Source organism: Microbacterium sp. ARD31 (genome assembly GCF_031844425.1).
Genome location: NZ_JAUZVE010000003.1, coordinates 449,772 through 505,732, shown reverse-complemented (window position 1 = coordinate 505,732; position 55,961 = coordinate 449,772). Strand labels below are relative to the sequence as shown.

Below are 55,961 nucleotides of genomic sequence, written 5' to 3'. Positions count from 1 at the left end.
GCGGAGAACGGCACGGTCGTGTCCCCCTCCTCGGCGGCGCGCGGTCAGCGTTTCGACGTCGTGACCCGCAGCCCCGCGCCCACGATCGAGCAGGCCCGCGCGGCCCAGGCGCGCGGCGGCCCCGACGGCGCGCGGGGGCTCCCGGCCGAGACGCCCGACGACATCGGCGCCCTCGCCGCCGAGGTGACCGCCGACGCCGGCACCGACTACGACCGGCTCCTCGCGCTGCAGTCCTGGTTCCGCGGACCGGAGTTCGACTACTCGCTCGAGGCGCCTGTCGAGGACGGGTTCGACGGACCGGGTGTCGAGGCCGTCTCGCGGTTCCTGCAGGTGCGATCGGGCTACTGCGTGCACTTCGCCTCGGCGTTCGCCCTCATGGCCCGGTCGCTCGACATGCCCGCGCGGGTCGTCGTGGGGTTCCTCCCGGGCCTCGCCACGGGCGACGTCGTCGACGACGAACGCGTCTACCAGGCGACGACCGCGCAGCTGCACGCCTGGCCGGAGGTCTTCTTCGAGGGCATCGGCTGGGTCGGGTTCGAGCCGACGAAGAGCCTCGGCACCGCGCAGCGGTTCGCCTCCGACGACGACGGCTCGAACGACCCCGAACCCGAACCGACGGCGAGCTCGACGCCGCAGCCGACCTCGAGTGCGTCGGCGGCACCGCGGCCCGAGGACGACCCCACCGCCGGCACCACGCCCACCTCGACCGCCTCGGTGACGCAAGCACTGCCCGTCGTCGGCATCGTCGCGGCGATCCTCATCGTGCTGGCCCTGCCGGCTCTCGCGAGCGCCGCGGTCACCCGTCGCCGCGCCGCGCAGGCCCGGGGCGGCAGCGCGGGGGCGGCCTGGCGGCTCGTGCAGGACGCCGCGATCGATCTCGGCATCCCGGTGCCCGACTCCGAGTCGCCCCGCGCGTTCGGCTCCCGCCTGCGTCGTCACCACGGCGCCCCCGCCGACGCCGTCGAGCGACTCGTCGACGCGGTCGAACGCGCCAGCTACGCCCCGCCGGGATCGTTCGGCGACGAGGGCGCGACGATGGCGACGGATGCCGCCGCCGTCCGCGCCGGGCTGTACTCGGCCGTCGCGGCGCCGCGGCGCCGGATCGCGCGCCTCCTGCCGCGATCGCTGGTCATCCGCCCGGGGTCGACGTTCGCCGAGGAGACACCGGTGCGCCGCTGAGCCGCCCCGGCGGGAACGCCGAAGCCCCGCACCACTCGGGTGCGGGGCTTCGTTGTGGCGGAAGCGACAGGATTTGAACCTGCGAGACGAGTTACCCCGCCTACATGGATTCCAGCCATGCTCCTTCGGCCGCTCGGACACGCTTCCAACGGGAGAGCCTACCACGCGGGGTTCGTCCGGCCCGCGCGCGGGGCGCGGCATCCGTCGTCAGTTCAGGGCGCGGGTGCCCTCGGGGATCACCCCGTCGCGGTAGAGATCGGCCGCGACGTCCTGGAACGCGGTCAGCGCGACGCGCTGGGTCAGGGGTCCGTAGGAGATGCGGGCGACGCCGAGCTTCTCGTACTCGCCGGCGGTGAGGGCGCCGGGCAGCCCGATGACGCTGATCCGGCCGATGCCCTCCACGAGGCGGGAGGTGGTCTCGGCGTCGAGGACCCCCGGCACGAAGACGACATCGGCGCCGGCGTCGAGGTAGGCGCGTCCGCGCGCGATCGCGTCGGCGATCGACTCCTCGACGGGGCGGCCGCCGCCGCGGACGAACGCATCGGTGCGGGCGTTCAGGGCGAAGGGCACGCCCTCCGCCTCGGCGGCGGCGACGACAGCCGCGACGCGCGCGACCGACTCGTCGAACGGGCGCAGCCGGTCCTCCATGTTGGCGCCGACGATGCCCGCCCCGATGGCGCGGCGTGTGGTGTCGCCGGTGTCGTCGTAGCCGTCGTCGAGGTCGGCGGTGACGGGGATGTCGCCGGCGACGGCGACGATGCGCCCCACCATGTCGAGGGTGGTCTCCAGCGGGATCGTGCCGTCGTCGTAGCCGAAGGATGCCGCGATCGAGTGCCCGGCCGTCGCGATCGCGCGGGTGTCCGGGAGGGCGAGGACGGCCTGGGCCGAGACGACGTCCCACACGTTGACGACACGGAGGATCTCGGGGGCGGCGTGGAGTTCGCGAAGGCGGCGAGCGCGGCCTTCGACGGAGAGGGTGGTCATGCCTCCACCGTGCCACGGCGGCCCGGTGGAATGCACCACCGGGCCGCCGTGAGCGGAAGGACGGGCCGTCCGCTCACCCCACGTCGCCTCGCCAGGCACCGGTCTCGGCGCCGCGGGATTCGATGAACTCTTTGAACTTCTGCAGGTCCTTCTTGACCGCGTGGTCGTCGATGCCGATGGCGGCGCCGACGGTCTCGACGAAGCCCTCGGGCTTCCAGTCGAGCTGCACCGTGACGCGCGTCTCGGTGTCGCTCAGCCGGTGGAAGGTGACGACGCCGGCGTGATCCTCGTCGACGCTCTTCCACGCGACACGCTCGTCGGGATGCTGCTCGGTGATGTGCGCGGTGAACTCGCGCTCCACTCCGCCGATCTTCACCTTCCAGCGGTTCGTCGTGTCGTCGATCTGCGTGATCGACTCGACGTAGCTCAGGAAGTGCGGGAAGGACTCGAACTGGGTCCACTGGTTGTACGCGGTGGACACCGGCACACTGACATCGACGGTCTCGATGATGCTGGCCACGGTTTTCCTCTCGTCGTGATCGTGCCGTCCATCGTGCTCCCGATGCGTTCGTCCTCTCCAGGGGCTTGCACGAGCGACGGAGGAACGGATAGAAGCGGCGATAGGCTCGTCCGCGACTGCCGACCCGTCCCCCGCAAGGAGCCGCATCGTGCGCACCCCCGCCCTGCCCCTGCTCGCCGCGACCGCCGTGCTCGCTCTCGCGGGGTGCTCGGCCGCCGAGACCCCCGCCCCGAGCACGTCGCCGACCGCCTCGGCATCCGCATCTGCGACACCGCCCGCCTCCGCGTCCCCCACCCCCGACGCGACGGCGGGCGCGCCCGTCGTCGAGACGCCCGTCGAGTGCGAGACGCTCGACCTCGCCTCCGGGACGGTCGCCGGGTCGGACCTCGGCCCCTGCCTGCAGGCGGTCCTCGTGCGCTACGACACCGGCACGCTCACCATCTCCGGCGACGAGCTCGCCGGAGAGGTCTCTTACCACTACGACCCGATGTTCGAGTTCCGTGGCGACCTCGAGACCGGCGGCGGGCCGGTGGCCATCAGCTTCGTCGACGGCGACATGCTCATCGACGAGGGCGACGGGCCCGTCGTCGCCGATCCGGACTCCGCCGATCCCACCGAGCAGGCAGCCGGAACCGCGGCGGAGGCGTACCGCGTCTTCTCGGACCCGGGCTTCCTCGGCGACCTCATCGGCGGCGGCGACACCTGGTCGGTCTCGGCCGCACCCGAGCCGGTCGAGACGCCCGACGGGTCCATCGAGGCCTACCGCCTGGAGAGCACGGCGGCATACGACTGGTACGGCATCCCGATCGACGCCTACATGCTGTGGCTGACGGAGGACTTCCGCCCCGTCGCGGCGGAGTCGACCACCGGATTCCTCGGGCGCGCGGCGACGCTGACGCAGCAGCTGTCGGGCCTCGGCGAGCCGGTCACCATCTCGCCGCTGAGCTGAGTCGGCGAACGCGCCGCGATCAGCGCCGCGCGAGGGCGGTGAGCGCGTCGCCCGTCATCCGCTGCGTCGTCCACTCGTCCATGGCCTCGGCGCCGATGGACCGGTAGAAGCCGACGGCGGGCGCGTTCCAGTCGAGCACCGTCCACTCCAGTCGCGGATAGCCACGCTCCAGTGCGACGGCGGCCAGGGAGGACAGCAGCGCCGTGCCGTACCCGCGGCCCCGGTCCGCTTCATCGACGAAGAGGTCCTCGAGCCAGATGCCGTGGCGTCCGGTCCAGGTCGAGTAGGTGAGGAACCACACGGCGATCGCGCGGATCCCCCCGTCCCGCTCGATGACGTGGGCGAAGGCCTTCGGATCGTCGCCGAACAGGGTGGCGGTGAGATCGTCCGTCGTCGTGCGGACGGCATCCGGCTCGCGCTCGTACACGGCGAGCGCGAGGATCGCGGTGAGGATGCCGGCCTCGTCGCCGGGCGCCGCAGCGCGCAGGACGGCACCGTCGTCGAGCGTGCGGGAAGGAAGCGCGGAGGGAGATGCCATGCCTCGAATGTAGCGGCGGCGTCGGATCGCCGCCGTGAACGCGGCGCGCTACGCTCAAGCCACCGCACACCCGGAGCAAAGCAGGTTCACCCATGGCCAGACGCGGCGCCAATCAACCCAGCGTCGGTGGTTACAACGAGGCTGTCGTCCTGGACCAGATCCGCCGGTCCCGCGGACACAGCCGCGTCGAGCTCGCCGACGCCACCGGGCTGTCCGCACAGACCGTGTCCAACATCGTCCAGCGCCTGCTGGATGCGGGGATCGTCGAGGAGGCCGGCCGCACGAGCTCGGGGCGCGGCAAGCCGCGTACGACCCTGCGACTGGTCGGAAGCAGCCGCTACGCCGTCGGCGTCCACCTGGATCCGGGACTCATCACGGTGGTCGTCCTGTCGATCGACGGCGAGGTCGTCGCCCGCCACGCCCGCGCCACGCCGCGCGCACAGGACCCGGCCGACACGGTGGCCGTCCTCATCGAGGACATCCACGCCGTGCTGTCCGAGTCGGGGATCGACCGCAGCCGGATCGTCGGCCTCGGGATCGCCGCGCCCGGACCGATCGACGCCGACCGCGGCATCGTCGTCGACCCGCCCAACCTGCTCGGCTGGGACCGCGTCCCCCTCCGCGACGCGATCGCCGAGGCCACCGGGCTGGCGGTCGTGCTCGACAAGGACGTGACGGCGGCGGCCGTCGCCGAGAAGTGGGTCGCCGCTCCCGGTGGGGCCCCGAACTTCGCATTCCTGTACCTCGGCACCGGGCTCGGCGTGGGACTCGTCGTCGGCGACGAGGTCGTCCGCGGCGGGTCGGGCAACGCCGGCGAGATCGGGCACATCGTCGTCGACCCCGAGGGTCCGTCGTGCGCGTGCGGACTGCGCGGATGCATCGCGGTCACGTGCGCGCCGCTCCCCCTCGTCGAGGAGGCCGAGCGCCGCGGCGTGCTCGAGGCGGACCGCGAGTCCGACGACCCGACGCGGGTGGATGCCGCGCTCACCCGGCTCGTCCGCATGGCCGAGGACGGCGATGAGCGCGCCCGCGACCTGCTGCAGCGGTGCACGGTGCACGTCGCCCGCGCCCTCGCCGTCGTCTCCAACCTGCTCGACGTCGACCGCATCGTCATGGGCGGTCCGCTCTGGGACCGCGTCGGACCGACCTTCACCGAGGCGATCCCCCCGCTCCTCGACGAGATGCGCGTCGCACGCGGGGTCCATCGCCTCTCGATCGCGGGCACCGCACTCGGGTCGGATGTCGGGGCGATCGGCGCCGCGTGCCTCATCCTCGACGAGGCCCTGACGCCCCGGCCGACCTCGCTTCTGGTGCCGTCTGCGTGAGCCCCGCGCCCGACGCCGCAAGGCGTCTTGACTCCGCTATGTCCATCGGTTTGACTTACCGTGTCCCGCCGTCGCGCGTGGACGCCACGATCCGGAGCAAGGGGGCACCGTGAAAGCTCGCACCGTCGTCACATCCATCGCCGCAGCGACCGCTGCCGGCCTCCTCCTCGGCGGGTGCTCCGCTGAGGGAGGCGAAAGCAACGGTGACACCGTCACGGTCGTCTACGCGAAGACCGACTCGTTCGAGGTGCTCGACACCCTGATGAAGACGGCGAAGGAGGAGTTCGAGGCATCCCACGAGGGGATCACCGTCGACCTGCAGCCGATCACCGCCACGGACGACGACTACAAGACCCGGTTGCAGCTCTCGCTCGCCTCGCCCGACACCGCCCCCGACGTCTTCTACGAGGACACCTTCACCGTCCGCAGCGACGCCGAGGCCGGCTACCTCCTGAAGCTCGACGACAAGCTCGCAGACTGGGCCGATTGGGAGATGTTCGACGAGGCCGGCCGGAACGCCGGCAAGGGCGAGGACGGCGGGACCTACGCCCTGCCGCTCGGCACCGACACGCGGGTCATCTGGTACAACAAGGACGTCCTCGAGAAGGCCGGGATCGCCACGCCCTGGCAGCCCGAGAGCTGGGACGACATCCTCGCCACCGCCGCCGCGATCAAGGAGAGCCAGCCGGACGTCGTGCCGTTCAACATGTACGCGGGCACCGGGACCGGCGAGGGCACCGTGATGCAGAGCTTCTACGAGCTGCTCTACGGCACCGGCGAGGGCACCGGCCTGTACGATGACGACGCGGGCAAGTGGGTCGTCGGATCGCAGGGCTTCATCGACTCGCTGACGTTCCTGCAGACCCTCTACGACGAGGGCTACGCCGTGAGCGCCGACCAGGCCCTCGACCCGAACGTGTGGCAGGCCGTCTTCGGCGAATGGTTCCCGAAGGGCACCCTCGGGGCGACCGTCGAGGGCTCGTACACCCCGTCGTTCTGGGCCGAGGGCGGTCAGTACCCGTGGCCCGAGTACACCGACACGATGGGGGTCGCCCTCTTCCCGACGCAGGACGGACAGGCGCCCGGCGGCGTCAGCATGTCGGGCGGGTGGACCCTCGCGGCATCGGCGCAGACGGACGTTCCCGACCTCGCCTTCGACTTCATGACGACGGTCCTCAACAAGGAGAACGCGCTCTGGTACGCGATCAACAACGCGCAGATCGCGGTCCGCTCCGACGTCGCCGAGGACCCGACGTATCTCGAGGCCAACCCGTTCGTCGGCGCTGTGACGGATGCCGTCTCGGTGACGCACTTCCGACCCGCGAACAGCGACTACCCCAAGATCTCGGTCGCGGCGCAGCAGGCCACGGAGGCGGTCATCACGGGACAGCAGTCGCCCGCCGAAGCAGCCGCCGCCTACGACGACGCCGTCCGCGAGATCGTCGGCGACGACGGGGTCATCACCGGATGACCCCGTGAGCACGACGCTCGCGCCGCAGCAGGACCGCCGCGCGTCGCCCCGCCGCCGCGGCCACGGTCGGGTCGACATGCGCCTCTCCCCGACGCGCGCGCTCCCGCTCCTCCCCGCCGTCGGCCTCCTTGTCGTCTTCCTGGCCGGCCCCATCGTCTGGGCGACGGTCGGTTCCTTCACCGACCGCGCCCTGACGGGAGTGGGGGCGGCGAAGCCGGAGTTCATCGGCCTCGACAATTACGCCCGGCTGTTCACCGACCCGGTGCTGCCGTTGTCGGTCCTGCTGACCGTCGTCTTCGTCATCGGCTCGGCCATCGTCGGGCAGAACGTCCTCGGGCTGCTGCTCGCGGTCCTGTTCCGCGCCGGCAGCAGGGTCGTCGCGGGCACGGTGGGCGTCCTGGTGGTGACGGCGTGGGTCCTGCCCGAGATCGTGGCCGCCTTCGTGGGCTACGCGTTCCTCTCCGCGGACGGGACGCTCAACGGCGCGCTGTCGCTCGTCGGGATCGACGGCCCCAACTGGCTCTACGCCCTGCCGCTGCTGGCGGTCATCCTCGCGAACACCTGGCGGGGCACCGCGTTCTCGATGATGATCTACCGCGCGGCGCTCGACGACGTGCCGCCCGAAGTCACCGAGTCGGCGATGATCGACGGCGCCGGCACGTGGCAGCGGCTGCGCTACATCACGCTGCCGATGATCTCGGGGACGATCTTCACGAACCTGCTGCTCACGACGCTGCAGACCCTGTCGGTGTTCACCCTCATCTGGGTCATGACCAAGGGCGGCCCGGGCGACCTGTCGCGCACCCTCCCCGTGCTCGCCTACAGCGAGGCCTTCTCGTTCGGCGACATCGGGTACGGCAATGCGATCGCGATCGTCATGCTCGCCCTGGGCGCGGTCTTCTCGATCGCCTACGTCGTGTCGCTGCGGCGCCGAGGGGGTGTCGCGTGACCACCGCCACCGCGACCGTCGCCACCGCGACCCGGCGCACCCCCCGTGCGCCCAGCGTCGCCTCACCGCGACGCGGCGCGACGCGGTTCTGGGCGAACCTCGTGCTCGTGATCATCGGGATCGTGTTCGCCGCGCCGCTCGCGTGGGTCGTCCTCGCCTCGATCGACTCGGCGGCGACCTATCGCGTGGCGTGGCCGACCGACCCGACCCTCGACAACTTCGCCGACGTCCTCACCCCCGAGCTGACGCTCCGCCCGCTCGTGAACAGCCTGCTGCTCTCGACGGGTGCGGCCGCGGTGACGGTCGTGGCATCCGTCCTCGCCGCGTACCCGCTCTCGCGGTACCGGTCGCGGTTCCACGCACCGTTCCTCTACTCCGTGCTCTTCGCGAGCTGCCTGCCGATCACCGCGATAATGGTGCCCGTCTACAGCCTGTTCGTGCAGGTCCGGCTGATCAACCAGCCGTGGGCCGTGGCGCTGTTCCTCGCCGCGAGCGCCCTTCCGATGGCGCTGTGGATGACGAAGAACTTCATGGACTCGGTACCGGTGAGCCTCGAAGAGGCCGCCTGGGTCGACGGGGCGAGCGCGATGCGCGCGCTGTGGACGATCGTCGTGCCGCTCATGCGCCCCGCCCTGAGCGTCGTCTTCGTCTTCGTCTTCCTGCAGGCCTGGGGCAACTTCTTCGTGCCGTTCGTCCTCCTGCTGACGCCGGACTGGCAGCCGGCCGCGGTCTCGATCTACGCCTTCTTCGGGCAGTACGGCACCGTCGCCTACGGACGCCTGGCCGCCTACTCCCTGCTCTACTCGCTTCCCGTCCTCGGGCTCTACCTCCTCGTCACCCGCGGCCTCGGGGGCTCGTTCGCCCTCTCGGGCGCCGTGAAGGGCTGACCCGTCCCGGCTCCCGCGCCGCACCGATCTCGAAGGAACCCGCATGCACCGCAACGACCACCTGGCCCTGCAGCGCATCGACCGGCTCGTGCGCGACCGGCTGCCCCCCGCCCTGCACCGCGAGACCGCCCCCGTGACGATCGCGGCGTGGGAGGTCCCCGACGAGCCCGTGCCCTTCGCCGAGGCGATCCGGCAGGAGTACGCGCCGTTCGCCGTCGGCACCGAGTGGGGCAAGCCGTGGGGCACGGTGTGGTTCCACGTCACCGGCCGCGTGCCCGACTCCTGGCGAGACGTGCCGGGCACCCGTCCCGAGATCGTCGTCGACCTCGGCTTCGACGGCTCCGGTCCGGGGTTCCAGGCCGAGGCGCTCGTGTTCCGCCCCGATGGGTCGATCGTGAAGGCGATCGAGCCGCGCAACACCGCCGTCCCCGTCGAGGGCGACGAGATCGACCTCTGGATCGAGGCGGCGGGCAATCCCAGCGTCGCCGGGACGTTCACCTTCGCCGCGACCCCGCTCGGCGACAAGCGGACCGCGGGCGCGGAGCCCATCTACCGACTGCGGCGCCTGGAGCTGGGGCTGCTCGACCAGACGGTGTGGGAGCTGCAGCAGGACATCTGGACCCTGCGCGGACTCGTCGAGCAGCTCGACCCCGACCGCACCCGTCACGCCCGCGTCCTGGCGGCGCTCGGCCGCGCGGTCGACGCAGTGGACCCCGACGACGTCGCCGGCACGGTCGCCGCGGGACGCGCCGAACTGCGTGACGCGCTCGACGCCCCGGCATCCGCCACCTCGCATCAGCTGACCGCCGTGGGGCACGCCCACATCGACTCGGCCTGGCTGTGGCCGGTCCGCGAGACCGTGCGCAAGGTCGCGCGGACGTTCTCGAACGTGCTCGACCTCATGCGCACCGAGGACGACTTCGTCTTCGCGGCGTCGTCGGCGCAGCAGTACGCGTGGATGAAGCAGCACTACCCCGAGCTGTTCGAGCGGATGCGGCGGGCCGTCGCCGAGGGCCGGTTCGCGCCCGTGGGCGGCATGTGGGTCGAATCCGACACGAACATGCCGGGATCGGAGGCCCTCGCCCGCCAGTTCGTCGAGGGCAAGCGGTTCTTCCTCGAGGAGTTCGGCGTCGAGCCGCTCGAGGTCTGGCTGCCGGACTCGTTCGGGTACTCGGCCGCGCTCCCCCAGATCATCGCCGCGGCGGGCTCGCGCTGGTTCCTCACGCAGAAGATCTCGTGGAACGAGACGAACCGGATGCCGCACCACACGTTCCTGTGGGAGGGCATCGACGGCACCCGCGTGTTCACCCACTTCCCTCCCGTCGACACGTACAACTCCGACCTGTCGGCGGCAGAGCTCGCCCGCGCCGAGCGTCAGTTCGCCGAGAAGGCGCACGCGACGCACTCGCTCGTGCCGTTCGGCTGGGGCGACGGCGGCGGCGGACCCACCCGCGAGATGATCGCCGCCGCGCGCCGCACCGCCGACCTCGAGGGGTCCCCCAAGGTGCGCCTGGGCTCGCCGGCGCAGTTCTTCGCCGACGCCGAGGCGGAGTGCGCGGCGCCGCCGGTGTGGTCCGGGGAGCTCTACCTCGAGTACCACCGGGGCACCTACAGCGCGCAGGCCCGCACGAAGCGCGGCAACCGCGAGAGCGAGCACCTGCTGCGGGCGGCCGAGCTCTGGGCGACGCTCGACACGGTCCGCACCGGCGCGGCCTACCCCGCCGAGCGGCTGCGCGCCCTGTGGCAGACGGTCCTGCTGCACCAGTTCCACGACATCCTGCCCGGCACCTCGATCGCGTGGGTCCACCAGGAGGCCGAGGCGACGTACGCCCGCCTCGCAGACGAGCTGCGGGAGATCATCGACACCGCCCTGCGCTCGCTCGTGGGCGAGGGCGAGCGGGCGCTCGCGGCCAACGCCGCGCCGGTGGCGCTCGGCGGCGCACCGGCGCTCGGCGTCGGGGCCGCGGCATCCGCTCCCGTCGTCTTGCCCGAAACGGACGGCGACGGCTGGCGGTTCCGGCATCCCCGGTTCGACTGGGCGATCGACGCGCGGGGACTGGTCGTGGGCGCCGTCGACCTCGCGACGGGCCGCGAGCTCATCGATCCCGCGCACCCCGGTGGCGCGCTGCACCTGTTCCGCGACACCCCGCGGGACTGGGACGCGTGGAACATCGACGTCGAGGACGGCGCGCTCGGGACCGTCCTCGACGCGGCCGACGAGATCACGGTGGACGGGGCCGACCTCGTGGTCCGGCGCCGGTTCGGATCGTCGTCGGCCGAGCAGCGCTACCGCGTCGACCCCGCGTCCGGCGCGCTCGAGGTGGCGCTGCGGCTCGACTGGCGCGAGCGGCAGAAGATGCTGAAGATCGCCTTCCCGCTGCGGGTGCGGGCCGAGCGCGCGGAGTCCGAGATCCAGTTCGGCCACGTGTCGCGGCCTGTCCACATGAACACGACGTGGGATGCCGCCCGGTTCGAGACCGTCGCGCACCGCTGGATCCGCGTGGCCGAGGGCGAGTACGGCGTGGCGATCGCCAACGACGCGATGTACGGCCACGACGTGCAGCGCGCGCCCGGCTCGGACGGGGGCGCGCGGACGGTCGCACGGGTCACCCTCGTGCGGGCGCCCCTGTTCCCGGACCCCGAAGCCGACCAGGGCGCACACACCTTCCGCCTGTCCGTGCTCCCGGGCGCCACCGTCGCGGCGGCCGTCGCGGAAGGGCTGCGACTGAACCTCCCGGCCGTCCCTCTGCAGGGGGCGCGCGAGGTCGACCCACTCCTCGAGCTCGACGACCCGGGCGTCGTCGTCGAGGCCGTCAAGCTCGCCGACGACGGGTCGGGCGACGTCATCGTGCGGCTCTACGAGGCGCTCGGCTCGAGCCGGACCGCGCACCTCGTCCCGGGCTTCCGGGCGACCGGCGTCGTGCAGACGGACCTGCTCGAACGCCCGATCGCGGCGACGGCGCTGCGGGATGCCGCCGGCGACGCGGTCCGCCTCGAGCTGTCGCCGTTCCAGCTGGTCACGCTGCGCCTGGCGCGCTGAGCGTCGCCGGACTCAGTCGAGTCCGCGGACCGGGACCCCGAGCCACTCGCCGAGGTCCCGGACCTCGGCGTGCACCATCTCGCGCTCGTCGTCGTCCAGCGGGACGAGCTCGTGCACGGCGGAGACCACGAGGTTCTCCTTCTTCTTGTCGAGCGCGGCGTCGAGCAGACCCACGAAGCGGTCGCCGACGAGGATCGGATGCGCGAAGTAGCCGTAGACCCGCTGATGCTTCGGTTTGAACTGCTCGAGGACGTAGGTGAACTCGAACAGCTCCGTCAGGCGCGGGCGGTCGAACAGCATGCGGTCGTACGGGTTGAGGATCGCCGCCCGCCCACCCGGATCATCGCCCCGGGCGGCGAGCGCCTCGGGGTCGACCCGCCAGCGCCACGCGCTGCCCTCGACCTCGGCGGGCTCACCCGCCGTGCCGACACCCGACCACGATGACTTCTCGCGCGCGATGCCGAGCGCCTGCAGCCGCCGTGCCGCCAGAACGTCCTCGGCGTCGGCCGGGTCCATCTCGGCATCCCGTGCACCGTAGACACGGTCGGGCAGGTCCCACACGCGCTGGCGGCCGATCCGCCCGCTGATGGCGACGTCGCCGAGGTATGACAGGAGCTCGAGCATGCGCGGCACCTGATTCGCGCCGTACCAGCCGCTATCGTTCTTCGCCTGGACCACGCTCGTGTCGGGGATCTCCGAGGCCGGCAGCGGCCCCTCCCGCTCGAGGCGTCGCAGGATCTCGGCGCGGAAGGCGGCGTTCGCCTCGAGGTACTGGCGTGTCGAACCGCCGAGGCGGCGCCCCGGCATGACGGCGCGGAGAGCCGGGAGGAGGGATGCCGGGCGGAAGTGCCCGTCGTACTCGAACAGCAGCCGGTCCCCCTCGACCGCCTTCGACAGCTGCCCCGGCTCGTAGGCCCACCCGATGCGCGACCAGCAGATCGACTGCTCGCTGGGGGCGATGACGGCCGTCGGGTCGATCTTGATCGCGGCGATCTGCTCGGCGACCTCGACGACGTCGCCGGGTCGGTCCGCATCGAGCAGCTGCGCGCGCACCGCGATGCGGCGGGCCTCGTCCCTCGTGAGCCGGTGCATGGGTCGAGGCTAGCGGCCGCCTCGGACGCTGCTCAGCCGGTGGGCTGCAGGCGCGCGTCGACGGTGCGCCGCTCGTCGAAGACGAAGCAGTCGCCGTCGAACCCGTCGCCGCCGACGTGCTCGAAATACCCGAGGATGCCGCCGTCGAGCTGACGCGCGTCGATGCCGTCCTCCCGCAGGACGAGGGCCGCCTTCTCGCAGCGGATACCGCCGGTGCAGAAGCTCACGACGGTCTTGTCGACGAGCTCGTCGCGGTGCGCGGCCGCGGCATCCGGGAACTCGGTGAACTTCTCCAGGCGCCAGTCCAGCGCACCGGCGAACGTCCCGTGGTCGACCTCGAAGGCGTTGCGCGTGTCAAGCAGGACGACCTCACGGCCGTCGTCGTCGCGGCCGGTGTCGAGCCACCGTCGGAGCGTCACGGGGTCGACCGCCGGGGCGCGTCCGGCCGCCGGTCGGATCGCGGGACGGTCCATCCGGATGATCTCGCGCTTGTGCTTGACGAGCATCTTGCGGAACGGCTGCTCGGCCGACCAGCTCTCCTTCGTCGTGAGCGCGGCGAACCGTTCCTCGGCCCGCAGCTCGTCGACGAACCCGCGGACGTCCTCCGCCGGTCCCGCGAGGAAGAGGTTGATGCCCTCCTCGGCGACCAGGATCGTGCCGCGCAGCGAGCGCGCGTCGACCCGCTCCTGCAGCTCGGAGCGCAGCGACGCGGGGTCGTCGATCGGCGTGAAGAGGTAGGCGGAGATGTTCAGGACGGATGCCACCGGTCCAGGCTAGGCGACCGGCGGCATCCGTCCCGGGTCGGTCAGCCGACGAACGGTGCCGAGGTCTCGTCGAGCGCGGCGACCTCGTCGGGGGCCAGCTCGAGCGTCGCGCCGGCGATGAGGCCCTCGACCTGGTCGACGCGCGAGGCCGAGGCGATCGGGACGGCACCCTTCGCGCGCAGCCACCCGAGGGCGGCGGAGGCGACCGAGACGCCGTGGGCGGCCGCGACGTCGTCGAGCGCGGAGAGCACGGCGAGCCCGTCGGGCGTCGCGTACTTCGCCGCCGATCCCGCACGGGGCGAGGACTGCCCCGAGGTGTCGGCGGAGCGGTACTTGCCGGTGAGGAATCCGCTCGCGAGGGCGTAGTACGGCACGACGGTCAGGCTGAGCTCGGCCGCCGTCGGGACGACGTCGCGCTCGACGGCGCGGTCGACGAGGTTGTAGGCGGGCTGGGTCGCGATGGGTTCGGCGACCCCCTGCTCGCGGGCCAGGCGAACCCACTCACGGGTGCGCTCGACGGAGAAGTTCGACACGGCCGGGTAGCGGATGAGACCGTCGGCGACCAGGGCGCCGAAAGCGGCGACGGTCTCCTCGAGCGGGGTGTCGGGGTCTTCGGCGTGCGCGTAGTACACGTCGATGGTGTCGACGCCCAGCCGGGCGAGCGACGCCTCGGCGGCCGCGCGCACGTTGTCCGCCGACAGGCCGGGGAACTCGGGGTGCTTCGACACCTTGGTCGCCACGACGACCCGCTCGGGCCGCCGCGAGGCGATCCACTCGCCGATGATGCGCTCGCTCTCGCCGCCCGAGTTGCCGGGGACCCACGCGCTGTAGACGTCCGCCGTGTCGATGAAGTCGCCGCCGGCGCCGGTGAAGGCGTCGAGGACGGCGAAGGACGTGTCGCGGTCGGCCGTCCAGCCGAAGACGTTGCCGCCGAGCGACAGGGGGAACACGGTCAGATCGCTGGTACCGAGAACAGTCATGATTTCGATCCTGACACGGCCGCGGATGCCGGGGCTCAGCGCGCGACGATCTCGTCGGCGTTCGCCTGGATCCACGTCATGAGGGGCGTCATCCGCTCCATGAGCTCGACTCCGCGCGGGGTCAGGGAGTACTCGACGCGGGGCGGGACCTCGGGGTAGGACGTGCGCGCCACGATCCCGTCGGCGGCGAGGGTGCGCAGCGTCGTGGCCAGCATCTTCTCGCTGATCCCGTCGACGCTGCGACGCAGCTCGCCCCACCGGCGTGTGCCATCGGTGAGCGCGAGGAGGACGAGGACGCCCCACTTGCTCATGACGTGGTCGAGGACGACACGCGACGGGCACGCCTCGCTGAAGATCCCCGGCGACTCCTGCCGCATCCGCTCGAAACTCACCGACACGTCAGCAGCTTACCTGAAAGTGGGTACCCTCCGATCGGAATGCATGGGGGGCCGGTGGGGGTTGTCCCGGCTGTCGCGCGCATCGCGCGATCATCGAAAGGATTCGCCATGACCATCCTCGTCACCGCCGCCGGCGGCCAGCTCGGACACCTCGTCGTCGACGCACTGCTCGCCCGCGGCGCCGCCCCGGAAAGCATCGTCGCCGGAGCCCGCACCGTCGCGAAGGCCGCCGACCTCGCCGACAGAGGCGTGCGCGTCGTGCCGCTCGACTACACCGTGCCCGAGTCGGTCGACGCCGCCCTCGAGGGTGTCGACATCGTGCTGCTCATCTCGGGCTCGGAGCCGGGCGGGCGCCTCGCCGGCCACCTGACCGTCATCGACGCCGCCGCCCGCGCCGGTGTCGCGAAGCTCGTCTACACGAGCGTCTCGCACGCCGACACCGTCGACCTCGTCCTCGCCCCCGACCACAAGGCGACCGAGGAGGCGATCGCGGCCAGCGGCATCCCCGCCGTGATCCTGCGCAACAACTGGTACATGGAGAACTACGCCGGCGACCTGGCCGGCGCGGCGCAGACGGGTGTCTTCTCTGCCGCCGTCGGCGACGCCGCCGTGGCCGCCGCCGCGCGAGCGGACTACGCCGACGCCGCCGCGGTCGTCCTGCTCGAGGACGGGCATCTCGGCCGCACGTACGAGCTCGCGGGACCCCGCGCCACCTACGCCGACATCGCCGCCGCCATGGGCGAGGTGCTCGGGCGCGAGGTCGTCTACGCGCCGGCGACCCCCGACGAGCTGGCGGCGCGGCTGGCGTCGTTCGGGCTCGACGAGGGCACCGTCGGGTTCGTCGTCGCCCTCGACGGCGGCATCGCCCGCGGCGCCCTCGACGTCACCTCATCCGACCTGACCGACCTCATCGGGCGTTCCGTGACCCCTTGGACGGACGCGCTGCGCGCCGTGGCTCCTGCGGGCTGATCCCTCGCACGCTCCCGCGGCCGCGGCATCCATATTCATCGGAATGGATGCCGCGGCCGCGGCGTTGTGCCCGGCATGCAACGCTTCGGAACGCTGTCCTTCGGCCATTACGGTCCCCTCGGCGGGGGTCGCGAACTCACCGCCGGCGACTCGATGCTGCAGGCGATCGACCTCGCGCAGGGCATGGACGAGCTCGGGGTGAACGGCGCCTACTTCCGCGTGCACCACTTCGCCCGCCAGCAGGCCTCCCCCATGCCGCTGCTCGCCGCGATCGCGGCGCGCACCTCGCGCATCGAGGTCGGCACGGGCGTCATCGACATGCGCTACGAGAACCCGCTCTACCTCGCGGAGGAGGCGGCCGCGGTCGACCTCATCAGCGACGGACGGCTCGCGCTCGGCGTGAGCCGCGGGTCACCCGAGAGCGTCATCCGCGGCTACGAGACCTTCGGCTACACCGGGTCGACGGACCCGCGCGGCGCCGACATCGCCCGCGAGCACTTCGAGCTGTTCCTGCGCGCCGTCGAGGGCGACGGGCTCGCCGAGAGCGACCCGCACAGCCCGTTCGGCGGCGGCCACGGGTTGCAGCGCATTGAACCGCACTCCCCCGGGCTGCGCTCGCGCATCTGGTGGGGCGCCGGCAACCGCGACTCGGCCGAATGGGCGGGACGCATGGGGGTTAACCTCATGTCGTCGACGCTGTTGACCTCGGCCGACGGTCGCCCCTTCGACATCCTGCAGGCCGAGCAGATCGACGCGTTCCGCGCGGCGTGGCGCGAGGCGGGTCACGCGGGGACCCCGCGCGTCTCGGTGAGCCGCAGCATCTTCCCCATCACGACCGCGGAGGACGCCATGTACTTCGGCGGCCGCTCCGACGGTGACCAGATCGGGATCATCGACGGCATGCGGTCCACCTTCGGCAAGACGTATGCCGGCACCCCCGACGAGCTCGTCGAGCAGCTGCAGCACGACGCCGCGGTCCGCGAGGCCGACACGCTCATGCTCACGATCCCGAGCCAGCTCGGGGTGGCATTCAACCTGCGGCTCGTCGAGTCCTTCGCCCGCTACGTCGCCCCGTCGCTGGGGTGGACGCCGACGCACGAGATCGCCACGGCGTAGCGCTCGGGTGCGCCGGGCGAGCGGCGCACGCGGGCATAGGGTGGACCCATGCGGACCCGCGCGGACATCGAGTGCTGGCTGACCGACATGGACGGCGTGCTCGTGCACGAGAACACACCGATCCCCGGCGCTGCGGAGCTGCTCGAGCAGTGGCGCGACGAGGGCACCCCGTTCCTCGTCCTGACGAACAACTCGATCTTCACGCCGCGCGACCTCAGCGCCCGGCTGCGCGCGTCGGGACTCGTCGTGCCGGAGGAGTCGATCTGGACCTCGGCGCTCGCGACCGCGGACTTCCTCGCCTCGCAGATGCCGGGCGGCACCGCGTTCGTGATCGGTGAGGCCGGTCTCACGACGGCCCTCCACGAGGCGGGCTTCATCATGACCGAGACCCGCCCCGACTACGTCGTCGTCGGCGAGACCCGCAACTACTCGTTCGAGGCGATCACCAAGGCGATCCGCTTCATCGGCGCCGGCTCCCGCTTCATCGCCACCAACCCAGACGCGACCGGCCCCTCGACCGAGGGCGTCCTGCCGGCGACGGGCGCGATCTCGGCGCTCATCACGAAGGCCACCGGCAAAGAGCCCTACGTCGTCGGCAAGCCCAACCCGATGATGTTCCGCTCGGCACTCAACCGCATCGGCGCGCACTCCGAGAACACCGGCATGATCGGCGACCGCATGGACACGGACGTCGTCGCCGGGATCGAAGCGGGCCTGCACACCGTGCTCGTGCTCACCGGCATCAGCGACACCGCCGAGATCGAGCGCTACCCGTTCCGTCCCGACGAGATCCTCGGCTCGGTCGCCGACCTGGTGCGCACCGAACCGCGCGAGAGCGACTCCCCCGACGTGCAGGCGGCGCTCGGCCTCTGACGGTCGGCCCCGGTCACCAGCCCATCGAGCCCGGCACGCCCTTGAACGGTCCCACGACCTGAGAGGTGACCCACCCGCCGTAGAAGCGACCCGGCTGCGGGGTCACGACCTCACCGGCGACGGTGCACTCGTCCATCTGCTGCGCGTACACCGCCACCCGTTCCACCAGCTCCTCATAGCCCGGTTCGGGATGCGGGTAGTTCCACGCTGCCGCAGGGCGGGACACGCCGCCACCGTGGACGTCGAGGTAGCGCGCGGCGCCCTTGAACTCGCAGAACGACGACCCCTGACCGGGCGTCAGCGCACCGGGGACGAAGTCGTCGATCGGCAGGTAGTAGACGGGCGGGTGGCTCGTCTCGAGCACGCGCAGGGCACGGCTCGTCGAGGCGATGCGTTCGCCGCCGAGGGTGATCGTGACGGTGCCGGCGACCGGTTCGACGCGGGGAGGCCGGGGGTAGTCCCAGACGCTCTCCTGACCCGGTCCGACGGGGTCGGGGGTGGGATGCCGCATGGTCTCAGATTACGGGCGGAATCATAGGCCAGGGCCGCCCCGCGGCATCCGTCATCCCCCGATAATGAAGTCATGACGGCCCGGCGCCCGACCGCCTACAACGCGATCTCGACGTCATCGCGCGTGGAGATCCTCCACCTGCTGCAGACGACCCCGCAGCAGACCGTCGGCGAGCTCGTCGCGGCGACGGAGCTGCATCCGAACACGGTCCGGGAGCATCTGCAGCGGCTCATCGAGCGCGGATTCGTCGCGACCGAGGTGGAGAAGCGCACGACGCGCGGCCGGCCCCGGGTGTTCTACCGCGCCGTCGACGGCGTGAGCGTCTCGAGTCCGGAGCACCGCCGCAAGGTGCAGGCCGCTGCCGAGCGCGGCGACCTCATGCGCCGGGTCATGCCCGAGACGGCCGGGTCGCTGACGGGCGAGGAGCAGCATCAGCTCGACGCGCTCGTCGAGCAGCTCCTCGACGGCGGCTTCGACCCCGAGATCGACGAGGACGCCCTCACGATCGACCTGACGCCCTGCGCGCACGCGGCCGATCAGGCGGACAACCGCGAGACGCTCTGCGACGTGCACCTCGGGCTCATGCAGGGCGCCCTCAGCGAGGCGGGCGGACCCTTGGCGGTCGACGGCATGCGCTCGTCGTGCGATCCGCAGGAATGCGTCATCCACCTGCTGCGGCGACGGCCGGACGCCTGAGCGTCGAACGGCCTCAGTAGGCGAGGTTGGTGCGCAGGGACGAGTACCAGACCCAGGCGTATCCGACCCGGTAGTGGAGCTTGTACCAGTGACGCTTCGAATCCGAGACCTGCAGCGGCGTGCCCTTCGGGATCGTCCCGCCGACCGCGCCGCCTGCGGACTTCCGCCACGTCGCGTTCTTCGTGGTCCGCACGTGCAGGTCGGAGTGCTTCGCCGCCGCCCCGAACGAGCCGTTGAAGTGCGTGTAGACGGTGCGCGCGATGTCGCGGATGCCGGCCTTGGACGACCCGGCGTCGCCGATCACGGTAAGCACGAAGGTCGCCTTCGGCCCGCGGATGATCGCGGTGTCGGCCTGAAGCAGACCGCCCTTGACCCAGAGCGAGCCCGGCTTGGAGGCCTGGTAGGCGGAGGCCGGGATGCCGTTGGGAATGCGGGAGCGGAACAACTGCGTGTGCATGAGATCCCGCAGCAGCGTCGTGTGCGTCTTGTTGAGGATCTGCCCCTTCTCGAGGCGTGCCACGAGCAGGCTCAGATCGTTCGAGGTGGTGCGGTTGCCGGCGTAGAGGACGTCCTGTCCCTTCAGCACGCGCCCGTAGGAGGTCTGCGAGTAGCCGGCGGCGGCGATCTGCTTGTTGAGGTTCGAGACGCCGATCCAGTGCACGAGGTCGGTGTGGCAGTAGTTGTCGGACATCCAGATGAGCTCGCGCAGGCATTCCTTGACGGTGAGACCCGACGACAGCTTCGTCGACAGCGACGCCTGCTTCTTCTCCACCCGCTTGAGCGCCGCCCAGGCGACGAAGAGCTTCATCATGCTGGCGGGTTCGCGTCGCGTGGCGCCCGTCTTGCCCGTCAGCACCTCGAGACCGCCGATCTGCCGCACGGTGACGGCGTACGACGAGGAGGGATGCCGCTTCATGGTGGCCGTGATCTTGTCGCGCAGCGTGTTCGCCGCCGCGGTGCGGACGACGGTGCAGCCGTCGCCCGTCAGCACGGCCGCCTGCAACCGGCTGGTCGGACCGACGGCGAGGACGGTGTCCTTTCGCGTGTCGAGGAGGGCGGCCGTGGCATCCGACACGCACTCGGTGCGTGAGTAGAGGAAGGGCTGGCGGAGGGCGCCGGCGACCGCGGCCGCCGTGCCGGTCTCGTGGTTGGGGATCGCGACGCCCGAGACCACGACACCGCGGGTGGTCGTGCTCGGGTAGTCGGCGGCCGTGGAGATCGCCACGGCCTCGCTGGTGCCGCCCGCCATGCGACGCACGCTGATCCCGGCGGAGCGGATGCGGTCGACGAACCCCTTCCCCATCATCGAGGCGATGTTCATCATGACCACCTCCTTCGCACCGACGTCCTTCAGCGCCGCCATCGTGGCGTCGGAGGCCGTGCCGCGACCGTCGACGGCCATGAAGCCGCCTCCCGTCGCGGCGGCGGCCGCCGCGGCGATCGGAGCAGTGTCCATCGTGCGCCCGTCGGCGACGTACACGCGGTCGACGGGGCCCAGGAAGCGCAGGACCGCGCGCGAGAGCGCGTAGGTGTCGGCGCCGGAGATCCGCTCGACGGGGGCCGTCTGACCGAGCACCCGCGCGACCGTACTGTTCACCGACGCCGTCGAGCCGACGACGAGGATGCGCGTCGGCTTCAGCCGGGCGAGTTCGGTCTTGACCGCGGCGGGGATCGAGTCTGGTGCGACGTACAGCATCGGCGCCCGGCGGGCGCCCGCGAGCCCCGCCGCGATCTGCGCGTCGTGGCGTTTGGCGGCGGCGATCACGACCTCGGCGCTTCCGTTCGGGAAGAGGGCGCGGCTCACGGCGATGGTCTGGTCGGCGGCGATCGCGGCGCTGAGGCGACCCGTCGACGGCATCCGCGGGGCGGGCGGGGCCGCCAGGCGCACCCCGGCATCCGGCGTCGGAGCGGGTGTCGGGGTCGGCGTGGGTGTCGGGGTGGGCGTCGGAGTCGGAGTAGCCGTGGGCGTGGACGTCGGCATGGGCTTCGATGTCGCCGTCGGTGTCGGAGTCGGGGTAGCCGTCGGGGTCGGCGGCGGCGTAGGCGTGAGAGTCGCCGTCGGGGTCGGCGAGACGGCCGGCGTCGGTGACACGGTCGGCGAGGGCGTCGTACCGGCTGAGGCGGGCCCCGCGGTCAGGACGAGGACCGCCGCCAGCCACGCCGCGGTGAAGGCTGTGGTCCGCCGCACCATGGCGGGAACCCGGGACGGATCACCGCGAGTCATGAGCCCCCCCGTAGGCGGCGGAGACCGCTCCCACCATAGGGGTGTCCGGCGCGGCGGCATCCGGGTATTTTGCACGGCCCGATCGGATGCCGCGATCAGCCGGCTGTCGTAGCGTCGGAGCATACCCGTGGAAGGACCAAGCCCGTGGACTTTCTGGACCCGCTCATCCTGGCTCGCCTGCAGTTCGGACTGACGACGCTCTACCACTATCTGTTCGTGCCGTTGACGCTCGGCATGGCGCTCACGGTGGCGATCTTCCAGACGATCTGGCACCGCACCGGCGACGTGAAGTGGCTGCACCTGACCCGCCTGTTCGGCAAGATCTTCCTCATCAACTTCGCGATGGGCGTCGTCACCGGCATCGTGCAGGAGTTCCAGTTCGGCATGAACTGGTCCGCATACTCCCGCTTCGTCGGCGACGTGTTCGGCGCTCCGCTCGCCTTCGAGGGCCTCATGGCGTTCTTCTTCGAGGCGACCTTCATCGGCCTGTGGATCTTCGGCTGGGACAAGCTGCCCCGCCGCATCCACCTGCTCACCATCTGGGCGACCGCGTTCGGGTCGATCCTGTCGGCGTACTTCATCCTGACCGCGAACGCGTTCATGCAGAACCCGGTCGGCTACACGCTGAACCCCGACACCGGCCGCGCCGAGCTCACGGACTTCTTCGCGCTGCTGACCAACCCGGTCGCCCTCGCTGCCTTCCCGCACACGATCTTCTCGGCGTTCATGTTCGCCGCGGCGGTCATCATCGCCGTCGCCGCCTGGCACCTGCGCCGCGGGCAGCACGTCGAGACGATGCGTCCGGCCCTCCGCTACGGCATGTGGTTCATGATCATCTCCTTCGCCGGCACCGCCATCAGCGGCGACCAGCTCGGGCTCGTCATGGTGCAGACGCAGCCGATGAAGATGGCGGCCGCCGAAGCCCTGTACGAGAACGCGTGCGGCGCCGACGCATCCTTCTCCATCTTCTCGATCGGCACACCCGACGGCTCGGAGGAGATCTGGTCGCTGCGCGTTCCCTACCTGCTCTCCTTCCTGTCTACCCACACGCTCGACGGCTGCGTCGAAGGACTGAACGATCTGCAGGACCTCTACACGCAGCGCTTCGGCGCCGGCGTCGACTACCGTCCCGAGATCTGGGTCACCTACTGGTCGTTTCGCTGGATGATGGGCTTCGGCGGTCTGGCGACGCTCATCTCGGTCGCCGGCCTCTGGGTCACGCGGAAGAAGGCGACCCGTCCCGTCGCCGACTGGATGTGGCGCATCGCGATCTGGTCCGCCCCGCTCCCCCTGCTCGGCAGCCTCGTCGGCTGGGTGTTCACCGAGATGGGCCGCCAGCCCTGGATCGTGTTCAGCCTCATGCTCACCGAGGACGGCGTCTCGCCCAGTGTCCCCGGCTGGACGGTGCTCATCTCCCTCGTCACGTTCACCGCGATCTACGCCTCGCTCGCCGTCGTCGAGTTCCGCCTCATCCTGAAGGCCGCACAGAAGGGTCCCGACCCCCTGCCCGGGCCCGACGACCCCGACCCACGCGACCTGCCGGTCGACCAGACCCCCTCGACGGTCTACTAGGAGCACGCCATGGATCTCGCCTACCTCTGGTTCTTCGTCGTCGGTGTGTTCTTCGTCGGCTACTTCGTGCTCGACGGCTTCGACTTCGGCGTCGGGATGAGCCTGCCGTTCCTCGGCCGCGACGAGGTGTCGCGGCGCCAGGTCATCAACACCATCGGGCCGGTGTGGGACCTCAACGAGACGTGGGTCATCGTCGCGGGCGCCTGCCTGTTCGCCGCGTTCCCGGAGTGGTACGCGACCCTGTTCAGCGGGTTCTACCTGCCGCTGCTGCTGATCCTGCTCGCCCTCATCCTCCGCGGCGTCTCGTTCGAGTACCGCCACCAGCGCGAGGGGCTCGCGTGGAAGCGCGGCTTCGACCGGATGATCGTCATCGGCTCGGTCGTCCCGGCCCTGCTCTGGGGGGTCGCGTTCGGCAACATCGTCCAGGGGGTGCCGATCGACGCCGACAAGGAGTTCACCGGGTCGCTCCTCACCCTCCTGAACCCCTACGGACTGTGGGTCGGTGTCACCACCCTGCTGCTCTTTTTCCTGCACGGTCTGTACTTCGTGGGGCTGAAGGCCGACGGCCGGGTGAAGGAGGACGCTCACGCCCTGGCCCGTCGCGTGGCGATCCCGACGATCCTCTTCGCGGCCGGGACGGTCGTCTGGACCACGGCGATCGCGATGGACCGCGACGCCCCCGCACTGGCGGCGGTGATCGGATGCGGCGTCGCCGCCGCGCTCGCCCTGATCGGCTCCGCCGTGGCCAACCTGCGGGAGCGCGACGGGTGGGCCTTCGCGCTGGGCGCCGTCACGATCGTCACGGCCGTCCTCACCCTGTGGTTCGCGCTGTTCCCCTTCGTCATGCCGTCCTCGACCGACCCGGCGTTCTCCCTCACGATCGAGAACGCGTCCAGCACCGACTACACGCTCGGGGTCATGACGTGGGCGGCGGTCATCTTCCTGCCGGGCATCCTGGCCTACCAGGCCTGGACGTACTGGGTCTTCCGCAAGCGCATCTCGCGTGCGCAGATCGAGAAGGCGGATGCCGCGCCCGCCCACTGAGACGGCGGAGGAGGATCGACCCATGGCCCCCGAGCTCGAACGGCGGCAGCCGCCGGTGGACCCCCGGCTGTGGCGGTACGCGACGGCATCCCGATCCTTCCTCCTGCTCATCGGACTGCTCGCGCTGGCGCAGACGGCGGTGGTCGTCGGCTTCGCCTTCCTGACGACGCGAGCGGTCGTCGACGCGATCGCGGGACGCGAGATCGGGGGAACCCTCCTCGCCCTGGCCGCCGTCGTCCTCCTCCGCTCGGTGCTCTCGTTCGCGCGCGAGCGGGTGGCCGCCCGCGCGTCGGCCCGTGTCGAGTCGCAGCTGCGGGCTTCCGTGCTCGACGCGATCGGCCGCCTCGGGCCGGGGTGGACCGCGACCCGCAGCACGGCGCAGCTCGCCCTCGTCGCCGGGCGCGGACTCGACGCGCTCGAACCCTACATCGGCCGCTATCTGCCCCAGCTCGTGCAGACCGTGGTCGCCACGCCGATCCTGCTCGCGGTGATGGGGACCGCGGACGCGGTCTCGGGCCTCACCGTCCTGCTCACCCTGCCGCTCATCCCGATCTTCATGGTGCTGATCGGACTCGCGACCCGCAGCGTCCAGCGCCGCCAGTGGGACACGCTCACCCACCTCGCCACACGCTTCGCTGAAACGGTGCAGGGACTGTCCACCCTCACCGTCTTCGGGCGGCAGCATCGCGCCGCGGACTCGATCGAGCGGGTCACCGACGACTACCGGCGCGAGACGATGACCGTGCTGCGGGTGTCGTTCCTGTCGGGGTTCGCCCTCGAGTTCCTCGCGTCGATCTCGGTCGCCATCGTCGCCGTGACGATCGGGTTCCGGCTGCTCGACGGGTCGCTCAGCCTGACGGTCGGGCTCTTCGTCCTCCTGCTCGCGCCCGAGGCGTTCCTGCCGATCCGCCAGGTCGGGGTGCAGTTCCACGCGTCGAGCGAGGGCGTCGCGGCGACCCGCGACGTGTTCGCCGTCCTCGACGAGGCCGCCGCGGCGACACCGTCGGCACCTGCGGCGGCGGCAGTGAGCCGGGGCGCGCACGTGCTGCGGCTGACGGACGTCCGGGTGCGCGACCTGCCGCCGGTGGACCTCGAGGCGCGGTCGGGCGAGATCGTCCTCATCGAGGGGCCGAGCGGCGCGGGCAAGTCCAGCCTGCTGCACGCCCTCCTGGGCTTCGCGCCCGCGACGGGCCGGATCGAGCTCGACGGCCGCGACGTCCGCACCCTCCCGCCGTCGGCGTGGCTCGCGTGGGCGGGGCAGCGGCCCGGGCTCGCGGCGGGGACGGTCGCGTCGAACGTCTCGCTGGGGGATGCCGACCTGCCCGCCGCGACGGTCGCCGAGGCACTGGCGCTCGTGGGGCTCACCGACGTCGATCCGGAGCAGGTCCTGGGTGTCCAGGGCGCCGGACTCTCGGGTGGGCAGGCCCAACGGGTCGCCGTCGCCCGCGCGGTCGCCCGCCACCTGCGCGGGCACGCCCCCGTCCTCGCCCTCGACGAACCGTCGGCCGCGCTCGACGCCGCCGCGGAGGCGCACCTCTGGCGGTCGCTGCGATCGATCGCGGATGCCGGGGCCCTCATCCTGCTCGTCTCGCACCGCACGAGCGCCCGCGCGATCGCGGATCGCGTCGTGCGGCTGACCGGTGCGGGGGTGTCGGTGTGACGACGACCCGTGACGTGCTGCGCGGCGCCGTGCCGCCTGTCCGCCGCCTCTGGCCCGCCCTGGCCTCGGGCTTCCTCTCGGAGGCCTCGGCGGTGGCCCTGCTCGCCGTGAGCGCCTGGCTGATCGTGCGCGCCGCCGAGCAACCGCTCGTCCTCTACATCACGACCGCGGTCGTGGGGGTCCGGGCGTTCGCCCTCTCCCGCGCCGTGTTCCGCTACACCGAGCGCCTGGCGGGCCACGACGCGGTGCTGCGCCAACTGGCCCGCACGCGGACCGACCTCGTGCGCCGCCTTCTCCCCCACGCGCCCGCTGGGCTCGCCTCGGCCGGCCGGGGCGATGCGGCGACGGCTCTCGTCGACGACGTCGACGAACTGCAGAACCTGCCGCTGCGCGTCGTCCTGCCGCTCGTGTCGTCGGCCGCCGTCGCGGTCGGCGCCGTCGTGCTCGTCGCCGTCGTGTGGTGGCCCGCCGCCCTCACCCTCGCGGCGTGCCTCGTCGGCGCGGGGGTCGCGGCGACCGCGTGGGGCTGGACGGCGGGCGCCCGCGCCGAGCGCTCGATCGCCCCCCTGCGCGCACGACTCCGCGGTGCGATCCTCGACCACCTCTCGCGCCTCGACGTCCTCGTCGCCTACGGCGCGGAGCACGACTCGCGTGCCGACGTCCGCGCCGCGGACGCGGCGCTGCGGCGCGCCCTGCTCCGGCGCACCGCGGCGCAGGCGGGGACGGCGGCCCTCGTGTCGCTCGCCGCCGGCGCCGCGACCGTCCTCGCGCTCGTCGCCGCCGCCCCGGCCGCGGCCGAGGGTGCGCTCTCGGGCCCGTCCCTCGCCGTGGTCGTGCTCGTGCCGATGGCGGTGTTCGAGGTCTACACGGCCGTGCCGCTCGCGGCGTCCGCGTGGCGGCAGGTCCGCGCGGCCGCGACGCGTGTCGCGGGCGTCGTCCCCGCCGCGGTGCCGGCCGAGATCCCACCCGCAGGCGCGCCGACGGGGCAGGCACCGCCGCTCGGTGACGGCCTGCGTCTGCGCGGCGTCACGGTCCGCTGGCCGGGCGCCGACCGCCCCGCGCTGACCGACGTGGACCTCGACGTCCGCCCCGGCGAGCGGATCCACGTCGTCGGTCCGAGCGGCGCGGGCAAGTCGACCCTCGCCGCCGCCCTCGTCCGCTTCCTCGCCGTCTCCGGCGAGTACACGATCGGCGGGCGCCCCGTCGAGGCGATCGCCCCCGACGACCTGCGACAGACCGTGGGACTGTGCGAGCAGCATCCGATGCTCTTCGACGAGGACATCCGCCAGAACCTGCTCTTCGCCCGCGACACCGCGACCGACGACGAGCTCGTGCGCGTCCTCGAGCGCGTGGGCCTCGGCGACTGGCTCCGCGCGCGCGGCGGACTCGACGCGCGGGTCGGCGAGCGCGGCGCGCTCGTCTCGGGCGGTCAGGCCCAGCGCATCTCGCTCGCGCGCGCCCTGCTGCGCGGCTTCCCCGTGCTGATCCTCGACGAACCGACCGCCGGCGTCGACCCGTCCGCCGCCGATGCGCTGCTGACCGACCTGCTCGGCGCGGTCGACGGGTCGCACGCGGTCGTGCTCATCTCGCACGCCGAGGTCCCGGCATCCCTCGTCGACCGGACCGTCCGCGTCGCGAACGGCCGCCTCACGGCCTGAGACCTCAGGCGACGGGCGCCTCGCGCTCGGCGGCGGCCGCGATGCGGTTCGCCATGCCCTGGAAGATGAAGCCGTGGAAGGGCAGCACGGCGAACCAGTACAGCCGTCCGGCGAGCCCCTTCGGGAAGAAGACGGCGCGCTGGTCGTACCGTGAGCCCGACCCCTCGGGGCTCGCGCGCAGTTCGAGCCACGCGAGGCCCGGCACCTTCATCTCCGCACGCAGGCGCAGCAGTCGCCCTTCCTCGACGGCCTCGACGCGCCAGAAGTCGATCGCGTCGCCCGCCGCGACCTTGCCGCGGCTGCGGCGCCCGCGCTGCAGGCCCACACCGCCCACGAGTCGGTCCATCCAGCCGCGGACGGCCCACAGGAACGGCGACGAGTACCAGCCGTTCTCGCCGCCGATCCCGACGATGACGCGCCAGAGCTGCTCGGGGCTCGCCGACGTCGTCGCGCTCTGCTCGTCGGTGAACACGAGCCGGCCGGCCCACTCGGGGTCGCTCGGCAGCGGGTCGCTCGGCACCGACGAGACCTCGGCGTCCTGCCAGCTCGTCTCGACGGCGTCGGCCTCGACCTTGCGCAGCGCCAGCCGCACCGCCTCGCGGTAGGGCGTGAGGCCGCCCTCGGGCCGCGGCAGCAGCTCGTCGACGGCGTGGTCGTCCATGATGCACTCGTTCTGCAGCGACGCGATGAGCGGCCGGGCGATCGCACGCGGAACGGGGGTCACGAGGTTCACCCAGTGCGACGCGAGACCGGGGGTGAGCACGGGCAGGGCGGCGATCGCGCGTTGGCGCAGTCCCGCCTCGACGGCGTACCCGTTCATCATCTGGCCGTAGCGGAGCACGTCCGGCCCGCCGATGTCGACGGCCCGGTTGACGTCCGAGTCGACCCGCGCCGCCGCGAGCAGGTAGTGCAGCACGTCGCGCACCGCGATCGGCTGGATGCGGTTGCGCACCCACTTCGGCGCCGGCATGTACGGCAGCACGTCGGTGAGGTGACGCACCATCTCGAACGAGGCGGACCCCGACCCGATGACGACACCGGCCTGCAGGACGAGGGTGGGCACGCCGCTGTGCAGCAGCACCTCGCCCACCTCGACGCGCGAGCGCAGGTGCGGGCTCAGCTCCACCCCGGCCGGGTGCAGACCCCCGAGGTAGACGATGCGACCGACGGATGCCTCGGCCGCCGCATCCGCCACGGTCTCCGCCGCCCGCAGGTCCTTCGTCTCGAAGTCGCCGCCGCCGCCCATCGAGTGGACGAGGTAGTAGAGCACGTCGACGTCGTCGACGGCGCGGGCGACGGCGTCGGCGTCCTCGGCCGCACCCTCGACGACCTCGACCTCGCTCCCCCACACGAACGCCCCCACCCGGGCGGGCGTGCGCACGAGCACCCGCACCCGGTACCCCGCCGACAGGAGTCGCGGGACGAGGCGTCCGCCGAGGTATCCGGTCGATCCGAGGACCAGCGCACGCGGCGCGGAGCCGTCGGCGCGGGGCTGGGCGACGAGGGCGGATTCGCGGCCGGTGGGGGCGGAGAGCTCGCTCATGTCGCCACGATAGACCGGCCGCGGAGGGGTGCGGCCCCCGCTCGACGGACGGATTTTGTCAAGGGACAGCCGCACGGATGCGGGCCGCGGACCACGCGCGTACCGTGGAGAGATGGCCAGGTCATCCCGTCAGCCGGTACCCCCGTCCTCCGATCCGATCACCCGCCCGGCGCCCCCGCCACGCCTCGACGTGGACGACGTGGTCGTCGTCGACACGAAGCGCGTCCGCACCGCCATCAGCGGCACCGTCGTCGGCAACTTCATGGAGTGGTTCGACTTCGGCATCTACGGCTACCTCGCCGTCACGATCTCCGTCGTCTTCGCGGACGATCTGCCCGAGCCGTGGAACCTGCTCGTCACCCTCCTCGGGTTCGCGATCTCGTTCCTCGTCCGCCCCATCGGCGGCCTCGTCCTCGGCCCGCTCGGCGATCGCATCGGTCGGCAGAAGGTCCTCTTCTTCACGATGGCGATGATGGCCGTCGCGACCGCCCTCATCGGCGTCCTGCCCACGAGCGCGCAGATCGGGCTCTGGGCGATCGTGCCGCTGTACCTGCTCAAGATGGTGCAGGGGTTCTCCACCGGCGGCGAGTACGCGGGCGCCACCACGTACGTCGCGGAGTTCTCCCCCGACAAGCGACGCGGCTTCTGGTCGTCGTGGCTCGACCTGGGCTCCTACGTCGGCTTCGCCGCCGGCGCCTCGGTCGTCGCCCTCACCACCGTCATCACCGAGTCGGTGTGGGGCGAGACCGCGATGACCGACTTCGGGTGGCGGATCCCGTTCCTCGTCGCGATCCCCCTCGGCATCGTCGCGATCTGGTTCCGCCTGAAGATCCCCGAGACCCCCGCCTACGAGAACGCCGCGGAGACCGAAGGACAGATCGACCGCGATGACCCGCTGGCACGCCACGGCATCGGCGGCATCCTCCGTCATCACTGGCGCGAGGTGCTCATCGGCATCGCGATCGTCGCGGCGACGAACACCGCCGGCTACGCGCTCACGAGCTACATGCCGACCTACCTCGAGACCGAGGTCGGGATCTCGAACCTCGGCGCGGCCGTGGCGACCGTGCCGGTGCTGCTCGTGATGTCGGCCTGTCTGCCGTTCATCGGGATGCTGAGCGACCGGATCGGCCGGCGGCCGGTCTACATGATCGCCGCCGGCTCGACGATCGTGCTCATGATCCCGGCGTTCGCGATCATGCAGATCGGGCAGGAGTGGGCGGTCTTCGTCGCCCTCGGGATGGTGGCGATCCCCGTCGCCTTCTACGTCGCCGTGTCGGCGTCCACACTGCCGGCCCTGTTCCCGACCGCGTCGCGGTTCGGCGCGATGGCGATCGCCTACAACGTCTCGGTCTCGCTGTTCGGCGGCACGACTCCGCTGTTCAGTCAGGCCCTCATCGACGCCACCGGCAACACCTACATGCCCGCGTTCTACATCATGTTCTTCGCGCTGCTGGGCGGGATCGCGCTGCTGTCGATGAAGGAGACCGCGAAGCGACCGCTGCTCGGCTCGGTGCCGACCGTCGAGACGCGCGCGGAGGCGGTCGAGGTCGTCGAGCGTCAGGACGACGACCCGCTCATCGACACGTCGACGATGCCGATCCCGGTGCACCGCTCATAGCTTCACGCCGTAGGCGCGGGACCCCGGCGACGAGGGCAGTGGCGCGAGCCCGAGGCGGGTGTAGAAGGCCATCGCGCCGGTGTTCCCCGCCGACGCCACGAGGTGCAGTCCGCAGACACCCCGCTCGCGGAGCGCGTGGAAGAGCGTCTCGATGAGGCGGCGCCCCGCGCCCTTGCCCTGGGCCTGCGGCAGCAGGTCGATGTGCAGGTGCGCGGGGAACTCGTCGGCGTACCGCTCGGGCTCCTTCCCGCGGCTGTAGGCGTAGAGCAGGGTGCCGTCCTGACGCGTGACCTCGCGCTCGGGCTTCGGCCAGCGGTGCGCGTGGCGCGGCCACCACTCGTCGTGGAACCACCGCTCGAACGCGTCGGTGTCGGGCGTCGCGACGACGTACCCCGTGACGGTGCCGTCCTCGTCCTCGACGAGGAAAGCCACGTCGGGGTGGCGTTCGACGTAGGGCAGGACCCAGATGTGGGCCCAGATCGCGTCGTCCTCGAAGATCCCGGTCGCGTCGCCGCCGCCGTCGGCGGTCCGCAGGCAGATCTCGGCGAGGGCGGGTTCATCCCCGGGACGGAACGGACGGATGCGGGATGCCGCACTCACCGCCGACCGTTCCCGAACACGCCGCGGATGACGCTGCCGATGATCGACTGCGTCGCCTTCGATCCGAGGATCTGCTCGAGCGGCGAGGACTCGACGCGACGCGAGGTCCGGGTGCGGCCGCCGGTGCTGCGGAGGATCCGGTCGTATTCGCGCTGCGCGTCGGCTTCGGCCTTCTTCTGCGCCTTGTCCATCGCGGCCTTCTGCTTCGCGTACTCCGCGTCGGCCTTCGCCTTGTCGGCGGCGGCCTTGGCGGCATCCGCCTCGGCGTCCGCCGCCGCCATCTTCGCGGCCAGGATCTCGCGCGCGGACTCCCGGTCGACCGGGGTGCCGTAGGTCGCGAGCAGCGGCGACGCCGCGACGGCGGCCTGCACGGCGGCCGCCGGGGTCGGGGACATAAGCCCCTGCGGCGCGCGCAGCCGCGTCCAGGCGACGGGCGTCGGCGCGCCCTTCTCGTTCATGACGGTCACGATCGCCTCGCCGGTGCCGAGCTCCTGCAGCACGCGTTCGAGGTCGTAGCCCGAGGTCGGATAGGTGCCCACCGTCGCGCGGAGGGCCTTCGCGTCGTCGGGCGTGAAGGCGCGGAGCGCGTGCTGGATGCGCGAGCCGAGCTGGCCGAGGACGTCGCCCGGCACGTCCTTCGGGGTCTGCGTCACGAAGAAGACTCCGACCCCCTTCGAGCGGATGAGGCGCACGGTCTGCACGATCGCCGCGGTGAACGCCTTCGACGCGTCGCGGAACAGCAGGTGCGCCTCGTCGAAGAAGAACACCAGCTTGGGCTTCGCGGCATCCCCCACCTCGGGGAGGATCTCGAACAGCTCCGCGAGCAGGTACATGAGGAACGTCGAGAACAGTTCGGGTTTGTCGGCGATGCCGGGCACCTCGAGGAGCGAGATGATCCCGCGTCCGTCGGGGGCGGTGCGCAGGAAGTCGCGGACGTCGAACTCCGGCTCGCCGAAGAACACGTCGGCGCCGCCGTCGGCGAAGGTGATGAGCTCGCGCAGGATGACACCGGCCGTGGCGGAGGACAGCCCGCCGAGGTCCTTCAGCTCGGGCTTGCCGGCGTCGCTGGTCAGGTGGGTGAGGACGGCGCGCAGGTCCGCCAGGTCGACGAGCGGCAGCCCGTGCGCGTCGGCGTAGTGGAAGACGAGGCCGAGGCTCGACTCCTGCGTCTCGTTGAGACCGAGCACGCGGCTCAGCAGCAGCGGACCGAACCCGGTGACGGTGGCCCTGACCGGGACGCCGGTACCAATGCCGCCGAGCGCGAAGTACTCCGTGACGGATGCCGCCGGTTCCCACGCCTGGCCGATCGCCTCGGTGCGGGCCAGGAGCTTCGGGCTCGATTCGCCGGCCGTGGCGACCCCCGTGAGGTCCCCCTTGATGTCGGCCGCGAAGACCGGCACGCCCTTGCCCGCGAGCTGCTCGGCGAGCCCCTGCAGGGTGCGGGTCTTGCCCGTGCCGGTGGCCCCGGCGACCAGCCCGTGTCTGTTGGTCATCGCGAGCGGGATTCGGATCTGCGCTTCGCGGACCGGGTCGCCGTTGACGAGCGCGCCGAGGTCGAGCGTCTCCTCTTCGAACGTGTACCCCGTGACGATCCGCGCGACCTCCTCCGCGTCGAGCGGGCCGGTGGGCGCGTCGGGAGCGGGCGCGTCGGCCGGAGTGGGTGCGTCGGCCGGAGTGGGTGCGTCGGCAGGAGCGGGCGCGGCGGGCGGCGGAGGGTCGGCGGCCGGGGCGGGATCGCCGTCCGGGCCGGCCGCGGTCGGAGGCGCGGCATCCGTCTGTGTCCGTGCGGCCGCCGCACGTGCGGCGGCCAGGGCGGCCTGCGCCTTCGCGAGCTTCAGCTCCGCCTCTGCGGCGGCGGCCTCGGCTTCGAGACGGGCGAGTTCGGCAGCGGCTTCCTCGGCGCTCATGCCGCTCAGCCTAGCGAGAACCGGCGCTCGCGTTCCCGGACGACAGGGATCGTCAGCGCCGCCGCGACCAGCAGCGTCGTGGCGACACCGAGCACGGTCCCGCCCAGGGTGTCGGTCAACCAGTGCGCATGGACCTGCGTGCGGCTGAACGCCATAAGCAGGGTCCACGCGACCCCGACGAGGAGCACCCAGACGCGCGGGAAGAGGACGACCGCGACGGTGGCGATCACGGCGGCGTTCGCCGTGTGGCCGGACGGGAACGACCCGTGGTCGGAGATGACGAGCATCTCCTCCGGCCGCACGCGGCCGAAGATCCCTTTGAGCAGCTGCACGACGAGCGCGCCCACGATCGACGCGGCGAGGAAGAAGACGGCGCCCCACGGCCGCCGGGCCAGCAGCAGCAAGGCCGCGCCGACGAGGGGCACGACGTAGGTCCCGATGACCCCCGCGCCCAGGACGTTCATGAGCAGCGACACGGGTCGGATGCCGGGGAGGAACGTCGCGACGTAGGCGTTCCACCAGGAATCGAGGTCGATGAGTTCGGAGTCGGTCGACTCGACGGCGATCCCGGTGGCGACGGCCGCGACGAGGAGCACTGCGCCGATCACCGCCAGCCGCAGGCCGATACCGATCTCGTGTTCGTGCGTGGGCACTGTCATCAGTCCCATCCTGCTCGACGCGGGGCGCCGTCAGGCACCCCTTGCGCAGCCGCGCGGGATGCCTCCCACGTCACGAGACCCTATGAAACGCTCACCGCCCAGGGCCCGTGCAGATGCCTGCGAATAGAATCGAAGCGGCGCACCTGCGCCCTCCCCACCCCGACCGACGAGGCCACTCCCATGACCCCGAACGATCCCACCGGTAAGCGCACGAGCGGCAACCCTGCCACGCAGGCGCAGCTGAACCTCACCGTGAAGCAGCAGCGCGAGCATCAGAAGCAGCAGAAGCTCGCCGAGTACCAGCGCCAGCTCGCTAAGCGCCGCCGCACGAAGACCACCTGGTGGATCGTCAGCGTCATCGCCGCCGTGCTTATCGTCGGCCTCGTCGTGGCCTCCGTCGTTCTCACCCCGCGCCCCGTGACCGTCGCCCGCGGCGACGGCGACGGCTCGGGCATCGCGGGGGTGCAGACCTTCGAGCACACCGCGAACCACGTCGAGGGTGTCGTCGACTACGAGCAGACCCCTCCCGCCGGCGGCGACCACAACGCGGTGTGGCTGAACTGCGGTGTCTACGACCAGCCCGTCCCGAACGAGAACGCCGTCCACACCCTCGAGCACGGCGCCATCTGGATCACGTACGACCCGGTGCAGGTCGACCAGGCGGGCATCGACGCCCTCGACGCGCAGCTGCCCTCGGACTACACCGTGCTCTCGCCCTACGAGGACATGGACACTCCCATCGCCGTCAGCGCGTGGAACGCGCAGCTGAAGGTCGACTCCCCCGACGATGAGCGCATCGGCGAGTTCATCAAGGCCTACTGGCGCAACGTGAACGGTCCCGAGCCGGGCGCCGCGTGCACCGGCGCTCTGGACGCGCCCGGCAAGCAGTGACCGACGGCACCGTCGGCGACGAGCCGGGCACCGAGCGCACCCTGCCCCCGTGGTGGGTCGTGCTGCTCGTGGGCCTCGCCATCGCCGCGGTGGCGTTCGCGATCGGCCGCTTCTCGACGTTCGGCATCGCCGGCTCCACCCCGGGTGAAGGCTCCGCCGACGCCGGCTTCGCCCGCGACATGCAGATGCACCACGCGCAGGCGGTCGACATGGCGATGACCATCTACGCCGAGACCGACGACGACGAGCTCCGCGCCCTCGCGTACGACATCGCGACCGGGCAGTCGTCGCAGCGCGGCGAGATGCTGGACTGGCTGGTCCGCTGGGGGCTGCCGCAGTACGACGACCAGCCGATGGCGTGGATGGCGGCATCCGATTCCGGGCATGCGCACGGCGGCACCGACGGCGAGCCCCCCTCGGACGAAGAGATGCGCGAGCAGATGGGCATGGCCTCGGACGCCGAGCTGGCAGCTCTCAAGGCGGCCACCGGTCAGCAGGCGGACTGCTCGTTCCTCACCCTGATGATCCGCCACCACGAGGGCGCGATCCCGATGGCCGAGGCCGCCGTCGACCTCGCCGCCGACGAGCGGGTCCGGACGGTCGCTCAGACCATGATCAAAGGCCAGTCCTTCGAGATCCAGGCGATGACCTCGATGCAGCAGCGCCTCGGCTGCGGCGGCTGACCCGCAGACGAACGAAGAGGGGGATGCCGGTGGCCACCGGCATCCCCCTCTCTCGTCGTTCCGGGCTCAGCCCTTCGTCGCACCCGCGAGCAGGCCGCGGACGAAGAAGCGCTGCAGCGCGAAGAACACGATGAGCGGGACGATGATCGAGATGAACGTGCCCGCCGACTGCAGGAACCAGCGGTTGCCCCAGGTTCCCGACAGCGAGTTCAGCGCCTGCGTGATCGGCAGGGCGCCCGGCGAAGCGAAGATCGTCGCGACCAGCAGGTCGTTCCACACCCACAGGAACTGGAAGATCGCGAACGACGCGATCGCCGGAGCGGCCAGCGGCAGGATGATCCGGAAGAAGACCTGACCGTGGCCGGCGCCGTCCACCCGCGCCGCCTCGATGACCTCACCCGGGATCTCCGCGATGAAGTTGTGCAGCATGAACGTCGCCAGCGGCAGCGCGAAAATGGCGTGCGCGATCCAGACGCGGGCGAAGCTGTACTGCACGTCGTTCAGACCGAAGCCCGGGAAGATCGGCACCTCGTTGATGGTGAGCCCCTGCGAGAAGAGGGACAGCAGCGGCACGAGGGCCATCTGCAGCGGCACGATCTGCAGGGCGAACACGAAGACGAACAGCGCGCTGCGCCCCTTGAAGTCGATCCACGCGAACGCGTAGGCCGCCAGCGCCGCCATGACGATCGGGAAGACCGTCGCGGGGATGGTGATCGCGAGCGAGTTCACGAACGCCGAGGCGAGTGTCGTCGACGTACCGCCCGAGTTCAGCGCCTCGAAATAGTTGTCGAGGGTGAAGTCGGGGTTGGTGAACACGGTCCACCAACCGGTCGACTGCGTGTCGGCGCCGGGTCGGAACGAGGTGACGAACAGGCCGAACGTCGGGATCGTCCAGAAGATGGCGATGATGACGGCCGCGATCGTCGCGCCCTTCGACGTCAGCTTCTTGTGGGCGATCGCCTCGTTCTTGCGGGTGTCGCGCGCGACCTGGCGGGCCGTGCGGTTGTCGACCGGTGTGGTGGGTGCTGCGACGGTCATCAGCGGATCTCCCTCTGCTTGGCCATCGATCGGGCGTTGTAGATGATCAGCGGCAGGACGAACAGGAACAGGACGACGGCCAGAGCGGACGAGTGACCGTAGCTCTGGAACCGCTGCTGCTGGTTGACCATCTCGAAGCCGAGGACGGTCGTATCGTCGCGACCGCCGGTCATGACGGCGACGATGTCGTACACCTTCAGCGAAGCGATCGTGATGGTCGTGAGCACGACGATCAGCGACGAGCGGATGCCGGGGACCGTGACGTTGCGGAACCGCTGCCACGCGTTGGTGCCGTCCAGCTGCGCCGCCTCCATCTGCTCGACGGGGACCGCCTTGATGGCCGCCGACAGGATCACCATCGCGAAACCGGTCTGCGTCCAGATGAAGACGACGAGGAGCATGAGCGTGTTGATGACCGGCTTGATCGCCAGCCACTGCACCGGGTCGCCCCCGAAGGCGGTGACGATGGCGTTCAGCAGACCGACCTGGTCGCCCTGGCGGGCGTCGTACATGAACTTCCAGATGATGCCGGCGCCGACGAACGAGATCGCGACGGGCATGAACACGAGGACTTTCAGGATCTTCTCGCCGCGGGCGCGATCGATGAAGACCGCGTAGGCGAGACCGATCACGACCGAGATCGTCGGCGCCAGAAGCGCCCACAGCAGCGTGTTGACCACCGACGCCGTACCGGTCGGGTTCGTGAACACCCAGATGTAGTTCTCCATGCCGACGAACTGCTCGCCCGACTTGTCGAAGAACGACTTGAAGATCGTCGAGATCGCCGGGTAGATCAGACCGAGGATCAGCATGATGCTGGCCGGCGCCATGAAGAGGATCAGCTGGAACAGGTAGCCTGCGCCCTGACGGGAACGGAAGTCCGCGAAGAAGAGCAGTCCACCGACCAGCAGGGCGATCGCGACGACGTACACCACCGCGTTCGCGTAGGGACGCAGCAGGAGGAAGGCCAGCAGCGGGATCAGCAGGCAGGCCGCCAACCGCATGATGAAGTAGCCGCGGCCGGGCCGCGGGGCGAACTCGATCAGCACGAGGATGATGCCGACCACGATCCCGAACACCACCAGGATGACGGGGATCTGGACCAGCGGGTTCAGACCGCCGAGCCAGAGGAAGAAGCTGTTGAGCGAGAACCCGATGGTGATGCGTGCTGACTCCTCGCTGGAGGCCGTGAAGGCCAGCAGGAAGAAGAGCAGGACGATCAGGGCGAAGCCGGCGGCGACGACGATTCGGGTGATCGATCGTCCTTTGGGGTCCTGCGCGTGAGTGGTCACGGCGGGTTCGGTGTCGACCGGCCTGTCGACGGTGGTCTGCGACATGGGTGTCCCCTTCTGAGTACGACGACGCACTCGGGCGGTGCGGATGGGAGAAGCGGGGTCGGGCTGGTGCAGCCCGACCCCGCTCGGCTCAGCCGATCGTCAGGCGACGATCAGTTCTCGTAACCGGCCTGGATGTCCGAGAGCACCGTGTCGGTGTCCTTGCCGTCGATCCAGTCGACCATGCCCTTCCAGAACGAGCCCGAGCCCACCGTGGAGGGCATCAGGTCGGAGGCGTCGAAACGGAAGACCGTCGACTCGTCCTGGAGCGTCGTCATCGCTTCCTTGAGGAACTCGCTGGAGGCGAGGCTGGGGTCGGCGTTCTTGTTCGCGGAGATCACACCGCCGAGCTCGACACGAGCGTCGGCGAACTCCGGCGAGGCCATGAACTCCAGCACCTTCTGAGTGGACTCGTCGTCCGAGAAGCCGGCGACGAACTCGCCGCCACCCTCGACCTGGAGCTCGCCCTCGGTGTAGCCCGGCATGATGAACGCGTAGACGTCACCGTCGGGGGCGACCTCAGGGGTCTCGCCGTCGGCGGTCTGCACGTCGAGGAAGTTCGCCGAGAGGAACGACGCCTGGTGCGTGAGCGCGCAGTCGCCGCTCGCGACGGCCGCAGCCACGTCGCCGAACGCCGTCGAGTTGATGCTCTTGACGTCGCCGTAGCCGGCGTTGACGTAGTCCGGGTTGAGCAGGATGTCGCCGACCGCGTCGAACGCTTCCTTGATCTGCGGGTCGGTGAACTTCACGTCACCGGCCACCCACTGGTCGTACACGTCGGGGCCGGACTGGCGCAGGACGAGGTCCTCGATCCAGTCGGTGCCCGGCCATCCCGACGCGGCGTCGGAGGCGAATCCGGCGCACCACGCGGGGCCGCCGGTGGTCTCGACGATCTTGTCGGTGAGGGCGATCATCTCGTCCCACGTCTTGGGGATCTCGACGCCCCACTCGGCGAACTGCTTCGGGGAGTACCAGACGTACCCCTTCAGGTTCGCGAGCATGGGAGCGGCGTAGAACTCGTCGTCGAACGTGCCGTAGTTCTTCCAGTCGGGCGACCAGTTCTCGTCGACGGCACTCTCGACCGCGTCGGAGGCGGGCAGCACCTTGCCGGTGTCGACGAGCGTCTTCAGCAGACCGGGCTGCGGGACGATCGCGATGTCCGGGGCGTCACCACCGGTGACCTTCGTGACGATGTTTCCTTCGAACGACTTGTCGCCGGTGTACTCGACCGTGATGCCGGTGTCGGCGGTGAACTTCTCGAACGACTTGTTGAGGGCGTCGGCCTCACCGCCGGTGATGCCTCCCGCGATGCGGACGGTCTTCTTCGCCTCGCCGCCCGTGCCGCCTTCGCCCTCGGTGCCACCTTCTGCACACCCGGCGAGCACCAGTGCTGCCGCGCCCAGGAGGGCGACCGGGGCAAGAAGACGGTATCGCTGTGACAATGCCATGTACTTCTCCTCTTTCGGGATCATCGTCCGCCCAGAGGAGCCTTGGCCGCATCCTTGGGGAACCGATTCCAGGACAACTTACTGTTCCAACGGCCGCGACACAACAGCGAAATATCAAGGTTCTGCAACCATTAGGCTGTCGAGGCTCGAGCGCTGTGGGATCGCTCTCACGGCGCCGGACCGGAACCGGTTCCGAAACGTGGGTTCAGGCATTACGCTGAGTCCTCGACCGAGGGGGACGGTCGGACGGGGTCGAGGAGGACCGATGAGCACCATCGCCGACGTCGCACGTGAGGCCGGCGTATCGAAGGCGACGGCCAGTCGCGCACTGACCGGCAGCACGCAGGTGTCGGCCGATGCCCGACGACGTGTGCACGAGGCCGCGCGCCGGCTCGGGTACACACCGTCGACGAGCGCCGTCAGCCTCGCGACGGGGCGCACCCGAAACGTCGGCGTCGTGATGCCGCACGTCAACCGATGGTTCTTCGCCGAGGTCCTCGAGGGCATCCAGCAGGCGCTCCTGGAACGCGGACTGGACCTCACCCTGTACGACGCCGATCCGGGCAGCGAGACCCGCCGTCGCGTGTTCGACGAGTTCCTCACCCGCAAGAGGTTCGACGGACTCATCGCGGTCGGGCTGGAACCCGCCGAGAGCGAGCTCGAGACCCTGCTGTCCCTCAGCCGCCCCGTCGTCAGCATCATCGGCACCGAGCGCACGACGAGCGTCGTGACCCTCGACGACGCGCACGCGGCCGCCCTGGCGACGGCACACCTCGTCTCGCTGGGACACCGCCGCATCGCGTTCCTCGGCGGCACGGCGGCGACATTGTGGCCCCACGTCGAGTCCGCGCGCTACGAGGGTTACGAACGCGAGATGCATGAGTCGGGGCTCAGCGACCACATCAGCCGCACGCCCGCGGAGCTCACGATGTCCGCCGGCTACGCCGCCGCGGTCGATCTGCTCAGCGACCCCTCGCAGCGACCCACGGGACTGGTGGCGGCGTGCGACGAGGTCGCGATCGGCGCCATCATCGCGGCGCGGCGCCTCGGCATCCTGGTCCCCTCCGACCTCAGCGTCATCGGCATCGACGACCACGAGAACGCCGAGATGTTCGCCCTGACGACGCTGCGGCAGATCCCGCGCGAGCAGGGCGCGACGGCCGTGGAACTGCTCATGCGGCACATCGAGGATCCGACGGCCGAACCGACCAGCGTCATCATCCGACCGCGACTGGTGGTGCGGAACTCGACGTCCACACCGACCGGGTCATCGAGCGCCGCCGTCCGCGACGCGGCCTGGTCCTGACCCCCGGCATCCACCTCGGAAACGGCCGAAGGCCCCGGATGCCGAAGCATCCGAGGCCTTCGGAAAGGTGCGGAACCTTACTTGACGGACACCGTCGCGCCGGCGGCCTCGAGGGCCTCCTTCGCCTTGTCGGCCGCTTCCTTGTTCGCGCCCTCGAGCACGGCCTTGGGAGCACCGTCGACGACGGCCTTGGCCTCGCCGAGGCCGAGCGAGGTGAGCTCGCGGACGACCTTGATGACCTGGATCTTCTTGTCGCCGGCAGCCTCGAGGATGACGTCGAAGGAGTCCTTCTCCTCAACCTCTTCAGCAGCAGCGCCACCACCGGCACCGGCAACGGCGACGGGGGCAGCAGCGGTGACGTCGAACTTCTCCTCGAACGCCTTCACGAACTCGCTGAGCTCGACGAGGGTGAGGCCGGCGAACTGCTCGAGCAGCTCCTCGGTGGAAAGCTTCGCCATGATGTATCTCCTAGATAGATGGGGTGTGTGTAAAAGAGCTCGCTCGTCGCTTACGCGGCGTCAGCGGTCTCCAGCTTTTCGCGAAGCGCGTCGATGGTGGCGGCAGCCTTGCCCATCGTCGCCTTCATCATGCCCGCAGCCTTCGCCAGCAGAACCTCGCGGCTCTCGAGCGAGGCGTACTTGTTGACCTCGTCGGCCGAGAGCGCGTTGCCCTCGAAGATGCCGCCCTTGATCACGAGAAGCGGGTTGGCCTTGGCGAAGTCACGCAGAGCCTTGGCAGTGGCGACGAAGTCGCCGTGCACGAAAGCGACGGCCGAGGGACCCTTGAGGTCCTCGTCCAGCGCCGTGATCCCCGCGTTGTTCGCGGCGATCTTGGTCAGCGTGTTCTTCACCACGGCGTACTGCGCGTCCTGACGGATCGCGTTGCGCAGCTGCTTGAGCTGGGCAACCGTCAGACCGCGGTACTCGGTCAGCAAGACGGCGTTCGAGTCCTCGAAGTTCTTCGTGAGCTCGGCGACCGATGCATCCTTCTGCGCCATGGTCACTCCTTGATGTGTACGAGACGCCCCGCGGTGGCGGGACGTCGACCTCGACGGTCGGGCTGCATGAGAAAAGCTCCGGCGCAAGCGCACGGAGCTTCGGCCCGGTTTCCCGGAAGTCTGTCGTACACCTGCGTGGGCCCCTGCGATGCAGAGCTTCGATCGTGTGCGCGGGCGCACAGCGATGACCGACGGTCTTTGGCTTGTCCCCCAGTGTACGCCGCGCTCGCGCACCCGCCAAATCCCGGCATCCGGTCCGTGCGTTCGCGCGAAAGCGCGCACGCGTGCCGGTGGGTGCGGGCGAGGCGCCGCCGCGTCGTCCACATCATGTGCTCCCGACGAGAGCACACGATGCGGACGGTTCAGGAGATGTGCAGTCGTTCAGAGCACATGATGTGCACGACGGAGGAGGCAGGGGATGCCGCGTTCGCCGCGCTCATGGGCGGGGTGAGATCCGGAAGGCAGCCATCCGGGCGGCGAGCACCTGCGGTGTGTTGAGGTCCGTCCACCCGATGCGCACCAGTCGCTTCTGTGTCACGCCTCGGATCCAATCCTCACGCTGCTTCTCCAGGAGCAGGATGTCGTCCAGGTGTCGACCGGCGCGGAGCTCATCGTCGCGGTACTTGACCGCACCGTCGAACTCGACGAGAACGTTCTCGTCCTCCAGCTCGATATCGACGCGGTAGTCCGAGCCGGCGGGCCCGCGCACCGGGACCTGGAGCCGGAATCGGGCGGACCCGATCTCCGCCAGCATCCAGCGCGCGATGCTCTCGCCCGTACTCTCGGCGAGACCGTTCGCGAAGGCGATGACCGTCCCGGCACGAGCCGCTCCGCGTGAACCGCGCTTTCGCCGGCCGATGTCGAGCACACTCTGACGCCAGCGCTCGACCGCCTCGGGATCGCCGCCGGATGTGGACGCCACGATGCGCAATGCCGCGTCGGCGGCCGCGACACCGCTGGACGGCGGCAGAACTCGACACACATCCCAGAGCGTCCGGGCCAAGGTCGTGCAGGGCACATCGAACGGGTTCGTGATCTCGGACGGCTCGAGCCGATCCGCGTGTCGGCGCAGCGCCGCGCGACTGACCAGCCGGCCATCCGCCGGCAAGCTCACGTGAACCGCATCGGGTACGTGCCGTGCAAGCGGCAGTCCCCACAGCACCGCTGCGGACTGATAGGAGAACACGCTCGTCCCGTCCTTCCGCTCAGCATCGGCGGCGGCGATCTCGACGAGGTGGCGCGCTTCGGGCCATAGGTCGTCGAACTGCTCGGCGAGGACGTATCGATTGCGTTGGATCCGCAGCATCCGACCCTCTCTCACCGCGTCCGTGATGTCACGCGACCGCCACCCGGAGCGTTCCAGATCGGCACGATCGAGAATCAGCCGGCGCGCTTCGGCGAACGAGATGTGTCGAGGCATGCAGTCAAGCCTCTGCAGGGCGGCCCACCCAGAGGGGTTCGCGCGCCGAACCGGGGAAGCCTCCGCAATCCGTCGTCCAGTGGAGGAAGCGACGGATGTTCACATCATGTCGTCCGCACGAGAACACACGTTCCGCGCAGCTCACGACGTGTGATGTCGACCAGACGACATGATGTGGACAGAAGGGCGGATGCCGGGCGGCAGCGCACGGGCGGCAGCGCAGCGCGCGGGCGACACAGCGCACGCGCTCGCGCGCCGGCACCGGCGCGGGTCAGTGCGAGGAGTCGGCGGATCGATGGCGCGGGTGGGCGAGCACCTGATCGCCGGGGTGCGCGAGGTCGTGTACTCCCGTTCCGCGCCGCTCGCGACGGCGCACCTGTCGATCGTGCAGTCCGCGACGGCTGCGGAGGCGGGCGTCCTGGGCGCCAGCATCCTCGCCGTCGAGCATGCGCCCTCCCGGGACGTCCTCGCCGCGGGGGTCGAGACCGTCTGATCGGGCGACGGCCGCGCGCGGCGGGTCGGGACAGCCCGTGCGGGAAGGGCGACTTAGGATCGACGGGTGACTCCCGAACTCGCCGCCCGCATCGTCGCGGACTCCCGCGACCGGGTCGCGTGGATGCGGGCCCGCTCCCGCGGGATCACGGCCACGGACGTCGCCTCGCTCACCAGCGAGAAGGCGATCGCCCGGGCGGCCGAGGCGAAACTGAACGGCTCCGGATTCAGCGGCAACGCCTACACCGACCACGGCCGACGGCGTGAGCCCGAGATCGCCGCCTGGGTCGCGGCGACCCACGGCATCCGTCCGTCGTCGGCGCTGTTCCACGCCGAGATCGAGAAGCGGCACCTCGCCACCCCCGACGGGATCATGGTGGATGCCGCGGGCCGCGTCACGCTCGCCGAGATCAAGACGACCAACAAGACGTGGAAGTCGATCCCCCGTACGTACCTGCGTCAGGTGTGGTGGCAGCAGCACGTCCTCGGCGCCGAGCGCACGCTCGTCGTGTGGGAGGAGCACCAGGACTTCGTCCCGCTCCGGGACGAGCCGCGGTGCGCCTGGATCGATCGTGACGAGGCCGAGATCGGGTCGCTCGTGCGCCTGGCGACCGCCTTGATCGACGAGCTTTACCACCGCACGACCGGTAAGACGCCGCCGGTGCGCGAGACGGCCGCGTCGGTGAGCCGCCGCGAGCAGCTGCGCGAACGCGACATCTTCCGCGCGCTCGCCCTCGCCGACTGATCCCCCGCGATGAGGCCGCCTCGGGGCGGTGTGCCGTCGCGCCTCGGGGAGATAGTTGACGTGGATCAAATGACGCCATATAGTTGACGTCTATCAAATGTTGACCTGAATCATCTAACTGGAGTTGCATGTCCACCTCGACCCCCACCGCGCCGCGCCGGGTCCTCGCCCCGCTCTCGGGGCTGCTCCTCGGCATGTTCGTGTCGATGATCGCGTCGACGGTCGTCTCGACGTCGCTGCCCGTGATCATCCACGACCTCCAGGGCGACCAGGGCGCGTTCACCTGGGTGGTGACCGCCACCCTGCTCACCACGGCCATCTCGACGCCCATCTGGGGCAAGCTCGCCGACCTCGTGAACCGCAAGGCGCTCTACCAGATCGCGCTCGTCATCTTCGTCCTCGCGACCGCCGCCGCCGGGTTCGCGCAGGACCCCGGCACGCTGATCGCGTTCCGCGCCGTGCAGGGTCTCGGCGCAGGAGGCCTCGCGGCCCTCAGCCAGGTGCTCATGGCCGACATCATCAGCCCGCGTGAGCGCGGCCGCTACATGGGCCTGTTCGGCGCCGTCATGGCCGTCGCGACCGTCGGCGGCCCGCTGCTGGGTGGCGTCATCACCGACGCGTTCGGCTGGCGCTGGAACTTCTTCGTGTCGCTCCCGATCGCCGTCGCCGCGCTCATCATGGTGCAGCGCACCCTGCCTCACTCGAGCGTGAGCAGTCGCCGTCCGAAGATCGACTACCTCGGCATCGTGCTGCTGTCCACCGCCGTCTCGCTGCTGCTCATCTGGGTCACCAGCGCCGGCTCCAGCTTCGATTGGTGGGGCACCGAGACCATCCTCATGGTCGGTGGCGCCCTCGTCGCCGCCGTGCTGTTCGTCGTCGTCGAACTGCGCACCAGCGAGCCGCTCGTGCCGCTCACCCTCTTCCGCGACCGCACCTTCACCCTCGCGGTCGTCGCCTCGATCGCCACGGGCATCGCGATGTTCGGTGCGTCGGTCTTCCTCGGCCAGTACATGCAGATGGCCCGCGGCGCCACGCCGACCGAGGCCGGCCTCATGACGATCCCGATGATCGCGGGGCTCCTGCTGTCGTCGGTCGGTGTCGGTGCGCTCATCACGCGCTTCGGCCACTGGAAGCCGTACCTCGTCGTGGGCAGCATCCTGCTGACCGCCGGCGCGACCCTCCTGTCGACCATCCACTACGACACCGACTTCTTCCTCGTCTCGGTCTACATGTTCCTGCTGGGCGCGGGCGTCGGCATGACGATGCAGAACCTCGTCCTGGCGGTGCAGAACACCGCGAAGCCGTCGGAGATCGGCGTCGCGAGTTCGGGTGTGACCTTCTTCCGCAGCCTCGGCGGCACCGTCGGCGTCTCGCTCATGGGCGCGGCGCTCGCCACGCGCGTCACCGACCTGTTCGGCGGAGCGCAGGAGAAGATCGTCGCCGTCCTCACCGCCCTCGGGCCCGAGGGGGCGACCTGGGCCAAGCAGCTCGCCTCCGGCGCACTCCCCCGCGTCGCCACCATGCCCGAGAGCCTCCGCGTGATCGTCGAGGACATCTACGCGCAGGGCATCTCGTCCGCGTTCCTCATCGCGGTGCCGTTCGGTGTGATCAGCATCCTGGCCGTGATCTTCCTGCCCCACCGCAGCCTCAGCACCATGACGACCTCCGAGCGTCGCCAGGCGTCGGAGGCCGACCTGGCCACCGTGTCGGTGCCCGCCGGAATGGACGCCGTCACCGCGACGGGCACGGTTCCCGTGGTCGACCCCGACGCCCGGGCGGACGAGACCGCGAGCGAGGCACGGCGATAACATGGACACGATGTCCGCAGCGACCGACCGAGAGGCCCGCACCCGCGCGGTGCGGGCCCTCGAGGGCGAGTTCAGCGACCTGATCACCCTCTTCCGGCGCAAGATCACCGAGAACGCCAACCGGGTCAGCCCGGGGATGCTGCCGGGCGCCTACAAGGTCTTCACGACGATCGTGCGTCACGAGCCGGTCACCCAGTCCGCCCTCGCCGAGATGCTCCTGCTCGACAAGGGCCAACTCAGCCGGAGCGTGCGCGAGCTCACGGAGCTCGGACTCATCGAACGCACCCCCGACCCCAACGACGGCCGGTCGAGCCTGCTGAGCGCCACGGCGCACGGCCGCGATCGCCTCGCGGATGCCCGGGGCCCCCAGGAGGGCGCGCTGCTCGCCGCGCTGGAGGACTGGCGGGTCGAGGACATCGAGAACCTCGCCCGACTGCTGCACGCCCTCGTCGCCGGATCCCGACCCGACGGCGGCCCCACCACGTAGGCCGCCGCCGGGATTCTCGCTCCGGTGACGCCGACGTAACACCGTCGAGACAATGTCGCGATTGACTGGTCTTCCACCGAGCACCCCCGCGCTCGCCGTCGAGCGCAGGTGAGAAGGAGCAGCCGATGCGATTCCGGCCGCTGCGATCCGCAGCCCCCACCGCGAGCGAGGCCGTCGAGGTGACCGCTCCTCCCCCGGACATGCGCGGCGTGGTCTACGACGCCCCGGGCGACGCCGAGGCCCTCCGTGTCGCCCGGCTGCCCGTCCCGAAACCCGCGCTCAGCGAACTGCTCGTGCGCGTCGTCGCCGCCGGCGTGAACCCCATCGACGCCAAGACCCGCGCGGGTCGCGGCCTGAACGGTCTCCTCGACGGTGACCCCACGCCCCTCGGCTTCGACTTCAGCGGGGTCGTCGTCGCGAGCCCGTTCGAGGCCCACCCGTTGCAGCCGGGCGACCCGGTGTTCGGGATGGCGGCCTTCCCCCGGACGGGCGGGAGCTACGCCGACTACCTCGTCGTGCCCACCCTGTCGGTGGCGCGCAAGCCCGCCTCGCTGTCGCACGTCGAGGCGGCGGGGGTGCCGGTCGCGGCGCTCACTGCTTGGGGACTCGTCGTCGAGACCGCTCACGCGCACGAGGGCCAGCGCATCCTCATCCACGCCGGCTCCGGCGGCGTCGGTCACTTCGCCGTGCAGCTCGCGGCCTACTTCGGTGCCCACGTGACGGCGACCGGTTCGGAGCGCAACCTCGGTTGGCTGCGCGAGCTCGGGGCATCCGTCGCCATCGACTACACGACGACCCGCTTCGAGGAGGTCGTCGGCGAGGTGGACGTCGTCATCGACCTCGTGGGCAACGTCCACGGCGACACCGGTACGCGGTCCCTGACCGTCCTGCGCCCGGGCGGTCTCTACGTCATGGTGCCTACGGGAGCCTGGGACGGATACGCGGATGCCGCCGCGGCGGCCGGCGTGCGCGCGACCTCCTACAAGACGATCCCCGACGGTGCCGTGCTCGCGACGCTCGGACGTCTGCTCGACTCGGGTGCCGTGCAGGTCTACATCGACCGGGTGTACGACCTCGCCGACGCCGCCGAGGCGCACCGCGAGCTCGAACGCGGCCACACGCGCGGCAAGATCGTGCTGAGCGTGGCGGACCCCTGATGCGCCGCATCCGCCTCGTCGTCCGAGGCATCGTCCAGGGTGTCGGGTTCCGGTTCGCGATGCAGCACACCGCGCGTGCGGCCGGTGCCACCGGATGGGTGCGCAACCTCTCGAACGGCACGGTCGAGGCCGAGGTGCAGGGCGACGCGGCCGCCGTCGAGGCGGTCGTCGACTGGGCGGCGAAGGGGCCGCGCGGGGGCGTCGTCGACGACGTCGTGCTGACCGAGGTCACGCCGCAGGACGAGGAGGCGGACTTCGAGATCCGCCGCGACGCCTGACGCGTCAGTCCTCGAGCGGTCGCAGGATGCGGTCGAGGAAGCGCCGGGTGCGCTCGTTCGTCGGCGCGGTGAAGAGGTCGCGGGGGTGACCGCGCTCGACGATCATGCCGCCGTCGAAGAAGACCACCTCGTCGGCGACCTGTCGCGCGAAGCCGAGCTCGTGCGTAACGATGACCATCGTCCAGCCCTCGTCGGCGAGCTCCTTGAGCACCAGCAGCACCTCGCCCACGAGCTCCGGGTCGAGGGCGCTGGTCGGCTCGTCGAAGAGAAGGACGTCGGGAGCGAGCGCGAGCGCCCGTACGATGCCGACCCGCTGCTGCTGTCCGCCGGACAGCTCGTGCGGATAGGCATCGCGCTTCTCAGCGAGTCCGACGCGCGCCAGCAGCCGCTCGGCGTCGGCGACGGCCGCATCCTTCGTCACCCCCCGCGCGTGCACCGGTCCCTCGATCACGTTCTCGAGGACCGTGAGGTGCGGGAAGAGGTTGTGGTGCTGGAAGACCATCGCGGAGCGGTCCCGGAGCGCGGCGCGCTGCTGCTTCGCCGCCCGCCCCGTGGCCGACTGGCCGAAGTCGTGCGTCTGGCCGTCGGAGAAGGTGACGACGCCGGCGTCGGGGGCCTCGAGCCCGTTCAGGCAGCGGAGCACCGTGGTCTTGCCCGAGCCGCTGGGACCGATGAGGCAGACGACTTCGCCACGGCCGACGGCGAAGTCGACGCCGTCGAGGACGACGTTGTCGCCGAAGGACTTCCGCAGTCCGGTCACGGCCAGCAGGGGGGCGTCAGTGTGCGACACGGCGATCGAGCCTCCGTTCGATGCGGTCCTGACCGAAGGAGAGGACGAGGCAGAAGAGCCAGTAGATGACGGCGGCCTCGATGTAGACGACGAGGAACTCCGAGCTGAAGGCGGCGATGCGCTGCGCCGCGAGGAACAGCTCGGCGACCGTGATCTGGGCGACGAGCGAGGTGTCCTTCACGAGCGAGATGAACGTGTTCGACAGCGGCGGGACCGAGACGCGGGCCGCCTGGGGCAGGATGATGCGCCGGAGCGCCGTCGCCCGGGGCAGCCCGACGGTGAACGCGGCCTCCCACTGCCCCTTGGGGACCGAGAGGATCGCGGCACGGATGACCTCGGCGGCATACCCGCCGACGTTGAGCGACAGCGCGATGACCGCGGCCGGCCAGGCCTCGAGGCGGATGTCGATCTGCGGCAGACCGTAGTAGACGACGAAGATCTGGACGAGCAACGGCGTGCCGCGGATGACGGAGATGTACGCCCGAGCGAGACCCGACAGCACCCGGTTGCCCGAGATCCGCATCAGGGCCGCCGCGATCGCCAGCACGAGACCGACCACGAACGAGACGATCGCGAGGGGGATCGTGACCGTCACCCCGGCCAGGAGCATCGGCCAGAACGAGCTCAGGACGAGTTGCCACGTATCGGCGTCCACCGGCATCCTTTCTCAGAACGGGCGACGGGCCCGACGGACGCCTCGCAGCGTCGCGCCGAGCCCGTCGGGGCCGGGATCACTCGGTGACGTCGGCTCCGAAGTAGGTCTCGCTGATCTTCGCGAGGGTTCCATCTTCGCGCAGCTCGTCGAGCGCGTCGTCGATCTTCTCGATCAGCTCGGTCTTGTCCTTCGCGGCGACGATGGCGCTCTGGGCGGGGTCGGTCTCGGCCGCGATCTTCAGGCCCGTGGGTCCGTTGGTCTTCTCGTAGTCGAGGAAGGTGAGCTTGTCGTTGACGGTCGCATCGACGCGGCCCTGACGCAGCAACTCGACGGCCTGCGCCCAGCCCTCGATCGGGGTGACGTCGGCGCCGGCCTCCTCGGCGAGCTGGAAGAAGTTGCTCGTGAGCGACTGCGCCGTCTTCTTGCCCTTCAGATCGGCGAAGCTCGAGATCGAGTCGTCGCCCTCCTGGACCACGACGACGCTCGGCGACACGGTGTACGGCTCGCTGAAGAGGTACTTCTCCTCGCGCTCGGGGTTGATCGAGACCTGGTTGGCGATGACGTCGACGCGGCCCGCATCGAGACCGGCGAAGATGCCGTCCCACTGGGTCTCCTGGAATTCCACCTTCAGATCGAGCTTCTCGGCGACGGCCTCGATGATCTCGACGTCGTAGCCGACGAGCTTGCCGGTCTCGTCGTGGTACGTGAACGGACGGTAGGTGCCCTCGGTGGCGACCGTGAGCGTGCCCGCCTTGGCGAGACCGAGGTCCTCGCCGCCGGCACCGGGCTGCCCCGAACTCGTGGAGCAGGCGGTCAGCGCCAGGACGGTGCTGAGGGCGAGGGCTCCGAGGGCAGCGGTACGACGGGACATGGATCTCCTTGGTGAGGGGTGTCGGGATGCGGTCGCGCAGCATCGGTGGCCGGCGCGACCCTTCAGTACAACACGCAGCGGCCCGAGATCTTCCCCGGGTGACGGACTGTGTCAGCGCGGCAGCCCGCGGACCAGCTCCGCGAACACCGCGGCGGCGTCGTCCGACCGCGACAGACCGGCCGCCTGACCCGCCCACAACGACACGAGGTCGCCGTTGTGCGGTGCGGCGGAGCGGAATCCGCCGGTCAGCCAGTTCTGCGCCGGGAACGGCGCGATCGCCCCGCCGTCCTCGATCGTCCGCACCGCTCGATTCGGGATGCCGCGGGCCAGGCGCCCGCTCATCGCCCGGGTCAGCACCGTGTCGGTGTCCGCCGCCGCCGCGAGTGCGGCTCGGTGCGCCTCGACCGCCGCCGACTGCCGCGTCCGCAGGAACGCACTCCCCACCTGCACGCCCGCGGCGCCGAGCGCGAAAGCCGCCGCGACACCCCGACGATCGGCCACGCCGCCGGCGGCGATCACCGGGACGTCGACGGCGTCGACGACCTGCGGCACGAGGGCGAACGTCCCCACGAGGGACTCCTCGGCCGGTCGCAGGAAGCTCACCCGGTGACCGGCTGCCTCGGCACCGCTCGCGACGACCGCGTCGACGCCACCCTCCTCCAGCGCGACGGCCTCGGCGACGGAGGTCGCCGTGCCGATGACGCGGATGCCGCGACGATGCGCCTCGGCGACGACCTCCGGCGCGGGCACCCCGAACACGACGCTCAGGACGGCGGGCGCGGCATCCCAGACCGCGTCGAGCTGCTCCGACAGCGAGGGGAGGAACGCGGCGGGCAGCGGCGGGACGGCCGCACCGGCCGCCTCGAACAGCGGCGCGACGGCCGCCTGCGCGGCGGTCAGGTCGACCTCGTCGGGCGCGACCTCGTCGCCCAGCGGCAGCCACAGATTGAGCGCAAAGGGGCGCCCGGTCGCGGCGCGCAGCGCCGTCGCGGTGTCACGGATGCGGTCGCCCGAGTAGCCGTACAGTCCGAAGGATCCGAGGCCGCCGCAGTCGCTCACGCTCGCCGTCAGCGCGACCGACGAGAGCCCACCGAACGGGCCGAGGACGATCGGGGTGTCGATACCGAGAAGGGAATGCAGATCACCGGTCACCCCCTGACGCTACCAAGGGCGGGAACGACGACGGGGCCCCACCCGAAGGTGGAGCCCCGTACGGTCAGTGATCTCAGACGAGAGCGTTGACGTCCAGCGGGATGCCGGGACCGAACGTGGTCGAGATGGCGCCCTTCTGGATGTAACGGCCCTTCGCGCTCGAGGGCTTCAGGCGCACGATCTCTTCGAGAGCGGCGGTGAAGTTCTCGTTGAGCTGCTCAGCCGTGAACGACGCCTTGCCGACCACGAAGTGGACGTTGGCGTGCTTGTCGACGCGGAACTCGATCTTTCCGCCCTTGATCTCCTCGACGGCCTTGGCCGGGTTGGGGGTCACGGTGCCGGTCTTGGGGTTCGGCATGAGGCCGCGGGGTCCGAGGACCTTACCGAGGCGACCGACCTGGCCCATGAGCTCGGGGGTGGAGACCGCCGAGTCGAACGCGGTGTAGCCACCGGCGACCTTCTCGATGAGCTCGGCGCCACCGACCTCGTCCGCACCCGCGGCGATGGCCGCTTCGGCGGCGGGACCGGTCGCGAACACGATGACGCGCGCGGTCTTGCCGGTGCCGTGGGGCAGGATGACCGTGCCGCGGACCATCTGGTCCGCCTTGCGCGGGTCGACGGCGAGCTTCAGCGCGACCTCGACGGTCGAGTCGAACTTCGCGGAGCCGGTTTCCTTCGCGAGGGCGACGGCCTCCTCGGAGGAGTAGAACGTGGAGCGGTCGATCTTCGCCGCTGCTGCTTCGTAAGCCTTGGACTTAGCCATGATGTTCTTCCCCTCAGTCCTCGACCGTGATGCCCATGGAGCGGGCGGTGCCGGCGATGATCAGCGAGGCGGCCTCGATGTCGTTCGCGTTCAGGTCGGGCATCTTCGTCTCGGCGATCTGACGGACCTGGTCCTTGGTGAGCTTCGCGACCTTGACGGTGTGCGGGGTCTTGGAGCCCTTCGCGACGCCGGCGGCCTTCTTGATGAGCTCCGCGGCGGGCGGGGTCTTCAGGACGAAGGTGAAGCTGCGGTCCTCGTAGACGGTGATCTCGACGGGGATGACGTTGCCGCGCTGCGACTCGGTCGCGGCGTTGTACGCCTTGCAGAACTCCATGATGTTGACGCCATGCTGACCGAGCGCGGGGCCGATCGGCGGCGCCGGGTTGGCGGCACCGGCGTTGATCTGAAGCTTGATCAGGCCGGTCACCTTCTTCTTCGGTGCCATTCCTCTTCCTTTCACGAGCGGGACGGATGCCCCGTTCTCCCACGGTCCCGGCGGTTCCGGGTCGTGGTGGTGTCCGTGCGCGCGACGAAGCGACACACAAACCACATGAGTCTACCGCATCCGGCATCCTCCGGCAGTACGGCGAAGGCCCCGCCGGAGCGGGGCCCTCGCGTCGCGCGGTGCGGCGCTTACTGCTTGGTGACCTGGTCGAAGCTGAGCTCGACCGGCGTCTCGCGCTCGAAGAGCGAGACGAGGACCGTGAGCTTGCCACTCTCGGGCTTGATCTCCGAGATCGATCCGGGCAGGCCCGCGAACGAACCCTCCTTGATCGTGATCGTCTCGCCGATCTCGAAGTCGACCTCGGTGACGACCGAGCGCGCCTGCGTGGCGGAGCCCTTGGCGGCACCGGCCTTGGCGGGGGCGACCTCCTTGGCCTCGACGAGGGGCTTCAGCATGTTGAAGGCCTCTTCGAAGCGCAGCGGCGTGGGGTTGTGGGCGTTGCCGACGAATCCGGTGACACCGGGCGTGTGACGCACGACCGACCAGGTGTCCTCGTTGAGCTCCATGCGGACCAGCACGTAGCCGGGGATCCGCACGCGGTTGACCATCTTGCGCTGGCCGTTCTTGATCTCGACGACGTCCTCCATGGGGACCTCGACCTGGTAGATGTCGTCCTCGACCTCGAGCGTCGACTTGCGCTGCTCGATGTTGGCCTTCACCTTGCGCTCGAAGCCGGCGTAGGAGTGGATGACGTACCACTTGCCCTCGAGCGAGCGCAGCTCCTGACGGAACGCCTCGTACGGGTCTTCGGGGGTCTCGTCCTCGTCGTCGCCGAGTTCGGGACCGTCGTAGGGGGCGACCTCGTCGGCGGCGGTCGCGGCGCGCTCGGCCTCCTCGTCGGCGAGCGACTCGGTCAGCACCTCGGCGGCGGCCTCGGCCTCGTCGGCCTGGTCGATCTCGAGCGCGTCGTTCACGATGCGGTCGGCCTCGGGGTCTTCGATCACGACGGCGTCCTCTCCCGTGGGCTCGTCATCGGAGGGCTCGTCGTCCTCGATGTGCAGGGCGGCGTGCTCGGCGGACTCGGCGGAACGCTCCTGGTCGGCCAGGACGTTGCCCTCCTGGGCCTCGTCGTCCTCGCTGGACTGCTCCGCGGCGGTCGACCAGTCGGCGTCGTCGACATATCTTTCGGTCACGTCATTCACTTCCCTGCAGGTTCGGCTTCGATGTTCAGCGGCGCGTCGGCGGGTGATCCCATGGTCCGGGATGCCGTCCGTCACCGCGACGGATGGTCGTCCGTTCGTCAGCTCGGCACGTCGAAGACGATGTCCGTGACCCAGGTGAAGAGCAGGTCGAGCCCGTAGACGATCGCCATCACGACGACGACGAATCCGAGGACCACGAGCGTGAACTTGACGAGCTCCTGCCGGGTCGGCGTGACGACCTTGCGGAGTTCGGCGATCACCTGACGGATGAAGAGGGCGATCCGCTGGAAGAAGTTGAGCTTCTTCTCACGGGTGGCGCCGCTGCTGGCAGCGACGACCTCGCCGTTCGGCTCATCCTGGACCATTCAACCCACCTGTTGCTCGGTTCGAGTCAGCTGACGCTGACGCGCAGGGCGGACAGGAATCGAACCTGCAACCTGCGGTTTTGGAGACCGCTGCTCTGCCAATTGAGCTACCGCCCTAAGGTCTTGCGACCCGGGGATCCACATCCTCGCCGACCCCATGGGCACGGCAAAAGAATGCAGACAACTGCGCGCACAAGCATACGGCATGCCTCGCGGGCTGGCGAACGCGCGGCATCCCTCCCCCTCCCGGAAGGGCCTCGCTAGGCTTGTCCGGCCGTCCCGTCGCGGCAGCGCCGGAGGCGGTCCGGCGCGCGGACGATCACGAGGAGCCCGGTGACCGACCGTTCCGCCGCCCACCAGTTCCAGGTCGACCTCCGGGGTGTCATCGACCTCCTCAGTCGCCACATCTACTCGAGCTCCCGCGTGTTCCTGCGCGAACTCCTCCAGAACGCCATCGACGCGATCGCCGCTCGACGTGCGCTCGACGGCGGGGGCGGCCGCATCCGGATCACGCCCGTGAGCGCCGCGTCGGACGAGTTCGTCCTGCGCGACGACGGCATCGGGCTCACCGAGGCCGAGGTCGCGGATCTGCTCGCGACGGTGGGACGCAGCTCGAAGCGCGACATCTTCGATCTGCCGCGCGGCGACTTCCTCGGCCAGTTCGGCATCGGGATGCTGTCGTGCTTCATGGTGTGCGACACGATCGACATCCGTTCGCGCAGCGCCGCGAGGGGCGGCGCCGTGGAATGGACCGGACACGCCGACGGCACCTTCACGGTGTCGCCGTACGCGGGCGACCTCCCCCGTCGGGACGAGCGTGCACCTGACCCCGCGCGCCGACACGCGGTCGCTGCTCGAGACGAGCACCGTCCTCGACCTCGCCGAGACGTTCGGGCGCTACTTGCCCCACACCATCGTGGTCGACCTCCCCGGCGGCGGCGAGACGACCGTCACCGCAGGCCGAGGGCCAGGCGCAGGCGCTCGTGCAGCAGGGCCGGCACCTCGGCAACTTCGGGGAGTTCGACGACGCCGTGCTCGCGTTCGACACCGCGATCGGCCTCATCCGGGACCGCGAGGACCAGGTCGGCGTGCTCGCCGAGGCGCTGCACCTGCTCGCGCAGGCCAAGATGCAGCGCGGCGACGAGGACGCCTCCGACGTGATCGACCAGGCGCTGGCGCTCGGCCGGGCCAACGAGGCGCACTGGTACGTCGCCGACGTGCTCGACACGCGCGCGCGCCTGCTGGCCGGCCGTTCGTTCAGCCGATGCGGATGAGCTTCTTGTTGACGAACTCGTCGGCCGCCAGCAGCCCCAGCTCGCGGCCGGTGCCGCTGCGCTTGATGCCGCCGAAGGGCAGGCCCGGCTCGTCGGCGAGCACGAGGTTGACGTAGACCATGCCCGCCTCGATCCTGTCGGCGACCCGCTTCGCCTGTTCGGGGTCGGTCGTAAACACGTACGATCCGAGGCCGAACGGGGTGTCGTTGGCGAGGCGGACCGCCTCGTCCTCGTCCGCGACGCGGTAGACGACGCCCGCCGGACCGAACAGCTCCTCGCGGTAGACGTCCATCTCGGGGGTGACGCCGGTGAGGACGGTCGGGGTGAAGAAGGCACCGTCGCGGGTGCCGCCGGTGACGATCGTGGCGCCCTGGGCCGCGGCATCCCGGATCTGCTTCTCGAGACGCTCGGCGGCGGCGACCGACGACAGCGGGCCGAGGACCGTGTCGGAGCTCCACGGGTCGCCGACGCTCGCCGCGGCCATCTTGGCGGTGAACGCCTCGAGGAACGCGTCGTAGAGCCCGTCGACGACGATGAACCGCTTCGCGCCGTTGCAGGACTGCCCGGTGTTGTCGAGGCGCGCGTCGACCGCCGCCTGCGCGACCGCGTCGATGTCATCGGCCGACAGCAC

53 protein-coding genes, 2 tRNA genes and 2 pseudogenes (2 of these 57 cut by a window edge) are annotated in these 55,961 nt (G+C 70.7%); 27 read left to right on the top strand and 30 right to left on the bottom strand.

The genetic code is table 11. The annotated features are described in order from the left end of the window. On the top strand, window positions 1-1,179 hold the 3' portion of the coding sequence (locus tag Q9S36_RS12895) for a DUF3488 and transglutaminase-like domain-containing protein (RefSeq protein WP_311285467.1). 1,062 nt of this gene lie to the left of the window's left edge; 1,179 of the gene's 2,241 nt are visible here — the last part of the coding sequence; its start codon lies off the left edge, out of view; the stop codon is at window positions 1,177-1,179. Between the two features lie 55 nt (window positions 1,180-1,234). Here the strand turns inward: Q9S36_RS12895 and Q9S36_RS12890 are convergent. The 3 genes from Q9S36_RS12890 to Q9S36_RS12880 all read right to left on the bottom strand — a co-directional run bounded on the left by Q9S36_RS12890 (window position 1,235) and on the right by Q9S36_RS12880 (window position 2,683). After that, a tRNA-Ser gene (locus tag Q9S36_RS12890) sits at window positions 1,235-1,326 on the bottom strand. Window positions 1,327-1,386: 60 nt separating this feature from the next. Next, entirely contained in the window at window positions 1,387-2,163 is a 777-nt protein-coding gene (locus Q9S36_RS12885; RefSeq protein WP_311285466.1) for an isocitrate lyase/phosphoenolpyruvate mutase family protein, read from the bottom strand. Window positions 2,164-2,236: 73 nt separating this feature from the next. Beyond that, a complete protein-coding gene (locus tag Q9S36_RS12880; RefSeq protein ID WP_064003028.1) occupies window positions 2,237-2,683 on the bottom strand; it encodes an SRPBCC family protein in 447 nt (148 codons plus the stop codon). A 148-nt stretch (window positions 2,684-2,831) separates the two neighbouring features. Here Q9S36_RS12880 and Q9S36_RS12875 point away from each other — a divergent pair, with 148 nt between their 5' ends. Further along, a complete protein-coding gene (locus tag Q9S36_RS12875; protein ID WP_311285465.1) occupies window positions 2,832-3,632 on the top strand; it encodes a hypothetical protein in 801 nt (266 codons plus the stop codon). Window positions 3,633-3,651: 19 nt separating this feature from the next. Here Q9S36_RS12875 and Q9S36_RS12870 read toward each other — a convergent pair whose 3' ends face one another. Next, the gene (locus Q9S36_RS12870) at window positions 3,652-4,170 is read right to left on the bottom strand and encodes a GNAT family N-acetyltransferase (RefSeq protein ID WP_311285464.1); all 519 of its coding nucleotides are present in this window, start codon (window positions 4,168-4,170) and stop codon (window positions 3,652-3,654) included. A gap of 92 nt (window positions 4,171-4,262) precedes the next feature. On the opposite strand from Q9S36_RS12870, the gene Q9S36_RS12865 reads away from it, so the two are divergent. The 5 genes from Q9S36_RS12865 to Q9S36_RS12845 all read left to right on the top strand — a co-directional run bounded on the left by Q9S36_RS12865 (window position 4,263) and on the right by Q9S36_RS12845 (window position 11,842). Further along, on the top strand, window positions 4,263-5,495 hold the full coding sequence (locus tag Q9S36_RS12865; protein WP_253035232.1) for an ROK family transcriptional regulator: 1,233 nt from the start codon (window positions 4,263-4,265) through the stop codon (window positions 5,493-5,495). A 109-nt stretch (window positions 5,496-5,604) separates the two neighbouring features. Then, the gene (locus Q9S36_RS12860) at window positions 5,605-6,966 is read left to right on the top strand and encodes an extracellular solute-binding protein (RefSeq protein ID WP_253035233.1); all 1,362 of its coding nucleotides are present in this window, start codon (window positions 5,605-5,607) and stop codon (window positions 6,964-6,966) included. Window positions 6,967-6,970: 4 nt separating this feature from the next. Then, window positions 6,971-7,915, top strand: a complete 945-nt coding sequence (locus Q9S36_RS12855; RefSeq protein WP_311285462.1) for a sugar ABC transporter permease — start codon at window positions 6,971-6,973, stop codon at window positions 7,913-7,915. Then, complete coding sequence (locus Q9S36_RS12850) at window positions 7,912-8,802, top strand: carbohydrate ABC transporter permease (protein ID WP_311285461.1); 891 nt, start codon at window positions 7,912-7,914, stop codon at window positions 8,800-8,802. Before Q9S36_RS12855 ends, Q9S36_RS12850 begins: the two co-directional genes overlap by 4 nt. Before the next feature lie 43 nt (window positions 8,803-8,845). Further along, window positions 8,846-11,842, top strand: coding sequence for a glycoside hydrolase family 38 C-terminal domain-containing protein (locus tag Q9S36_RS12845; protein ID WP_311285460.1), 2,997 nt, complete (start codon window positions 8,846-8,848; stop codon window positions 11,840-11,842). Window positions 11,843-11,854: 12 nt separating this feature from the next. On the opposite strand, the gene Q9S36_RS12840 is transcribed toward Q9S36_RS12845, so the two are convergent. Genes Q9S36_RS12840 through Q9S36_RS12825 form a run of 4 tightly spaced genes read right to left on the bottom strand, consistent with a single transcriptional unit; the run spans window position 11,855 to window position 15,076 of the window. Beyond that, window positions 11,855-12,934 carry a DNA glycosylase AlkZ-like family protein gene (locus Q9S36_RS12840; protein WP_311285459.1) on the bottom strand — a complete coding sequence of 360 codons (1,080 nt, stop codon included), beginning with the start codon at window positions 12,932-12,934 and terminating at the stop codon, window positions 11,855-11,857. Window positions 12,935-12,966: 32 nt separating this feature from the next. Then, window positions 12,967-13,698 carry a sulfurtransferase gene (locus Q9S36_RS12835; RefSeq protein WP_311285458.1) on the bottom strand — a complete coding sequence of 244 codons (732 nt, stop codon included), beginning with the start codon at window positions 13,696-13,698 and terminating at the stop codon, window positions 12,967-12,969. A 41-nt stretch (window positions 13,699-13,739) separates the two neighbouring features. Next, complete coding sequence (locus tag Q9S36_RS12830; protein WP_311285457.1) at window positions 13,740-14,678, bottom strand: aldo/keto reductase; 939 nt, start codon at window positions 14,676-14,678, stop codon at window positions 13,740-13,742. A 35-nt stretch (window positions 14,679-14,713) separates the two neighbouring features. Continuing rightward, window positions 14,714-15,076, bottom strand: a complete 363-nt coding sequence (locus tag Q9S36_RS12825; RefSeq protein WP_082886173.1) for a helix-turn-helix domain-containing protein — start codon at window positions 15,074-15,076, stop codon at window positions 14,714-14,716. A gap of 108 nt (window positions 15,077-15,184) precedes the next feature. Here Q9S36_RS12825 and Q9S36_RS12820 point away from each other — a divergent pair, with 108 nt between their 5' ends. From Q9S36_RS12820 to Q9S36_RS12810, 3 genes are all read left to right on the top strand, one after another. Further along, the gene (locus Q9S36_RS12820; RefSeq protein WP_311285456.1) at window positions 15,185-16,045 is read left to right on the top strand and encodes an NmrA family NAD(P)-binding protein; all 861 of its coding nucleotides are present in this window, start codon (window positions 15,185-15,187) and stop codon (window positions 16,043-16,045) included. Window positions 16,046-16,120: 75 nt separating this feature from the next. Then, entirely contained in the window at window positions 16,121-17,161 is a 1,041-nt protein-coding gene (locus Q9S36_RS12815) for an LLM class flavin-dependent oxidoreductase (RefSeq protein ID WP_311285455.1), read from the top strand. Between the two features lie 48 nt (window positions 17,162-17,209). After that, complete coding sequence (locus Q9S36_RS12810) at window positions 17,210-18,034, top strand: HAD-IIA family hydrolase (protein ID WP_217530835.1); 825 nt, start codon at window positions 17,210-17,212, stop codon at window positions 18,032-18,034. A 13-nt stretch (window positions 18,035-18,047) separates the two neighbouring features. On the opposite strand, the gene Q9S36_RS12805 is transcribed toward Q9S36_RS12810, so the two are convergent. Continuing rightward, complete coding sequence (locus tag Q9S36_RS12805) at window positions 18,048-18,545, bottom strand: DUF427 domain-containing protein (RefSeq protein ID WP_311285454.1); 498 nt, start codon at window positions 18,543-18,545, stop codon at window positions 18,048-18,050. Window positions 18,546-18,617: 72 nt separating this feature from the next. On the opposite strand from Q9S36_RS12805, the gene Q9S36_RS12800 reads away from it, so the two are divergent. After that, window positions 18,618-19,241: an ArsR family transcriptional regulator gene (locus tag Q9S36_RS12800; protein WP_311285453.1), complete on the top strand. Its 624-nt coding sequence runs from the start codon at window positions 18,618-18,620 to the stop codon at window positions 19,239-19,241. Between the two features lie 13 nt (window positions 19,242-19,254). Here Q9S36_RS12800 and Q9S36_RS12795 read toward each other — a convergent pair whose 3' ends face one another. Then, the gene (locus tag Q9S36_RS12795; RefSeq protein ID WP_311285452.1) at window positions 19,255-21,222 is read right to left on the bottom strand and encodes a serine hydrolase; all 1,968 of its coding nucleotides are present in this window, start codon (window positions 21,220-21,222) and stop codon (window positions 19,255-19,257) included. Between the two features lie 387 nt (window positions 21,223-21,609). On the opposite strand from Q9S36_RS12795, the gene Q9S36_RS12790 reads away from it, so the two are divergent. Genes Q9S36_RS12790 through cydC form a run of 4 tightly spaced genes read left to right on the top strand, consistent with a single transcriptional unit; the run spans window position 21,610 to window position 27,399 of the window. Beyond that, the gene (locus Q9S36_RS12790) at window positions 21,610-23,037 is read left to right on the top strand and encodes a cytochrome ubiquinol oxidase subunit I (RefSeq protein WP_311285451.1); all 1,428 of its coding nucleotides are present in this window, start codon (window positions 21,610-21,612) and stop codon (window positions 23,035-23,037) included. A gap of 9 nt (window positions 23,038-23,046) precedes the next feature. Then, window positions 23,047-24,081, top strand: coding sequence for a cytochrome d ubiquinol oxidase subunit II (gene cydB / locus Q9S36_RS12785; protein ID WP_217530831.1), 1,035 nt, complete (start codon window positions 23,047-23,049; stop codon window positions 24,079-24,081). A 22-nt stretch (window positions 24,082-24,103) separates the two neighbouring features. Then, window positions 24,104-25,741, top strand: coding sequence for a thiol reductant ABC exporter subunit CydD (gene cydD, locus Q9S36_RS12780; protein WP_311285450.1), 1,638 nt, complete (start codon window positions 24,104-24,106; stop codon window positions 25,739-25,741). Further along, entirely contained in the window at window positions 25,738-27,399 is a 1,662-nt protein-coding gene (cydC, locus tag Q9S36_RS12775) for a thiol reductant ABC exporter subunit CydC (protein ID WP_311285449.1), read from the top strand. The genes cydD and cydC overlap by 4 nt, the downstream gene beginning before the upstream one ends. A 4-nt stretch (window positions 27,400-27,403) precedes the next feature. On the opposite strand, the gene Q9S36_RS12770 is transcribed toward cydC, so the two are convergent. Next, entirely contained in the window at window positions 27,404-28,942 is a 1,539-nt protein-coding gene (locus Q9S36_RS12770; RefSeq protein ID WP_311285448.1) for an SDR family oxidoreductase, read from the bottom strand. Between the two features lie 190 nt (window positions 28,943-29,132). Between Q9S36_RS12770 and Q9S36_RS12765 the strand changes: the two genes are divergently transcribed. Then, on the top strand, window positions 29,133-30,563 hold the full coding sequence (locus tag Q9S36_RS12765) for an MFS transporter (RefSeq protein WP_396653758.1): 1,431 nt from the start codon (window positions 29,133-29,135) through the stop codon (window positions 30,561-30,563). Here the strand turns inward: Q9S36_RS12765 and Q9S36_RS12760 are convergent. From Q9S36_RS12760 to Q9S36_RS12750, 3 genes are read right to left on the bottom strand one after another with little or no spacing between them, the layout of a single operon-like run. Beyond that, the gene (locus Q9S36_RS12760; protein WP_311285445.1) at window positions 30,558-31,163 is read right to left on the bottom strand and encodes a GNAT family N-acetyltransferase; all 606 of its coding nucleotides are present in this window, start codon (window positions 31,161-31,163) and stop codon (window positions 30,558-30,560) included. The genes Q9S36_RS12765 and Q9S36_RS12760 overlap by 6 nt on opposite strands. After that, entirely contained in the window at window positions 31,160-33,070 is a 1,911-nt protein-coding gene (locus Q9S36_RS12755) for a helicase HerA-like domain-containing protein (protein ID WP_311285444.1), read from the bottom strand. The genes Q9S36_RS12760 and Q9S36_RS12755 overlap by 4 nt, the downstream gene beginning before the upstream one ends. A gap of 5 nt (window positions 33,071-33,075) precedes the next feature. Next, window positions 33,076-33,729: a phosphatase PAP2 family protein gene (locus tag Q9S36_RS12750; protein WP_311285443.1), complete on the bottom strand. Its 654-nt coding sequence runs from the start codon at window positions 33,727-33,729 to the stop codon at window positions 33,076-33,078. 180 nt (window positions 33,730-33,909) lie between these two features. Between Q9S36_RS12750 and Q9S36_RS12745 the strand changes: the two genes are divergently transcribed. Further along, window positions 33,910-34,620, top strand: a complete 711-nt coding sequence (locus Q9S36_RS12745) for a DUF3105 domain-containing protein (RefSeq protein WP_311285442.1) — start codon at window positions 33,910-33,912, stop codon at window positions 34,618-34,620. Beyond that, complete coding sequence (locus Q9S36_RS12740; protein WP_311285441.1) at window positions 34,617-35,303, top strand: DUF305 domain-containing protein; 687 nt, start codon at window positions 34,617-34,619, stop codon at window positions 35,301-35,303. Before Q9S36_RS12745 ends, Q9S36_RS12740 begins: the two co-directional genes overlap by 4 nt. A gap of 66 nt (window positions 35,304-35,369) precedes the next feature. Here Q9S36_RS12740 and Q9S36_RS12735 read toward each other — a convergent pair whose 3' ends face one another. From Q9S36_RS12735 to Q9S36_RS12725, 3 genes are all read right to left on the bottom strand, one after another. After that, the gene (locus Q9S36_RS12735) at window positions 35,370-36,341 is read right to left on the bottom strand and encodes a carbohydrate ABC transporter permease (RefSeq protein ID WP_253035414.1); all 972 of its coding nucleotides are present in this window, start codon (window positions 36,339-36,341) and stop codon (window positions 35,370-35,372) included. Further along, window positions 36,341-37,678 carry a carbohydrate ABC transporter permease gene (locus Q9S36_RS12730; RefSeq protein ID WP_253035413.1) on the bottom strand — a complete coding sequence of 446 codons (1,338 nt, stop codon included), beginning with the start codon at window positions 37,676-37,678 and terminating at the stop codon, window positions 36,341-36,343. The genes Q9S36_RS12735 and Q9S36_RS12730 overlap by 1 nt, the downstream gene beginning before the upstream one ends. A 110-nt stretch (window positions 37,679-37,788) precedes the next feature. Then, window positions 37,789-39,123, bottom strand: coding sequence for an extracellular solute-binding protein (locus tag Q9S36_RS12725; protein WP_217530807.1), 1,335 nt, complete (start codon window positions 39,121-39,123; stop codon window positions 37,789-37,791). Between the two features lie 265 nt (window positions 39,124-39,388). Between Q9S36_RS12725 and Q9S36_RS12720 the strand changes: the two genes are divergently transcribed. Next, a complete protein-coding gene (locus Q9S36_RS12720; protein ID WP_311285440.1) occupies window positions 39,389-40,429 on the top strand; it encodes a LacI family DNA-binding transcriptional regulator in 1,041 nt (346 codons plus the stop codon). Between the two features lie 77 nt (window positions 40,430-40,506). On the opposite strand, the gene rplL is transcribed toward Q9S36_RS12720, so the two are convergent. The 3 genes from rplL to Q9S36_RS12705 all read right to left on the bottom strand — a co-directional run bounded on the left by rplL (window position 40,507) and on the right by Q9S36_RS12705 (window position 42,846). Further along, the gene (rplL, locus tag Q9S36_RS12715) at window positions 40,507-40,887 is read right to left on the bottom strand and encodes a 50S ribosomal protein L7/L12 (RefSeq protein ID WP_018186979.1); all 381 of its coding nucleotides are present in this window, start codon (window positions 40,885-40,887) and stop codon (window positions 40,507-40,509) included. Window positions 40,888-40,937: 50 nt separating this feature from the next. Then, window positions 40,938-41,426 carry a 50S ribosomal protein L10 gene (gene rplJ / locus Q9S36_RS12710; RefSeq protein WP_064002996.1) on the bottom strand — a complete coding sequence of 163 codons (489 nt, stop codon included), beginning with the start codon at window positions 41,424-41,426 and terminating at the stop codon, window positions 40,938-40,940. 436 nt (window positions 41,427-41,862) lie between these two features. Then, on the bottom strand, window positions 41,863-42,846 hold the full coding sequence (locus Q9S36_RS12705; protein ID WP_311285439.1) for a hypothetical protein: 984 nt from the start codon (window positions 42,844-42,846) through the stop codon (window positions 41,863-41,865). Window positions 42,847-43,117: 271 nt separating this feature from the next. On the opposite strand from Q9S36_RS12705, the pseudogene Q9S36_RS12700 reads away from it, so the two are divergent. The 6 genes and pseudogenes from Q9S36_RS12700 to Q9S36_RS12675 all read left to right on the top strand — a co-directional run. Next, a pseudogene (locus Q9S36_RS12700) lies at window positions 43,118-43,339 on the top strand (sugar kinase); the annotation flags it as partial. Between the two features lie 66 nt (window positions 43,340-43,405). After that, window positions 43,406-44,083: a YqaJ viral recombinase family protein gene (locus tag Q9S36_RS12695; protein ID WP_311285438.1), complete on the top strand. Its 678-nt coding sequence runs from the start codon at window positions 43,406-43,408 to the stop codon at window positions 44,081-44,083. A gap of 128 nt (window positions 44,084-44,211) precedes the next feature. Beyond that, complete coding sequence (locus tag Q9S36_RS12690; protein ID WP_311285437.1) at window positions 44,212-45,891, top strand: MDR family MFS transporter; 1,680 nt, start codon at window positions 44,212-44,214, stop codon at window positions 45,889-45,891. Between the two features lie 10 nt (window positions 45,892-45,901). Further along, complete coding sequence (locus Q9S36_RS12685; RefSeq protein ID WP_217530797.1) at window positions 45,902-46,378, top strand: MarR family winged helix-turn-helix transcriptional regulator; 477 nt, start codon at window positions 45,902-45,904, stop codon at window positions 46,376-46,378. Window positions 46,379-46,503: 125 nt separating this feature from the next. Beyond that, on the top strand, window positions 46,504-47,535 hold the full coding sequence (locus tag Q9S36_RS12680; RefSeq protein WP_311285436.1) for an NADP-dependent oxidoreductase: 1,032 nt from the start codon (window positions 46,504-46,506) through the stop codon (window positions 47,533-47,535). Next, window positions 47,535-47,813, top strand: a complete 279-nt coding sequence (locus Q9S36_RS12675; RefSeq protein WP_253035406.1) for an acylphosphatase — start codon at window positions 47,535-47,537, stop codon at window positions 47,811-47,813. The genes Q9S36_RS12680 and Q9S36_RS12675 overlap by 1 nt, the downstream gene beginning before the upstream one ends. A gap of 4 nt (window positions 47,814-47,817) precedes the next feature. Here the strand turns inward: Q9S36_RS12675 and Q9S36_RS12670 are convergent, their stop codons facing one another. The 9 genes from Q9S36_RS12670 to Q9S36_RS12630 form a co-directional block, all read right to left on the bottom strand. Continuing rightward, the gene (locus Q9S36_RS12670; RefSeq protein ID WP_311285435.1) at window positions 47,818-48,603 is read right to left on the bottom strand and encodes an amino acid ABC transporter ATP-binding protein; all 786 of its coding nucleotides are present in this window, start codon (window positions 48,601-48,603) and stop codon (window positions 47,818-47,820) included. Then, the gene (locus tag Q9S36_RS12665) at window positions 48,590-49,264 is read right to left on the bottom strand and encodes an amino acid ABC transporter permease (RefSeq protein ID WP_253035405.1); all 675 of its coding nucleotides are present in this window, start codon (window positions 49,262-49,264) and stop codon (window positions 48,590-48,592) included. Before Q9S36_RS12665 ends, Q9S36_RS12670 begins: the two co-directional genes overlap by 14 nt. Before the next feature lie 70 nt (window positions 49,265-49,334). Then, window positions 49,335-50,129, bottom strand: coding sequence for an amino acid ABC transporter substrate-binding protein (locus tag Q9S36_RS12660; protein WP_253035404.1), 795 nt, complete (start codon window positions 50,127-50,129; stop codon window positions 49,335-49,337). Window positions 50,130-50,240: 111 nt separating this feature from the next. Next, window positions 50,241-51,281 carry a DUF561 domain-containing protein gene (locus Q9S36_RS12655; RefSeq protein ID WP_311285434.1) on the bottom strand — a complete coding sequence of 347 codons (1,041 nt, stop codon included), beginning with the start codon at window positions 51,279-51,281 and terminating at the stop codon, window positions 50,241-50,243. A gap of 73 nt (window positions 51,282-51,354) precedes the next feature. Continuing rightward, window positions 51,355-52,044, bottom strand: a complete 690-nt coding sequence (gene rplA / locus Q9S36_RS12650; protein WP_064002981.1) for a 50S ribosomal protein L1 — start codon at window positions 52,042-52,044, stop codon at window positions 51,355-51,357. A gap of 13 nt (window positions 52,045-52,057) precedes the next feature. Beyond that, entirely contained in the window at window positions 52,058-52,489 is a 432-nt protein-coding gene (gene rplK, locus Q9S36_RS12645) for a 50S ribosomal protein L11 (protein ID WP_064002980.1), read from the bottom strand. A gap of 188 nt (window positions 52,490-52,677) precedes the next feature. Then, on the bottom strand, window positions 52,678-53,682 hold the full coding sequence (gene nusG, locus Q9S36_RS12640) for a transcription termination/antitermination protein NusG (RefSeq protein ID WP_311285433.1): 1,005 nt from the start codon (window positions 53,680-53,682) through the stop codon (window positions 52,678-52,680). 107 nt (window positions 53,683-53,789) lie between these two features. Then, on the bottom strand, window positions 53,790-54,056 hold the full coding sequence (gene secE, locus Q9S36_RS12635) for a preprotein translocase subunit SecE (RefSeq protein ID WP_064002978.1): 267 nt from the start codon (window positions 54,054-54,056) through the stop codon (window positions 53,790-53,792). A gap of 44 nt (window positions 54,057-54,100) precedes the next feature. Continuing rightward, window positions 54,101-54,173, bottom strand: a tRNA-Trp gene (locus Q9S36_RS12630). Window positions 54,174-54,389: 216 nt separating this feature from the next. On the opposite strand from Q9S36_RS12630, the pseudogene Q9S36_RS12625 reads away from it, so the two are divergent. Next, window positions 54,390-55,011, top strand: a pseudogene (locus Q9S36_RS12625) (ATP-binding protein); the annotation flags it as partial. Window positions 55,012-55,039: 28 nt separating this feature from the next. After that, window positions 55,040-55,330 carry a hypothetical protein gene (locus tag Q9S36_RS12620; protein WP_253035420.1) on the top strand — a complete coding sequence of 97 codons (291 nt, stop codon included), beginning with the start codon at window positions 55,040-55,042 and terminating at the stop codon, window positions 55,328-55,330. On the opposite strand, the gene Q9S36_RS12615 is transcribed toward Q9S36_RS12620, so the two are convergent. Further along, window positions 55,314-55,961 carry the end of an NAD-dependent succinate-semialdehyde dehydrogenase gene (locus tag Q9S36_RS12615; protein WP_311285432.1) on the bottom strand. 717 nt of this gene lie beyond the right edge of the window, so the window shows 648 of its 1,365 coding nt (coding positions 718-1,365); its start codon lies off the right edge, out of view; its stop codon occupies window positions 55,314-55,316. The two genes, Q9S36_RS12620 and Q9S36_RS12615, sit on opposite strands and share 17 nt — an antisense overlap.

Bases quoted from the DNA above. Each gene is read 5' to 3' on its own strand.
- Q9S36_RS12870 (WP_311285464.1), bottom strand. From the start codon at position 4,170: ATGGCATCTCCCTCCGCGCTTCCTTCCCGCACGCTCGACGACGGTGCC.
- Q9S36_RS12865 (WP_253035232.1), top strand. From the start codon at position 4,263: ATGGCCAGACGCGGCGCCAATCAACCCAGCGTCGGTGGTTACAACGAG.
- Q9S36_RS12830 (WP_311285457.1), bottom strand. From the start codon at position 14,678: ATGACTGTTCTCGGTACCAGCGATCTGACCGTGTTCCCCCTGTCGCTC.
- Q9S36_RS12735 (WP_253035414.1), bottom strand. From the start codon at position 36,341: ATGACCGTCGCAGCACCCACCACACCGGTCGACAACCGCACGGCCCGC.
- Q9S36_RS12845 (WP_311285460.1), top strand. From the start codon at position 8,846: ATGCACCGCAACGACCACCTGGCCCTGCAGCGCATCGACCGGCTCGTG.
- Q9S36_RS12815 (WP_311285455.1), top strand. From the start codon at position 16,121: ATGCAACGCTTCGGAACGCTGTCCTTCGGCCATTACGGTCCCCTCGGC.
- Q9S36_RS12705 (WP_311285439.1), bottom strand. From the start codon at position 42,846: ATGCCTCGACACATCTCGTTCGCCGAAGCGCGCCGGCTGATTCTCGAT.
- Q9S36_RS12685 (WP_217530797.1), top strand. From the start codon at position 45,902: ATGTCCGCAGCGACCGACCGAGAGGCCCGCACCCGCGCGGTGCGGGCC.
- Q9S36_RS12680 (WP_311285436.1), top strand. From the start codon at position 46,504: ATGCGATTCCGGCCGCTGCGATCCGCAGCCCCCACCGCGAGCGAGGCC.
- rplA (WP_064002981.1), bottom strand. From the start codon at position 52,044: ATGGCTAAGTCCAAGGCTTACGAAGCAGCAGCGGCGAAGATCGACCGC.
- Q9S36_RS12885 (WP_311285466.1), bottom strand. From the start codon at position 2,163: ATGACCACCCTCTCCGTCGAAGGCCGCGCTCGCCGCCTTCGCGAACTC.
- Q9S36_RS12725 (WP_217530807.1), bottom strand. From the start codon at position 39,123: ATGGCATTGTCACAGCGATACCGTCTTCTTGCCCCGGTCGCCCTCCTG.
- Q9S36_RS12805 (WP_311285454.1), bottom strand. From the start codon at position 18,545: ATGCGGCATCCCACCCCCGACCCCGTCGGACCGGGTCAGGAGAGCGTC.
- Q9S36_RS12675 (WP_253035406.1), top strand. From the start codon at position 47,535: ATGCGCCGCATCCGCCTCGTCGTCCGAGGCATCGTCCAGGGTGTCGGG.
- rplL (WP_018186979.1), bottom strand. From the start codon at position 40,887: ATGGCGAAGCTTTCCACCGAGGAGCTGCTCGAGCAGTTCGCCGGCCTC.
- cydB (WP_217530831.1), top strand. From the start codon at position 23,047: ATGGATCTCGCCTACCTCTGGTTCTTCGTCGTCGGTGTGTTCTTCGTC.
- Q9S36_RS12800 (WP_311285453.1), top strand. From the start codon at position 18,618: ATGACGGCCCGGCGCCCGACCGCCTACAACGCGATCTCGACGTCATCG.
- Q9S36_RS12665 (WP_253035405.1), bottom strand. From the start codon at position 49,264: ATGCCGGTGGACGCCGATACGTGGCAACTCGTCCTGAGCTCGTTCTGG.
- Q9S36_RS12820 (WP_311285456.1), top strand. From the start codon at position 15,185: ATGACCATCCTCGTCACCGCCGCCGGCGGCCAGCTCGGACACCTCGTC.
- Q9S36_RS12660 (WP_253035404.1), bottom strand. From the start codon at position 50,129: ATGTCCCGTCGTACCGCTGCCCTCGGAGCCCTCGCCCTCAGCACCGTC.
- cydD (WP_311285450.1), top strand. From the start codon at position 24,104: ATGGCCCCCGAGCTCGAACGGCGGCAGCCGCCGGTGGACCCCCGGCTG.
- Q9S36_RS12810 (WP_217530835.1), top strand. From the start codon at position 17,210: ATGCGGACCCGCGCGGACATCGAGTGCTGGCTGACCGACATGGACGGC.
- Q9S36_RS12795 (WP_311285452.1), bottom strand. From the start codon at position 21,222: ATGCCGACGTCCACGCCCACGGCTACTCCGACTCCGACGCCCACCCCG.
- Q9S36_RS12745 (WP_311285442.1), top strand. From the start codon at position 33,910: ATGACCCCGAACGATCCCACCGGTAAGCGCACGAGCGGCAACCCTGCC.
- rplJ (WP_064002996.1), bottom strand. From the start codon at position 41,426: ATGGCGCAGAAGGATGCATCGGTCGCCGAGCTCACGAAGAACTTCGAG.
- Q9S36_RS12840 (WP_311285459.1), bottom strand. From the start codon at position 12,934: ATGCACCGGCTCACGAGGGACGAGGCCCGCCGCATCGCGGTGCGCGCG.
- Q9S36_RS12720 (WP_311285440.1), top strand. From the start codon at position 39,389: ATGAGCACCATCGCCGACGTCGCACGTGAGGCCGGCGTATCGAAGGCG.
- Q9S36_RS12770 (WP_311285448.1), bottom strand. From the start codon at position 28,942: ATGAGCGAGCTCTCCGCCCCCACCGGCCGCGAATCCGCCCTCGTCGCC.
- Q9S36_RS12690 (WP_311285437.1), top strand. From the start codon at position 44,212: ATGTCCACCTCGACCCCCACCGCGCCGCGCCGGGTCCTCGCCCCGCTC.
- Q9S36_RS12755 (WP_311285444.1), bottom strand. From the start codon at position 33,070: ATGAGCGCCGAGGAAGCCGCTGCCGAACTCGCCCGTCTCGAAGCCGAG.
- secE (WP_064002978.1), bottom strand. From the start codon at position 54,056: ATGGTCCAGGATGAGCCGAACGGCGAGGTCGTCGCTGCCAGCAGCGGC.
- Q9S36_RS12750 (WP_311285443.1), bottom strand. From the start codon at position 33,729: ATGACAGTGCCCACGCACGAACACGAGATCGGTATCGGCCTGCGGCTG.
- rplK (WP_064002980.1), bottom strand. From the start codon at position 52,489: ATGGCACCGAAGAAGAAGGTGACCGGCCTGATCAAGCTTCAGATCAAC.
- Q9S36_RS12730 (WP_253035413.1), bottom strand. From the start codon at position 37,678: ATGTCGCAGACCACCGTCGACAGGCCGGTCGACACCGAACCCGCCGTG.